Raw genomic sequence first — 55,523 nt, forward strand, 5'->3', positions numbered from 1 at the left:
GCACGGCCTTGGTGTTGGCGCAGGCTCTTACCGCCGATTTGTGGTTGTGGCTGGCCTTTCGTTTTGGTGTCGGCGTGGCCATGGTGGCCCAGTTGATGGTGCTGGAAAGCTGGCTGAACGAACAGGCAGACAACCGTAACCGTGGCAGTGTGTTTGCCCTTTATATGGTGTTTTCGGGTTTGGGTACCGTGCTGGGCCAGATCAGCCTGACTGGTTTTAGCACTATGAATGAAGGCCCATTGGTGCTCGTGGCAATTTGCTCAGTATTGGCCTTGGTGCCTGTCGCGCTCACGCGTCGCTTGCACCCGGCGGCGCCGCAACCTGCCCCGTTAATGCCCCGCTACTATCTACGGCGCGTTCCCATGTCTTTGGCGACCGTGCTGGGCTCAGGCATGATGAGTGGGGCGTTTTATGGTCTGGCGCCGGTTTATGCGATTTCTCAAGGGGTTTCCAGCGGGCAGGCGGCGATATTCGTTGCTGTGGCGGTAGGGGCGGGCCTGTTCGCCCAAGCGCCTATAGGTTGGTTGGCCGACAGGGTGGATCGCGCCAGTATTATTCGTGCGCTGACCTTGGGTCTTGTGTTGTTCAGCTTGCCTTTATGGGGCTGGTGGCACCCGCCTTATTACGTCTTGCTGGGCATGGCGTGTTTGTTTGGCATTGTGCTGTTTCCGCTGTACCCGGTGGGTGTGGCTTTCGCCAACGATAACGTCGACCCGGACATGCGGGTGGGGCTTAGCGCGCTGGTACTGATGGTGTATGGGATAGGTGCTTGCATCGGGCCTATTTTGGTGGGTGCGCTGATGCATTCGGCGGGAACCGGCATGTTCTTTTTGTTCATGTCTTTGTGCGCGGCTTTGTTGGTGTTCTATGTGCGCCCCGAAGCGGTTTCGGGCGAACACTTGAGCGACGATGCACCCACACAGTATGTCGCCATGCAAGAAACACCTGTACCGACTGTGGTGGCCGAGCTCGACCCGAGGGTCGAGCACACCGACCCGACTTAAGCTATCTTGGCTTGTGCGCTTTGCACATGAGCATTGCGCGCTTCGTGCAGATCCAGTCGGGTAAAAAGCTCGCGGTCGCGCACCAGCTGCGGGTTGCCGGTGGTTAGCAGCTTCTCACCATAAAAGATAGAGTTTGCCCCGGCCAGAAAGCATAGTGCCTGGGCGGCATCAGACATCTGCTCGCGCCCGGCCGAGAGCCGCACGGCCGCTTTGGGCATGGTAATACGGGCCACCGCAATAGTGCGGATAAACTCGAATTCATCTACCTCGGGCACGTCCGCCAGGGGCGTGCCGGCAACCTTCACCAAGTTGTTGATCGGGACGGAGTCGGGGTAGGGCGCCAAATTGGCCAATTGCGCGACCAGTCCCGCTCGTTCACGCCTTGACTCGCCCAAACCCACGATACCGCCGCAACAGACATTGATACCGGCTTCGCGAACGCGGGCCAGGGTATCGAGACGGTCTTGGTAAGTTCGGGTAGAGATGATCTGCCCATAGAACTCGGGGGAGGTATCCAGATTGTGATTGTAATAATCCAAGCCTGCGGCGCGTAATTGCTCGGCCTGTCCTTCCTTGAGCATACCCAGCGTGACACAGGTTTCCAAACCCATGGCCTTTACTGCCGTCACCATTTCAGCCACGGCATCGATCTGGTGGTCTTTCGGTGTGCGCCAAGCGGCGCCCATGCAGAATCGCTGAGCACCGCTTTCCTTGGCCTGTCTTGCGGCTTCCAGCACTTCTTCCAGTGCCATCAGCTTTTCACGTTCCACCTCGGTTTCGTAGCGGGAGGACTGTGGGCAATAGGCGCAGTCTTCCGGGCAGCCGCCGGTTTTGATGGATAGCAGACTGGACAACTGAACGGCGTTGGGGTCGTGGTGTTCGCGATGAACTTGCTGCGCCTGATAGATCAAGTCCATGAAAGGCAGTTCGTACAGGGCGACGATGTCGTTGACGCTCCAGCGGGGGCGGGTGTCCAGGTGTTGCGGCGCGCGGTGCCGGGCAAGCGAAGTAACAAGCATGGGAGTCCAAGCAACAAAGTTTAGGATGGCTGGCGAAGGGCCAAGCCAATTGGGAATCGCGCTATCTTAGGTTGGCGGGGGGCTTCGTACAAGTATGGGGGAAGCTGAATTGTTTGTAAAAAACCATATAAACAGTTTAAGTTCTTTCTTTGTCTTTTAAATTTCATTCGTAATTGTCTGCTTTCAGGGTAAAAAACAAGCGAGCTTGTTTGTTTCCATTTGTTTCTGTTAGTGTATTTAAGCCGATTGAGCCTCAAGTCAGCTGCCATCAAGAAACGGCTATGATGAGCACTTTTGCCTCTAGGGAATGTCCATGGATGTGTTTAAGCGTGACCTCACCATAGCCTGGGGTGATTGTGATGATGCGGGTATCGTGTTCTACCCGAATTTTTTCTACTGGTTCGACACCACCTATCACCTGTACTTGCGTAGCCTGGGTCTGGACATGCGTGATATCAAAGCCCGGTTTCGTGCGGTCACGCCGCTGGTAGATGTCCATGCCAAATTTCGCTCGCCCATCACTTACGGCGATGATGTGCAGATTGAAGCCAAAGTAGGCGAGTGGGCGAGCCGTCGCTTTCGCCTGGATTACGTCGTCAAGTGTGGCGATAGGTTGGTGGCTACCGGCTACGAAGAGCGTGCCTGGGCGCAGTTTGATGACGAAGGCCGGTTATGCGGCGTGCCGATACCCGCAGAGTTCAAGGCTTTGTTTGCTTGAACCCTGCTTGGGCTTGGCTTGATTTATTCAACAATTACGGGCGTGTGCGTGGGCAAGGCGCGTAAGGCGGCTGCCTGATGCAGTATTTCGGGTAATAGCTGAGTGCGGTAATAGGTGGCTGTGTCCAATTTGCCTTGATGCCAGATGCTGCTTTGAGCCGCCTGCGGGCTGGCAGCGTAGGTGCTGCGCGCCCACAGATAAGCCAGTACGGCGTGCCCGGCAATGCGTAAATAGGGGGTACTTGCCTGCAGGGCCGCCATTGTGTCCTGTTGTTCCAGCAGCATTTGCGTCAGGCTCTGCAGCAACGCCAAGGTTTCAGGCAAGCTGGTTTCCCATCCGTGCAGATGTTTGGGGTCAGCGCCTGCCAGCCACTCATGCATCTCACTTATCAAAACATTCAATTGCTGGGCTTGGTCGGGTAGCACCTTGCGTAACAACAGATCTTGCGCTTGAATGCCCGTGGTGCCCTCGTACAGCGTCAGCACGCGGGCATCGCGCACCAATTGTTCTATGCCGGTTTCTTCCACGTAGCCGTGTCCGCCGAAAACCTGCAAGGCCAGGCTCAGCGATTGTTGAGCGTTCTCGGCAAGAAAACCTTTGATTATTGGTGTCAGCAGCCCGACAGTCGCAGCCGTCCGCTCGCGCAGCACGGCATCGGGGTGGTGCTCGGCCACATCTATCAACAAGGCGGTCCAGTGGGTGAAGACGCGAGCCCCTTCGGTCCAGGCTTTCTGGGCTAAAAGCATGCGTTGGACGTCGGCGTGCGCTATCAGCAGGCTGGTGTCGCTGCTGCCGGGGGCGCGGCCCTGACGGCGCTCCTGGGCATAATCCAAGGCGTTTTGCAGTGCTTGTTCACTGAGGCCCAAAGCTTGTAAACCCGTGAATAAACGGGCCTCGTTCATCATGGGAAACATGGCTGCCAGGCCGCGATGCGGGGCGCCCACCAGCCACCCCACCGCCTGTTCGAAGCGCAATGCGCAAGTGGCGCTACCGTGCAAACCCATTTTGTGCTCAATGCCGTCACAAAATACAGTGTTGCGCGTGCCGTCCTCTAGCAACTTGGGAACCAGGAAAAGGCTTAAGCCGCGCGAACCGGGTGGAGCATCGGGCAGGCGGGCCAGCACCAGATGCATGTTGTTGTCGCTGAGGTCTTGTTCGGCGCCGCTGGCGAAGATCTTGCTGCCTTGTAGGCGGTAACTGCCGTCGTCGTGGGCTTGGGCGCGCGTCAATACCAAACCTATGTCTGAACCGGCTTGCGGTTCGGTCATGCACATGGAAGCGATGACTTCGCCTGTGGCCAAGCGCGGCAGCCAGCGCTGTTGCAGCTCGGGCGAGGCCGAATGTTTCAGGCAAGCGCTGGCGCAATGGTTGATGCAGGCATACATGCCAAAGGCATGGCTGCATGACGACAGCATTTCGGCCAGCAAGCTGAATGCCAGGCGCGGTAGACCTTGGCCGCCTGCTTCGACGGGGGCGCATAAGCTGGGCCAACCCAGTTCTTTGAACTGCGCATAGGCGGCGGGAAAGCCTGTGGGGGTGCGGACTTGCCCATCATGCCAAGTGCAGCCTTCTCTATGGGCGACTTGGTTGAGCGGCAGGATTTCCTTGGCCGCGAACCGACCGGCTTCTTCGGTAATGGACTGCAGGTCTGCGCTACTGATGTCCTTGCAGGCGGGCAGCGCGGCCAAGTGCTGGTCGGCGTTCAAGACGTCGTCCAGCACGAAGGCCAGATCGCGCAGTGGCGGGGTAAAGCGCGGCATATCGTCGCTGCTCCTAGGCTACGGTGATTCGGCTGCGTCTAACGCGGTGCCAGCCGCGTGGCGCCATCTAGACGAATGACTTCGCCGTTCAGGTAGGGGTTGGCTACGATGTGTTCAATCAAGGCAGCGAACTCTTCGGGTTTGCCCAAGCGGTTGGGAAACGGAATAGAGGCGGCCAAGGACTGCTGGACTTCGGGCGTAGCCGTGTATAGCAACGGCGTCAGGAAGATGCCGGGCGCCACACCCATGACGCGCACGCCAAACTGGGCGAACTCGCGCGCCATCTGTATGGCCAGCGCGGCCAGCGCCCCTTTTGCGGCGGTGTAAGCCGCTTGACCGATTTGACCCTCGTAGGCGGCGACCGATGAGGTGAACAAGATAAGGCCGCGCTCTTCACCCAAAGGATCGGCGGCTATCATGTCGGCGGCGGCCAGCCGTGCCATATTGAAGCTGCCAAACAGGTTAAGGTTGACCACGCTGGTGAAGGCCTCAAGCGGCATGGGGCCGTCTTTGCCCACCACACGGCGGCCTTTGGCGCCGCCTGCGCAGTTGACCAAGACGCGGGCAACGCCATGGGCTTCACGCGCCTGCGTAATCGCCTGCTCGGCGCTTTCGGGGCTGGTCACGTCGCAATGCAGCGCCAGCCCGCCTATGCGCTGTGCCACTTCGCGGGCGCGATCCATTTGAATATCGAGAATGGCGACTTTGGCGCCTTGGGCGGCCAGCTGAACGGCGGTTGCCTCGCCTAAGCCCGAGGCTCCGCCCGTGATCAGTACTGGTGTTTGGTCCAAGTTCATCTTAGCAGCACCCCCCATTGGCGGGCGGGGCCAGACGCACATACCGGCCGAATACCGGGTCTTTGTCCAGCCCCAACAGGCGGATGGCGTTGTCGCGCAAGATAAGCGGCTTGACCTCGGGACGTATGGGCAGCTTGTCGAATTCCGCCATCCAGTGATCGACCGTCAGTACGGGGTAGTCCGAACCGAACAGCATTTTGTCTTTCAGGATGGTGTTGGCGTATTGCACGAGGATGGGCGGGAAGTACTTGGGCGACCAGCCGGACAGATCGATGTACACCTGCGGCTTGTGGGTGGCCACGGCCAGCGCATTCTCTTGCCAGGGGAAGGAGGGGTGTGCGATGACGATGGGCATGTCGGGGAAGTCGACGGCCACGTCGTCCAGGAACATGGGGTCGGAATACTTCAGGCGTATGCCGCCGCCGCCGCGCATCTTCGCGCCCACGCCGGTCTGGCCGCTATGGAAGATGGCCGGCAGGCCGGCTTCGGCGATGGCTTCGTACAAGTCGTAGCAGGCGCGGTCGTTAGGGTAGAACTCTTGGGCCGAGGGGTGAAACTTGAAGCCCCGGACGTTGTAATCCTTGATCAGGCGCCGGGCTTCGCGCGCGCCCATTTTGCCGCGCAGCGGGTCTATGCTGGCAAAGGGAATCAGCACGTCCTGGTGCTGGGCGGCTTCTTCAGCCACTTCTTCGTTGGTGATGCGCACCTGGCCGTTGCCGCGTTCGGTATCCACCGTAAAAATCACCGCCATCATATTGCGCTGGCGATAGTAATCGGCCGTTTCGCTGATGGTGGGGCGGGGCATTTTTTCTTTGAAGTAAGCCTGCATGGCCGCATCGAAGGCAATGGCGACTTCATCAGGGGCATTGCGTGTAGAAACTGTCGCGTGCGTGTGAATGTCGATGGCGACTATCTGTTTAAGATCCGTCATGGTGTTTCCTAGTTAAGCTTGCCTGCCGTCAGCACCTCGGAGTGCGGCGGCTCGACATAGAGTTTTTGCACATCAGCAGCACGTGTCTTCAAGATATTGCGCTGGTTGATGGAACCTTTGTCAGTCATCTCATTGTCCGCCATGTTGGCGGGGCGTTCCAGGATCAATGCGCGCGCTATGCGTTGCGAGCTGCCTTTGGCCTGGCTTGCCAAGGTATCCAGCAGCTGTTGAGCCCATGTGCGGATTTTGACATGCTGAGCGATGTCGGCCATAGGGCTGCCTTCAGGCAAGCCGGCAAGTTCGGCTGCCATAGGGGTCAGGAAAATGAGCATGCCCAATTCGTCGCGGTCGTGGCCGGTCAGCGCGATATCGTGAATATACGGGGCTCCTGCGCTGATGACCTGTATGCGCAGATTCCCCACGCTGACCCAGGTGCCGCTGGCCAGCTTGAAGTCTTCGGCGATACGTCCATCGAAACGCAGGCCTTTTTCAGGGGCGTCTTCGTCGAGAAAAGTGGCTGCGTCGCCGCTGCAAAAATAGCCTTCCTCGTCGAAGGCTTCGGCTGTGATATCGGGCTGACGCCAGTAGCCTGGGGTAATGTTGGGCCCGCGGTAGCGAACCTCCAGCTTGCCGTCCATGGGTACCAGTTTGACGGTGCAACCGGGGGCTGGCACGCCTATGACGCCGGCTTGCCAATCGGGCAGGTGGGCGGAAATCGCAAAGGGCGCTGTTTCGGTCATGCCCAGGCCCATGGTCATGGGGATGCGCATACCGCAAGAGGCGATGGCCAGTTCATCCACGGCTTGCTTCAGTGGGCCGGGCATGGCAGCGCCGCAGGGGAAAATCAGTCGCAGACGACTGAAAAACTGGTCGCGCAAAGCGGGGTCGCGCCTCATCTCGTGGACCAGAATCTCCATGCCTTTGGGCACCGAGTAATAGACCGTGGGAGCCACTTCCCGTAGGTTGCGCAGTGTTTGCGCCATACCGTCGTCCGTGGGTTTGCCGTCATCTATATACAGCGTGCCGCCATGCACCAGGATATTGCCCAGGTTGTTGTTACCCGCCGCTGTGTGGTGCCATGGCATCCAGTCCATCAGCACTGGCGGCTCTTCCACCAGAAAGGGGTAGTACTGCAAGTGCATCTGTTGGTTGCTTGTCATCATACGATGCGTGTTGATGACGGCCTTGGGCATCTTGGTGGACCCCGAGGTAAACAGAAACTTCAAGATGGTGTCGGGCGTGACGGCCTTGAAGGCAGCGTCCACATCCTCGCCAGGCTGGGTTTGCAGTGCCTCCGACAAGCTCGTGCACAGTCGGCCTGGTAAAGTGCCGTTCGCGAAAACAAGCGGCGTGTCGGCAGGGACGGCTTTTTCTATGGCGTTGGCATAACGCTCGGCATCCTGAGCAAACACCAAGCCCGGCGTCAGCAGTTTGACGGCGTGCAAGACACGCTCTGCGCCTGGCGCCAATAAAGAATAGGCGGGAGACAGTGGCACGAAAGGGATGCCGACATGGATGGCGGCCAGCATGATCATCGCGTGCTCTGCGCTGTTTTCAGACAGAATGAGCAGCGGTCGTTCGGCACTGAGATTCTGGCCCAGCAAATACTGGGCTAAAGGCAGGACGCGATCCAGCATCTGGCGATAGCTGAGGCGTTCCCATTCGCCATCCTGACCACGCCAAGCCAGTAGGGTTTGATCGGGCTTGTGTTCTGCCCAATGGGGCAGCAGCGTGTTGTAGGTGGCAACGTAATCGCGCAGCGGGTCCGTGCTTTCCAAGATGATGCTGCCATCGGCACGTTTCTGGACGGTGGCACCGTAGGGACCAAGCGCCAGCTCGCGGAAAGCGGCCTGTTGGAGGGTGGGGCTCGACATGAAGGGCTCCGGGTATCAGGACTGCGGTGTGACTTTGGCGGCGCGTTTTTCCAAGAAAGCGTTGACTCTTTCCTTTGCCTCCGGCGCGCCTTGGGTAATGGCGGCAATCAGGGCTTCGGTCATCAGGCCGTTGGCCATGGGCTGTTCGGCGATATGCGGCAACACGTTGGTAATGGCGTAATTGGAAAGCGGTGCATTGGAAGCAATGCGCTCGGCCAATTCGCGAGCTTTTTGCATGGCTTGGCCTGCGGGGGTAACGTAGTGCGTCAAATTGATGGCCAGCCCTTCTTGGGCATTCAGGACATGGCCGGTCAGCATCATCTCGGTAACGCGCGAAAAGCCGATCAACTTGGAAACGCGCACAGAGCCGCCACCGCCCAGGAAAATACCGCGTTGACCTTCGGGCAGGCCAAAGTAGGTGGTTTCATCGGCGACCCTAACGTGGGTGGAAGAGGCAAGTTCCAGGCCACCACCCACCACGGCGCCTTGCATGGCGCAAATGACCGGGAAACGGCCAAACTGGATTTTGCTGAAGGCTTCGTACCATTTGAACGAATGCTGTATGCCTTCGGCGGTAGAAGTTTCGGAAAGCTCGGAGAGGTCGAGGCCGGCGCAAAAGTGCGGGCCTGTTCCGGCCAGGATGGCAACGCGAACGGTATCGGGTAGCGACTCAAAAGCCTGGCGCAGGCCTTCCACCACGCGCAGGCTCAAGGCGTTGCGCTTCTCTGGGCGATTGAGCGTGAGCGTGGCGATGGGGCCATCAACTTGGACGTCCAGTAGGTCGTGTTGGTTTTGAGTTTGAGTCATGGGAGTTTCCTGAGATATCTGAAAAAAGTGTGGTGTCAGGCCTCGGCGGTGCCGGAGATGCCTAGATAACTTTGTGCGATACGCGGGTTATCGGCCAATTCCTGGGCCGGCCCTTGCAATGCGATGCGGCCGTTTTCAAGCACATAGCCGTAGTTGGCCAACTTCAGGGCGGCACGGGCGTTTTGTTCGATAAGCAGCGTGGACACGCCATGCTCGCGCAGGCCCGCAACGACATCGAGTACTTCTTTGACGATGCGGGGGGCCAAGCCCAGACTGGGTTCATCCAGCATCAGCAACCTGGGTTTGCCCATCAGGGCTCTGCCCACCGCCAGCATTTGACGCTCGCCGCCCGAAAGCGTGCCGGCCAACTGCTTGGCGCGCTCTTGCAGACGTGGGAATAAGGTGAATACCCATTCAAGCTGGTCCATAGGCTGTTTGTCACCGGCTCGCTGGCGCCTGAAACTGCCCAGTTGCAGATTGTCCATGACGCTCATGTCGGCAAACAGCGCGCGTTGCTCGGGCACCAGCGACATGCCGTCCATGACGCGTTGTTCCACGTTGCGGCGTGTCAGGGCTTGACCGTCGAAGCGTACTTCGCCGGTGCTGCGCACCAGACCAATCAAAGCGTTAAGCAGCGTGGATTTGCCTGCGCCGTTGGGGCCGATCACCGTAACGATGCTGCCATGAGCGACCTCCAAGCTGACTTCATGCAGCGCAGTTACGTTACCGTAGCCGGCACTGAAGTCGCGGACTTCCAGAATATTGCCTTGCGTCATTCCACGCCTCCTAGATAGGCTTCCAGTACAGCTGGGTGCTGTTGAATTTCGGCAGGCTTGCCTTCAGCGATTTTTTGTCCGAAGACCATGACAACGATGTGGTCGGTAAGGCGCATGACGAATTCCATGTCGTGTTCGACAATCAGGATGCCCATGCCTTCCGCACGCAGAGAAGAAAGCAGTTCGGCCAAAGCTTGCTTCTCAAAGGCGCGTAATCCGGCGGCAGGCTCGTCCAGCAGTAGTAGGGCCGGGTCGCAGCACAGGGCCCGTGCAATCTCAAGCAATCGCTGTTGCCCCAGGGCCAGACTGCCGGCCTCCAGGTGCATCAGGTCTTGCAAGCCCACACGTTGCAGAGCGTGTGCGGCTTCTTTCAACATGGCAGCTTCGTCGCGGCGATCCAGGCGCAAGGTGGCAGAGAACACGCCGGCGCTGGTACGCAAGTGCGCGCCCAGCGCCACGTTCTCAAGCACGCTCATCTCGGGAACCAGCTTGACGTGTTGGAAGGTGCGCGCGACGCCGAGTTTGGCAATTTCGCGAGAGGGCAGGCCATCTATGCGTTGACCTTTGAAACGCACTTGCCCCTCACTGGCGCGCAGCAAGCCCGTGACCAGATTGAAAGTGGTGGATTTACCTGCGCCGTTAGGGCCGATGAGCCCTACGATCTCGCCTGCGGCAACCTTGAAGCTGACTTTATCGACTGCCACCAAGCCGCCAAAGCGCTTGCGCACGTCGTCTACCTGCAACAGGGTTTCACCGGCTTGGCTAACGGTGCGATGCGTCAGTGGCGTAATGACTTGCTGGGCGGAAGGAAGCTGCTTGCGCAGGGGGCGGTTCCAAAGCTTGGCTATCCAGGACCATAAACCTTCAGGGGCAAAACGCAGCAACAGGATAAGAAGCAAGCCGAAAACCAGGCCCTCGAAGCTGCCGGCGCGACCGAAGAGGGCCGGCATGATGACTTGCAACTGGTCTTGCAATATTTTGACGGCACCCGAACCTAATAGCGCTCCCCAAATCGAAGACATACCGCCGACCACCAGCATGATGACGTATTCCAAACTGGCGCTCAGGCCAAATGGGGTAGGGTTGATGGCGCGCTGTAAATGTGCAAACAACCAGCCTGAAACGGAAGCCAACAGTGCCGCGATGACAAAGATGATGATCTTTGTGCGAGCCGTATTGACGCCCATGGATTCAGCCATTTGTATGCTGTGCTTGAGTGCGCGTATGGCGCGTCCGGGGCGGGAGTCCAGCAGGTTAAGCAGCGCCCAGGCTGAGAGGCAGACGCACAGCCAGATCAACCAGTACATGCTGCGGCTGTTGCCTAAAGTCCAGCCGAACAGGTTAATGGCAGGCAGGCCGGAAATGCCGTCATATTTCCCCAGCCAACTGATGCTGCCGAACAGGTAGAACAAGGCGATGCTCCAGGCGATAGTGGCCAGGGGCAGATAATGACCCGACATGCGCAGCGTGATTGCACCGATAAGCAAGGCACTGCCGCCGGTAATGATCAGACCGGCGAACAGTGTCAGCCAGGGCGACACATCATAGTGGCTGGTAAGGTAGGCCGTAGCGTAAGCCCCCAAACCTACAAAAGCGGCTTGGCCAAATGAAGTAAGGCCGGCAATGCCTGTGAGAACCACCAAACCCAATACGACCAAGGCATACAAGCCTATATAGTTGGCTTGGGTGAACCAAAACTCAGGAACAGGCAGCAGGGGGAAGATGATGATGGCTGCGACGGCAGCGAGAATGGCGCGCTTCATCAGTTGCCCTCCTCTTGGGGGCCGCTACGCAAGGACAACCACAGCAGCACGGGAATAATCAGCAGAAAGACCAGTGCTTCTTTGTAGGCACTGAGCTTGAACGAGGTGAAGGACTCGATAATGCCTATGCCCAGCGCGCCCACCAAGGTCAAGGCATAGCTGTGCAGGCCACCGACCACCGACGCGACGAAACCTTTCAGGCCGATCAACAAGCCGGAGTCGTAGTAGATGGTGACGATGGGCCCGATGAGCACGCCACACAAGCCGCCGATGAAGGCTGCAATCATGAAGGAAGTGCGACCCGAGAACGAGACCGAGATGGCCAGCAGCCGTGCGCCCACATCGTTGGAAGCGGCAGCGCGCAAGGCTTTGCCATACAGGGTGCGGCTGAATACCCATGCCAAGCTCAGAATGAGCAGGGTGGTGATGGCAACCACAATAAGGCTCTGGCCGTTGAATCGCATCCAGCCCATTTGCAAGGAACCTGTCCAGAAGGCGGGCGTACGATAGCCTTCTACCCCGAAGAACAGCAAGGCCAGGCTTGCAAGCACGAAGTGTATGCCCACCGAGATAATCAGCAGAACCAGTACGCTGGCGTTGGCCATGGGTTGGTAAACCAGGCGGTAAACAAGTGGTCCCAAGGCGGTCACAAGGCAAAGACTGACCAAACAAGACAATAGCAAGGGCATCTTCTGTGGCGCAGCCCATACGACAACCGCAGCCAAGGCGACGGGTAGGGCAAAGTTCAACAGCAATATGCGCGGGATGAGATGACGGTTGCCATCGCGCCAGGCCGTGACCAGGTCTTGCAGGCCTGCCAGGAATGACAGGCCGACAACCAGCCAAAGCGTGCCTGGTACTCGACCGGCGTGCAGCCAAGCCAGCGAAAGCGTACCGAAGACGACGAATTCGCCCTGAGCAAAAAACAAGACGCGGGTGACGGCAAACAACAGGACCAAGGCCATACCCAGCAGGGCATAGATGGCCCCTGTGGTGATGCCGTCCTGTACGAGGATGGCGCTGATTTGGAATGAGTTCATGGTGGCGGGCCGGTATGTGCGGCTGGGTGAAGCAAGCCCAGGAAGTTTTTCGGGCAAAAAAGGAAGTGGGGCAGGCGTTCGTCATGGAGTACGAACGACCGCCCCACCAGGGTGCCGATTAGTTCACCAGCTTCCAGTCGTTGTCACTGGGAGTCAGCATGACCCGCGCATCCGGTCCAAAGCCCCAATGATCGGTCGGGGTGTAGTGCAGCACCCCCTTGGTCACGGTAATGGGGCCAAAGCTTTCCAGTGCGTCACGCAGCGCCTTACGGAATTCAGGAGTACCGGGCTTGGCTGTTTTCAGGGCTACCGGCACGATTTGCTCAAGCACTAGACCAAAGTCGTAGATGTGGGCAGCAAACTGGGTACGCGAACCCGGGCCGTGCTTGGTTTCGTACTGTTTGACGAAGGCCAGCGCGTTTTCTTTGCCAGGGTGGCTATCGGCCAATTGCTCGGGCACTTGCTCGGGGCCGGAAATGATCAGGGCGTCTTTGGCGTCAGCACCCGCCAGGCGCAGGAAATCAGGCGATACCGAGGCTGGGGAGTGATAGATTTTGCCTTGATAGCCGCGCTCTTTGAGTGCTTTTTGGGGCAGGGCGGCGCCGCCGCCGATGGCGACGACGATAACGGCATCGGGGTTGCTGGCGACGACGCTCAGGGCTTGGCCGGCAACACTGTTGTCTGCCCGGGTGAAGCGCTCGGTGGACACGATTTCTATGCCCGCTGCGGCAGCCTTCTCTTTGAAGGCTTGCAGATAGGATTCACCATAAGCGTCTGACAAACCCAGAAAGCCCAGACGTTTGACGCCGTTGTTCTTCATATGCTCGATCAGGCCGTCGGTGTAGTAGCGCGCGTTCATCACCACACGGAACACCCATTGATCTTTGCCTTCTGGAAGTTCGGCTGGCGCGGGCGAAAGCTGCATGATGCCGGCTTCGTTGGCGACTTGAGCGATAGCGATGGTGGCGGGGGTGTTGGCCGCACCCACGATCAGGTCGGCTTTGTCTTCCACGAAGCGCCAGGCGTTTTTGGTGGCGGCGGTGGGGTCGCCCATATCGTCAAGAATCTGCACCTTGATCTTCTCGCCGGCGATTTCGGTAGGCCAGAATTCGGTAGCATTGCGTACTGGAACCCCTAACGAAGCGCCGGGGCCCGTAAGCGATGTGCTGACGCCGATGTTGATGTCGGCTTGAGCCGGCGTGAATGTCACCGCCGCCAGCAGGCCGGTGGCAAGGGCAAGTTTCTTGAGTTTCATTATTTGTCTCCGGGTAAACCACGTTGCGGGTTGATGTCAGGGTGGTTTATTGTTAACTGCGTTAACATGGTTCGTATGATATCTGCCCCGTAGTCTGTTTCTCTATCAGTGCAAACCCTTGATTGCCCCGACATGTCCAAAAATAAAACTGACGAAAAAAATGTGGTTCCCGAACTGAGCGAAAAGAAAAGGCGTGTCACGCGCACACCGCGCCATGCCAGCACTTTGTCCAAGGAATTCGACATGCTGGACGACTCTCTGGGCTATATCATCAAGCGTGCCCAGGTACGTACCTACGAGGTGCTCTTCGGCCTGCTTGGGTCGGAATCCATTACGCCTGGCCGCATGACGGCGCTTTGTCTGGTTGCCAAGCAGCCCGGCATCAGCCAGTCTGAACTGGCCGAGATGCTCAGCATCACGCGTGCGGCGGTGGTCAAGGTCGTAGACACACTTGAAACCCGCGGTTTTGTGCAGCGGCAATCGATCCCGGATAACCGCCGTACCTATGCGCTGGCAGTCACGCCCGAGGGCTACGACGAATTGCGTCGCCTGACACGTTTGAGCCGCCAATACGAAAAGCAGATCAGTGCTCGTCTGAGCGTAGATGAGCGCAAGCAACTGATGGCCTTATTGCAGCGCGTGGCGCTCTAAACTTTGCGGCGGATACAAGTGGTATAGTGCGCCAGTTGGGCGCAGGGCCAGACGGGTTCGGCAACAGGCCCGAATGTATCGGCGAAAGAGATGGCAACGGAAAAGGTAGTAAGCTCTCGCGGCCTCGCAGAGCCAGTGCAGGAAGGCATCAACCCCCTGGCTGACTCGCTGGCCTATCAAATCAAGCAGACGCAGGTGCGCTGCTACGAAATGCTGTTCGAGCTGCTTGGCCCTCAATCTTTGTCGCCAGGGCGCATGACCGCGCTCAGTCTTATCGGCAACTATCCCGGTATCAAGCAGTCCGAGCTGGCTGAACACCTGCGCGTCAACCGCGCCAGTGTGGTCAAGGTTATCGATAGCCTACAGGCCTTGGGCTTTGTTGAGCGCGGCTCCATCCCCGGAGACCGGCGTAGCCACGCTTTGGCTGTCACCCCGGCAGGGGTGGCCGAGCTGCAGCGTCTTACCCAGTTGATACACAAACACGAAGCCATGATCGCCACAGAGCTGACGCTGGACGAGCGCGACATGCTAATGGGCTTGCTGGCTAAAGTGGCGCGTCAGGCCAAAAGGCGTGGCGACGAATAAGTGCGGTGGATCAGGCCAAAGCCATAGCTTTAGTGGTTTGCGTTGCCTCTATCCCAGCCACGCCTTCAGTTTTTGCCGTCTTGGGTCTATTGGTGCGGGCGACTGCCCCAGTGACTGCGCCAGATGTTCCTTCATCCGCCCATTCTCGACGTCTATCTCGCGCACGATTCGGCCTGCTTCGAACACGAAGGCCACTTGCGCCAGCTGCACTACGTCTTCCGGGTCGTGAGTGATCATCAAGACCGGTATGCCCCACTGCTGGCAGGTAGCGGCCAGCTCGGCGCGCAAGCTGTCTTTTAGCATGGGGTTCAGGGCCGCAAATGGCTCGTCTAACAGCAGTATTCTTGGTTCGCAAGCCAAGGCTCGCGCCAGCGCTACGCGTTGCTGCTGGCCACCCGATAAAGAGCGGGGCAGGCTGTTTTCCATGGCTGATAAGCCGAAGCTTTCAAGTAGGGCTTCAACGCGGTCTCTTTGCTCGTGGCTAGGTCGGCGTTTGTACCAAGAGGTTAGGCCAAACTCGACATTGGCACGCACGCTTAGATGAGGAAACAGTGCGTACTGCTGAAACAAGTAGCCGACCCGTCGTTGCCGGCCCGGTACGTTGATATTGCCCGCATGATCAAACAAGGTTTGGCCATCAATGCAGATGCGCCCGGCGGTAGGCTGCTGCAAGCCCGCTATGGCTTGCAGCGTCGTTGTCTTGCCGGACCCGGAGGGGCCATACAACACAGCGAAACGCGCCTCGGTACTCAGGCGTGCTGAAAGCTCGAAGCGCCTGCGCGCATCAGACAATGTCAGCTGGATGTCCAGATCTATCATGCGGGGCTCGTACAGCGACTTAGGGTTTGCCGAAGCCGTAACGCGCTAGTGCTTCGCGTGCTGCATCGCTGGAAAGATACTGTATGTATTGTTTGGCGACAGCGGGTTCCTTGGTGGCCGCGATGACGGCGATGGGATAAGTAATGGGGGCATGGGTTTTAGGTGTGGCAACGACTTTTACCTTGTCGGCCATCAGGGCGGCATCGGTACGATACACAAAGCCGGCATCCACTTCGCCGCGTGCCACGTAATCCAATACTTGGCGTACGTTGTCAGAGGGAATGTATTTGGGGCTCAAGGTTTCCCAATCGCCCGAGGCTTCCAGTGCCTGCTTGGTGTAGCGGCCCACGGGAACCGTGTCGGTTTTGCCAATGGCAATACGTTGAATGGAGGCGTCTTTCAAGGCGTCCACGCTTTCCACTTTGGATTCCGACTGCGACGGCACGATCAGTACCAGACTGTTGGTCACGAAGTCGGTGCGTGTAGCGGGGTCGATCAGGTTTTGGCTGGCGGCGCGATCCATCGTGGTCTGGTCTGCGCTGGCAAACAAATCGGCGGGTGCGCCTTGCTGAATCTGCTGCAGCAGGCTGCCCGAGGCGCCCGTCGTCATTTCGATGTTGACACCCGGATGGGCTTTCTCGAATTGAGTGTTGATCTCTTTAAAGGCATTAGTGAGGCTGGCCGCGGCTGAAACGATGAGGGTTTGGGCCGAAAGGCTGGCGCTGGCCAGGCCAAGAGCCAAGCCTATGAGTAGTTTACGTTTTTGCATGAGAGTTCCTTAGCGCAGAGATGCTGAACGGTTGAGGAAATGGTTGGACAACAGCAGAATGCTTACGGATATCACACAGGTAAGCATCACCAGTAGTAGCGCACGGCTGTCGTCGCCCGCTTGACTGGCGTTGTAAATGGCCATGGAAAGCGTTTCGGTACGCCCTGGTATAGAACCCGCTACCATCAACGAAGCCCCGAATTCCCCCATGGCGCGAGCAAAGGCCAGCATGGTGCCGGCAAGAATACCCGGCCACGCCAAGGGCAGGCTGACGCGTAAAAAGGTAGAGAAGCCCGATTGCCCCAAAGTGGTAGAGGCGCTTTCCAGATCGTGATCAACGGTGGAGAAGGCGGCGGTGGCCGATTTGAAGACCAGTGGCAAGGCTACGATGGCAGAGGCCAGCACCGCACCCTGCCAATTGAAAATAAGGGTGTAGTCGAAATAATGCTCCAGCCATCCGCCTATCAGGCTATTGCGCCCCACCGCCACCAGAATGCCGTAGCCCACCACGGTAGGCGGCAACACCATAGGCAGAACCAGCAAAGCTTCCAGCAATGAGCGGCAGGGAAAACGGTAGCGGGCGAATAACCAACCCAGTGCTGTGCCCGCCATAAGCGCCACCACGGTAGCCCAAGCCGCGACTTTCAGTGAAAGTATGAGCGGAAACCAATCGAAGGGTGCGACAGAGGAATTCATTCGTTATGTATTTTGGAATATAACGAATTCTCGCATACCCTTGCTGCAGACGACAAGCGTAAGGGAAGTTAGGCCTTAACCAGCTTGGCGAGCGCGTCCAGATCTTCTTTGGCAGCCGCCAGCGCTTTGGATTCTGCGTTGCGGTAAAGCTGAATCAGCTGTCGGCCAGTGTCGGTTAAGCGAGTGCCGCCGCCCGAGGCGCCGCCTTCCGAAGACACCACGGCGGGTTTGGTCATGGAACTGTTGGTTTCATTAACCAGCAACCAAGCGCGGCGATAAGACATATTCAGGTGGCGTGCGGCAGCCGATATGGAACCCGTTTGGTCTATGGCTTCCAGCAAAGTGATTTTGCCTGGGCCGACGGCGATCACCTGATCGCGATAAAGGCGCATCCGCAGGCGTATGTGCAAGTTGTCGTTTTTCATTTGAGTCAATGGCCACAAAGCGCGCATCAGGGCGCCGATAGTCTCGTAGTGTAGACTCGTTTGCTTGTTGGCTCCATGCCTGAATAGGTTGGCATGGCAAAGGCCGGAAACCGCCTTTTCTCAAACTCAGTGGGAAACCAAGCATGGACATTCTTTACGCAGGGGCGGGCAAGCTGGCCACCGGCTGCGCCGCTCAGATGAAATCCACCGCGCGATCTCAATGGGCCGTACGTCGTACGCCACGCACCGGGGTTTCGCCCTTCGATATGTCTTTTACTGCCGACCTTGCTCAGGCGCAGACATGGAAACTGCCCGCTTCCCCGACCCACGTGCTGTATACCGCCACACCTTCTGGGCGTACGCCACAGGCTTACCGGGCGGTTTATCAAGAGGCCTTGCAGCGTCTCATCGACCGTCTGGATCTATCCGCTTTGCAGCGTTTTGTCTTCGTTTCCTCGACGGCTGTGTATGCCCCTGGCACCGAGTGGGTGAATGAAGACAGCCCCACTGAGCCGCCGGCATTCAATGGGCAGGCTTTGCTTGCCGCCGAGCAATTTCTTCATCAGGCTCTGGGTGATAAATTAGTGATTCTGCGCTTGGCCGGTTTGTACGGCCCCCAGCGAGTCCAGTTATTTGAACGCTTACGAGCAGGCCGTGCGGTGGTTCCCAGCGGAGAAGGGCACTGGGTCAATCGTCTGCATGACGATGACGCCGTCCATCTGTGCGCCTGGGCGTTGAGACTAGGCGTGCCTGCGGGCATCTATCTGGGCGTAGACAATACGCCCATGGAAATCGCCCAGTTGTACGATACACTTGCGACGTGGTTAAAGGCTCCCCCCGTAGCCAGGGGGCTGCACGAACCTCCAACTGGCAAACGTTTATCCAATCAAGGTATCACCGGCCTGGGTTTTCGCTTGCAATGGCCTTCCACGTTCGAGGGCTATCGCCATCTTTTGTCCAAGCCATAGCCGCATCCGCACACAGGAATGTTTCATGAAGCAGTACAGGATATTCAGACACCCCGTCGGTACAGTCGAAGCCATCAAACAGGGCTGGTCTTGGCCGGCATTTTTCTTCAATTTTATTTGGGCCTTCGTCAAAAAATTGTGGAAACTGGGTGTGACGGTTTTGGTTTTGGCCTTTGCCATCGGCATAATTCTTGACGCGATTGCCGAACCCCCGATTGCAGAGACTTTGTCCAATATTGTGGGTATCCTGATCTCGCTGTTGTTCGGCCTGCGTGGCAATATCTGGCGCGAACAAAACCTGCTGGCTCGCGGTTTCGAGCATGTCGATTCCCTGCGTGCGCCTAATCCAGAAAGTGCAATCGCGGCTTATCTCAAGCCTTCCGATTCACCGTCCACAGATTAAAAGCGGGCTGTCCTGCCGCCCTGACTGCGGCAGAGGATAAAAAAGGCATCTCAGCGCTAAGGCTGGATGCCTTTAATATTTGTAATGGCCAGGCCGTTTCTGTTCATGCGGCTGACATCACATGCCCATGCCCGACATCATGTCCATCATGCGCGTAGCCAGATTGGCCATAACCCAAAGCGTTCCAGCTATCAGGAAAAACAATAAGGACCCTGAAAAGAGCAGCAGCAACAGGTCTTCGCGATGCTGTTTCCAGCCCACATGCAAGAAATAACGAAAATGCACCAGCATTTGAATAAGGGCAAAAACACCTATTATCACAAGAGTGGACGTTCGGCTCAGAGACTGAAAATAAACCAAGCCAAACGGAATCACAGTCAGTACCAAGGCTGCAATAAGCCCCCATACATAAGACATGCGGTCTTTGTGTTCTTCAGCAGACAACTTCATTTGGTCTGTGCTGTTATTACTCATGCCAAACCTCCGAGATAGACGACTGAGAACAGGAAAATCCATACGATATCAAGGAAATGCCAGAATATCGCAAGCCGCATTATGCCTAGCTTGGTCTTGTCATCCATGCCGTGCATGCCTATCTGGATCAGCATGCAGACCAGCCAGATGCAACCCGCAGTCACATGCAAGCCATGCAAGGGCACCAAGCCATAAAAACTTGACAGAAAGCCGCTACGTTGTGGCGTTGCCCCCATGGCGAACATCGCACTAAAGTCTTGCCACTCTAAAATCAGAAACGCCACACCGAGCAAACCGGTAACGGCCAGCCAAGCCACAATGGTGGAAGTGGCGCGACGATACTTCATCGCGACAGTAGCCATGCCAAATGTAAAGCTGCTGGCCAACAGCAACATGGTTTCTATAAATGCCGGGCCCAGATGAAAAATATCTCTAGGGGTTGGCCCTCCGGCAAAGCCATGTGGGATCATGGTTCCATAGGTTGCAAAAGCCATGCCGAATAAAATGGCATCGCTCATCATAAAAACCCAGAACCCAAAAACCAGAGACTGCGCCTTCTGGTCTGCACTTGAGTGCTGCGCCCCCAAATTCAAACCGGGGTACTCAAAGGTCTGCATATTTCCCGGGGCTTCTATGACCGAATTTGGATCTCTGAACAGTTTCATTACTCTGTTTGTCATGCCGTAGCCCCTACTGTTGCTGAGGAAGCAGATGGAGATGCTTGTTCCAGCGCGGCTAGCCCAACGTTAGCGCTGGTGTTTTCTTCGGCGCGCGTGACTGCACGAGCGTCCAGCGCGGCCTGAATCCAAGCCTCGTGTTGTGCTTTGACTTCCGCTGCGGGTATTACCTTGGTTTCGTCGCGTTCAAAGCCGCGCAATATCATGGCCCCGATACATATCAGCAAGGTCAATATCACCAGCCACCAAATCTGCCACGTCAGGCCGAAGAACACAAAGAATGCCGCAACACCAATCACGGGCCCCATGGCGCTGTTTTTGGGTAAGTGGATGTCTTCATAGCTGTTAGGGTTCACGTATGCCACGCCTGCTTCTTTGCAAGCCATGAACTGATCCAGATTGTTAATCGTCGGTATGACGGCAAAGTTATATTCCGGCGGAGGTGAGGGAGTTGCCCATTCCATACTACGTCCGTCCCATGGGTCGCCGATAGGCACACGGTTTTCATTCCGCTGCTTGAATGACACCCACAGCTGAATCAAAAGAGTCACTACGGCGGCGAAAACGATCACCCAGCCTATGAATGCGACAACAGTAAAAGGCACATAACTGGGTTCTGTAAACGATACAGAACGACGTGGCAGCCCCATAAGCCCAAGCACATACAGAGGGAAGAACGCCGTAGTCCAGCCAATGATCCAGCACCAAGCTGAGGTACGTCCCCAGAACTCATTCAAACGGAAGCCGAATGCTTTTGGAAACCAGTAGTTGAAACCAGCCAACATGCCAAAAAGGACACCAGGAACAGCCATATTATGGAAGTGGGCCACCAGAAATACGGTATTGTGAACCTGATAATCCAGGGTTGGATTGGCCAGCATAATGCCTGTGATTCCGCCAAGCACGAACAGGAAAATAAAGCCTATGCCGTAAACCATTGGGGTGGTAAACCGAATACGGCCGCGGAACATGGTGAGCAACCAGTCGTAGACCTTAACCCCGGTAGGAATACCGATCAGCATGGATGCAATGCCGAACACTGCATTGATATGGCCGGACTGACCCATGGTAAAGAAGTGATGCACCCAAACCAGAAAGGACAGGAATGCTATGGACATGGATGCCCAAACCATGGACTTATAACCAAATAGCGCCTTGCCCGAATAGGTGGAAAACACCTCAGAGTAAACACCATATGCGGGCAGAATCAATATGTAGACTTCGGGGTGCCCGAAAATCCAGAACATATTCGCAAAGTTCATTGGATTGCCACCCATACCATTGGTAAAAAAGTGGAAATCCAAATAGCGATCCAGCGCCAACTGTGCCGTCACTACGGTAAGAGGCGGCATCGCAAACAGCATGATCACGCCCGCGCCTAGCGCCGTCCAGGTAAAAAGCGGCATGTGATACAGCTTCATGCCGGGGGCGCGCAATTTGAAAACCGTGGCAATAATATTGACTGCGGTTAACGTACTGCCGATAGAGGATAAGGTGAGAGACCAAATCCAGTAATCTACCCCTACACCAGGGTTAAAGATGGTTTCGGTATAAGGTGGGTAACCAAACCAGCCACCGGTGGAGAATTCGCCGATGACCAGTGAAATCATGACCATCATGGCGCCAGCTGCAACCAGCCATAGCCCTATTAAGTTCAGACGCGGAAAGGCGACATCCCGGGCACCAATTTGTAAAGGCACAATGTAGTTAATCAGGCCTGACAAAAATGGCATGACCACAAAAAACAACATGATGGTGCCGTGAGTGGTGAATAGCTGCGCGTAGTGATCGGCCTCGAGAAACCCGCCATTCAGCCCGACCATCTGCTGCCCACGCATAACGCCAGCTTCTATGATCGCGCGCGCCATCATGACTATGGCCAACACGATATACATAATACCGATGCGTTTATGGTCGACACTGGTCAGCCAGTCAAACCACAATGAGCGCCATCCGCGAAACACGGTCAGCAATATGGCAACGAAAAGGGCACCCAACACAACAATGGCTGCAGCCCCCGAACCAATCAAGCCATTAACCAAGGCGCCCGGGGCGTCACTGGTAAGTTTGCTGATAAAAGGAAACGCAGTATCAACATCACCCAAAAGCCCCAAAGGATGCTCAAATAGTCCCGCCATATTATTCCCCTAAAACATAATCAGAGCCGGGCGAACACGTCGCCAGTAAGGCTAAGGCAAGAGCATCATTTTTTTCATTTGGCGCTCGATAGCCGGGCGGTATATCAACGCCGTCTTCCATCATTTGCATAACCACCTTATGAAAAAAATGCTTGTCTACTTCTGTAAAGTAGACACTGCCATCGGCTGTGCTTGCCTGTGGAAAGGCGGCACTTAGCGCTTTCTGATTAGCACGTTGCGAGAGCGTTTGAACCGCCTTGGCATTAAATGGCTGACCTTGTGTGCGGGCTTGTTCCACCCACTGATCAAAGTTGGCATCAGTCATGGCCACGGCAGTAAATTTTTGCTCGTGAAAACCATCGCCGTTGTACATCGTGTTCATGCCCAGAAAGCGACCTGGCTGATAGGCTGCGTAATTCAGTTTGGTGACCATGCCGGCCATGGCATAAATCTGGCTGCCTAAAGCAGGCACCCACAACGACTGCATATTGCCTGCAGTCGTCAGCTCCATGGACAAGGGGCGATCTGCGGGAAAAGCCAGCGTCCCAACACTGGCAATACCCAGTTCGGGATAAATGAACAACCATTTCCAGTCATAACCTATGACCTGGACTTTGGTTGGTGCTTCGGCAGAGGCAATCGGTCGATAGGGATCCAGATCTTCGGTTGACTGCCAGACAAGCGTACCTATGATTATTACTATAACCAAGGGCCCGCCCCAGTTGATGAACTCAAGAGGGGCGAAGAAATTCCAATGTGGGGAATACTTGCGGCCTGCTTTCTTGGCTGCGGAATAACGATAGCGAAACATAATGATCGTTACCGCAACGAAAACCGGCAAAGCGACAAACGCCAACAAGATGGCCACTACTAACCACCAGTGTTGCATTTGCTTATCGGCAATGATCCCCTGAGGATTGAGAAAGCTCATATGTAGCTCTTCCGCCCCTACGGGCGCACACATAAGCAACAGAGAGATAACTGCCAACATCATAATAACGGCATTACGATGTATGCCGTCCGGCCACGCCCTATGGTTCACTTGACACCTTCCAAACAAGAATAATCTTCGGACCTTGAATTTATTCATTCTGGCATCAGAGCCCATGCTTTTTTTCAAGTTAGCCATACTTACTCTTTTATAGAATAACTAGGATTGAAAGGATGCTCTCAAGTTTCTTATCCCAACTTAATGGAAGAAAATGATCCGTAGATGGCTCGCAAGGCGTGGGCCGAGTAAAGCGATCTTTATCTTCCAGCCCATCTAAGCTTGGTTTATTGCTTGGCGCGAATCGCCTGAACCTGCGCCGCGGTCACGGCTTCCTCTTGTCCGCCCCACTGAGCACGCATCCAACTTGCCAATAGCGCAATATCTTCGTTGTTCATCCTATCGGCAAAGCCGGGCATGGCGTACATACGCTGGTTGCCAGTGAAGGTTTGGGTGTCAATACCCTGCAATATCACAGTGATCAGATTGCTCGGGTTGCTCATCATGACCGCCGTGTTGCCGTCCATAGGAGGCGCGACGTTGGGAATCCCTTCACCTTGAGCGCCATGGCAGCCCGCACAGGCGGAAGCATAGTGATAGCGTCCGGGTTGCAACAGAGGCTGGGATGCTTGCGCTAAAGGTGCAGGGCCGGGAGGAGGAGTGAGCAACTGGCCGTTTTCATCGGTCATCAAATAGGTGGCGATGGCGTCAATATCTGCCGGCTCCATTTCGCTCGTAGAAAAATGAACGACGGTGTACATACCGCCGAAGGCGGTACCCTGTGCCGACATGCCCGTACGCAGATACTGACTCAGGGACGCGGCATCAAAGCCGCGCTGAGCCAAGGTCTCAGCGGTAATATTCGGAACCACTAAGCCGTCAACGATGTCGCCCCCTTGGAAGTGCTTGTCAAAAGAGACACCCATCGTCAGGTTGCGGGGGGTGTGACAGGAAGCACAATGACCCAGGCCTTCCACCAGATAGGCGCCACGCAACCATTGTTCAGATGCGCCTTCTCGGGTGGGCGGCTGGCGCTTGGGGAAGTTGATCAATGTCCAGAAATTCATGAACGGCCTCACCGGCAGCGTGAACACCCCGGTGTTAGGGACATTCGGCTCCGCAATCGGTGGCAGGCTCATCATGTACGCATACAGGGCATCGATATCCTCCGTGCGTGTCACGTGCGTAAACACGAATGGCATGCCGGGGTACAGATTACGATTGCCCGGGGCGATGCCATCACGAAGCACCCGGTGGAAATCTTCCCGCGTGTATTGGCCGATGCCATAGGTGGGGTCGGGTGTGATGTTGGTCGAATGCAAGGTCCCAAAAGGCGTAGCGATCGGCACGCCGCCGGCTGCCTTCGGGCCTTCAGTCTTCGAGTGACAGCCGAAACAGTCACCCGCCAAGGCCAACTCGCGGCCACGAGGCAGGAGCTCTTGTTTTTGCGCCTCTGTCAGCGCTTGTTTAACGTCAGGGCTGACACTGGAGGTGCGGAACAGGCCGAACAAAACAGCCAGTGCCAACAACACCAACACAATCAGAATAAGAACTAGCACATTTCGCAAGCCACGGCGTTTCATCGTCGGAATCCCCTACTCGATGACGCAGCCAGGTGTCTTGAGCGCGACATCCTGAACCGCCTGGTAATAACGCACATACCCTGTGCAACGACAAATATGATCGTTCAGCGCGGCTTCGATGCGACTTTGCAGGTCTGCACGTTTAACAGGCTGGCGCTTGAGTGACTCGATGAAAATAGTCGCGGCAGTGACGAACCCGGGCGTGCAATATCCACATTGAAACGAAAAGTGTTCGATAAACGCTTGTTGTACCGGGCTTAGTTCTTGCAGCCTTCCTTGCTCATCGCGCTTGGCGTGCCCTTCAATCGTAACTATTGTTTTTCCGTTGAAAAAATGCGCGTCATAAATACAGGTGCGGCTCTCAATGGGGGTGCCGTCAGGCTGAATCTCCATGATGGTACAGGCATGACAGATGCCTTGCCCGCAACCAAAGCGTGTGCCTGTCAAGTTCAGCTGCTCGTGCAGGAAATCGATCATGGGCATGCCGACCGGCGTATCCACAGGGCCGATTTTATTGCCGTTGATGGTCAGGGCTAGCGGCCGTTTTTCAATGCTCATATTGTCAAAGCCTTTTTGATCTTGGCGGGCGTTATCGGCAGCTGATAAAAGCGGGAGCCAATAGCATGAGTGATGGCATTGCCCGTTGCGGCAACGACAGGAATCATTACCACTTCAGCTAGACCTTTTGGCGGAGAGCTGTCTGCGAGGGGGGCAAGGTATTCCGCTGTTTGCGTCCATACGGCAACATCGACAGCGCGCGGCAGTGTATAGCGGTTGAAGTTCCATGTGCCGTTGCCTGGGCCGTCGCCATAGAGCGGCAGATCTTCCATCAATGCGTGCCCGATGCCCATTGCGACCCCTCCTTGTTGCTGGCCGGAAACCAAGGCCGGCACCACCACATTGCCAGGGTCGAGCAGGCTATGGTGACTCATGATCTCGACTTTTCCCGTGAACGTATTGACGTTCAGCTCTACCAGACAGGCCGCCGGCGTATAGGTCGTGACCCCCGCATTATTACGCTGTGCGGACGGGTACTGCACAGCGCTGCGCTTGATAAAGTCGTAGCCGCCTGTATTCATGCGAGCTTTCAAGGCTTCAGGCGCGCCATCACCGTAGCGCACTGCCAGTGCATCGACCGCAAGGTTGAGGGTGCCCACTCCCGGGATGTCAAAGTCGGCACGCGCCCATTGCCAGCGGCTGAAACAGTGCACGGCAACGCCGGTCACCAGGCCCATCTCATGCGCTTTCCGGGCGATATCGGCAAACGGAATCGGCGTCATGCCGCCGCCACCGATTCCACCGGGAACCACTCGCAAGTCGGCAGCCGTCATGACGCCGCTGGCCAGTTGTCCCCCTGCGGGGCCACTGCTCCATATCGCTTTGGCAGCAGGCCAAACCGTATTTTCAAAAAGGAATTGCGCAGCTTGCTTGGTCCCGAACCCAATAAAGTAAACGCTGTTGGATGCGCTCATCGCGGGCAGAATAGCCGGAACCCAAAAGGGGTCGCGTGAGAGCTCATCTTGCTGCTGCTGAGAAATCGTGAAAGGCTCGAAGTTGCTCTTGAGCGGCAGTTGAGGAAAGTCCGTCTCGCCAAAGATCACTACATCGGGCGCCTTGCCCAACATGCGTTGCACCACCACCTGCTGTGACGAGGTAGCGCCGGTTCCTATTTCCTGCACACAGTGGCGCATTGTGATTTTGCCCTCTGCGTCGAACTCAAGCAGCAAAGCAGAGGTATCCGCACCTGTGCCGTAGTCTTTTTGTACTTGGGCAAAACCTACGCCGTAACGGCGACCGGGGTTGGCGGCGTCATACTTGGCCTTCGCTTGTTCGCGGTTTGTCCACAGCGGATGCTGTGCCGCACGATCCAGCATTTCCACCAGGCGTGGGTCGCCCAACTGTACGGCACCCTGCGTGTTGGGCTCACCCGGACGCAAGGCGTTGCGACGCCTTAATTCGATCGCGTCCATGCCCAGCTCGGCTGCCACTTCGTCGACCAGCAACTCAGTGATCGACATGGCTTGGATAGTGCCGTAGCCACGCATGGAGCCCGCCTCGACGGCTGCCGTCGCTATTGCCGCCGACGAGAGATCCGACTTGGGGAAGTAATAGATGGTTTGGGCTGATGTGGCCGCGACCTGGGCGACCGAGAACGAAAAGTTCGCCCGGCCCCCGCCATTACAGTTATAGAAACCCTTGAGAATTTCAAACTTTCCGGTCTTGCGATCAGCAACCAGCGTCAGGTCGATTTCAATGCTGTGGCGTTTCATCCCCAGCTGAAATTGCTCGTATCTATCGTTGGCCAGGCGCACCGGAAGACCATCGCCATAAAAACAGGCGGCAATGGTGTAAAACGGAAAGATTGAGTGGTCTTTGGAACCGTAGCCGACGGTCGTGCCAGACAGTACTTCGATTTTTTCTACCGGGAAGCGTTTGTTGTCTTTGACCATAAAAGCCGCTACACGCGCGACTTCATATGGGGACTGTGCCGCAATCAAAACATGCAGAGTGCGTGTTGCAGGGTCGTACCAGGCATTGCCATTGTCCGGCTCCATCGCCGACGGGTCTATGGACTGCGAAAAACCTTGGCGCTCGATGACGAGCTTATCGGGGTTATGGCGTGCAGCCTCAATTTCGGCCTCTATGGTGCCGGCTGCCGCCATGCCACGTTTCATAGGCTCATATGTCTCGTGAGCGATGACCTCGGGATCACGCACACCTCCGCCGCCGCGGTGGTGCAGCATGACAGAGTGGGGGATAAACATGCCCTGAGAGTCCGCTGGCGGCCAGGTCGGCGTGTCGCCGTCGAACCCCCCCCAGATAACCGCATCCTGCATAGGCGAAAAAGCGGGCGCGCTGGTAGGGCTATCACCCTGAATGCGCACATAACGGGCGGCGCCGTAATTGGGTGGCGGTTTCAAACCGGTCTGTTTACCGTAGGTGACCGCTTTGGATTCAAATCGCAATCGGCGCTTGGCCGCCTCGAATCGAGCGAAATCCTGATAAACCAACAGCGCTACGGGATGCCCATATAAAGGCGAGGTACTGCCTTTGGGCAGCAGGAAGTTTTTGCCGTAGAACTCAAACCCCAGATCGGCCAGTTCAGGAACTTTCACGCCATCGCGTGCCATGTCCTCGTGCCTGATGACACGATCAGGCTGTAGATCCGGCCCCAGCATAGACAGATCTATGTCTTCAAAAGCATGCTCGACATCTGTGGCTTTCAGGAAAAAACCATGCGCCTGTTTTTCTGGCCAGCCGGGTAGGTCTTTAGCGCGAAAGTCGCGGGCAAATACCTTATCGCCTGTCACTTTGCGGATAGCGTCCCATCGATATTTGACCTCGCCGTCGGGCGTCAGCCATTCGGACGTTTGTGGACCGGAATGAACCTCTCGCGCTTGGACGTTAGGCAATCGACCGAACATGACAGTAATGCCACTGAAGGTCCCCAGCTTGATGAAATTACGCCGTGTTAATTCCAAAGTCATTTCCCCTTTCCCAAAGTCACTACCCCTTCTGGTGGGTAAACCACGCGCTAGGGCTGACTTTACTGGTTGGCTCAGTTACGAAAATATAGGAATACAGAGCGCCAGTAGCACCTTATTTGATAATGCTTACAACTGAAGCGCAATCAAGGTTTTCGCCAATTTTAATAATCAGTAATGAATTGTGAGCTGATTATAAGTCGCTTATATTTCAACGGGGTTTTTTTAATTTCCGACTTGTTCAATATTTAGCGAATCTGTGACGGAAAATTTTCGTATGGCTCTAGTTTTAAGATCGTCCCGATCTTGATTTTCGCATCGTTTGTATAGCTTGAAATAAGCTCGTTGTCTAAGTGCAAAGACCATATTAAGGCTGAAAACCCCGGTGTGGGATAGAGCCGAAGATCAAGTTCCAACAGGAAGCGACCGTTGGCGATGACGCACGGCTAAGGCCTGGCGATTCGTCCTATGGGTGCGAGACTGCCTTGCGCGCCGAGGCCCGGCGATGGCGCAGCCAGGCCAGCATCAACGGCGTCAGCGACAGGGCGACGATACCCAGGATGACTGCCGTCAGGTTGTTCTTGATGAACGGAAAATTGCCGAACCAGTAGCCCAGCATCACCAGCGGGCCTACCCATAAGGCGGCTCCCAGCACGTTGAACGCGGCGAAGCGCCGGTAGGCCATGGGCGCCATGCCGGCCACGAATGGCGCGAACGTGCGCACCAGCGGCATGAAGCGGGCGATGATGATGGTTTTGCCGCCATGGCGTTCGTAAAAGCCGTGGGTATAGTCCAGCGCGCTGCGCTTGAAGAAGCGGCTGTTCGGCCATCGTTCGATGTGTTTGCCGAAGTGCCGGCCTATGGCATAGTTGACCGTATCCCCGAGGACCGCGGCCGCGAACAGGACGGCGGCCACCAGCCATGGGTTCATGCCGCCGCCGGCCGCCAGCGCGCCGGCGATGAACAGAAGGGAGTCGCCGGGCAGGAAAGGCATGACCACCAGGCCGGTTTCGCAAAAGACGATCAGAAACAGAATGGCGTAAATCCAGCCTCCGTATTGGGACAGCAGGGCGGCCAGGTGCTGATCGACGTGCAGGAGGAAGTCCGCCAGAAGGCCGAGGTATTGCATGCATTTACCGGGTAAGGGAACAGCGCGATTGTACCTGCGCGATGCAGAGTCGGCGCCGTGCTGCCTTTACCCCTTACGCCCCTGGTGCTGTCGCTGCTGGGTTTGCTGGACTGGTTCGGGCCGGGTGCGGTGGCGCCTGGGGTCGGCCTCAGTTCTTTAGCCGGTAGCCCGTGCGGAACATCCAGTGCACGATCAGCAGACAGGCCAGCAGGAACAGCAGCGTCATGAACAGGCTCAGTCCCACGCTGACGTCCGCCGTGCCGTAAAAGCTCCAGCGGAAGCCGCTGATCAAGTAGACCACCGGGTTGAACAAGGTAACCTTTTGCCAGAGCGGCGGCAGCATGTCTATGGAATAGAAGCTGCCCCCTAGAAAAGTCAGCGGTGTGATGATCAGCAGTGGAATCAGGTTCAGTTTTTCGAAGCTGTCGGCCCACAGGCCGGTAATGAAGCCGAACAGGCTGAAGGTTGCCGCCGTCAGCGTCAGGAACAGCAGCATCCACCAGGGGTGCAGAATTTGCATGGGCACGAACAGCCTGGCCGTCAGCAGGATGATGGCGGCCAGTATGAGCGCCTTGGTGGCGGCCGCGCCCACGTAGGCCAGCACGATTTCCAGGTACGACACCGGCGCCGAGAGCACCTCGTAGATGGCCCCGGTGAAGCGCGGCATGTAGATGGAGAACGCGGCGTTGGAGATGCTGTGCGTAAGCAGCGACAGCATCACCAGCCCCGGCACAATGAAGGCGCCGTAGCTGATGCCGTTGATTTCGCTGATGCGATGGCCGATAGCGGCCCCGAACACCACGAAATACAGCGAGGTGGAAATGACCGGCGCCAGCACGCTTTGCGCCAGCGTGCGCCGCGTGCGGGCCATTTCCGCCAGGTAGATGGCTGCCATGCTGCGCAGATTCATGCGGTTTCCTGGATGAGGTGGACGAAGATGTCTTCCAGCGAGCTTTGCTGGGTGTGGATGTCTTGGTAGCGCAGGCCGGCTTCGTGCACGGCTTGCAGCAGGCCGGGCACGTCGGGCGCTTCGCGCTTGTCGTAGGTGTGGGTCAGGGTCAGGCCGTCTTCCGAGAGCTGCAGGCCGTGGCTTGCCAGCGCGGGCGGCAGTTGCGCCAGCGGCTCGGCCAGTTGCAGGCGTAGCTGCTTTTTGCCCAGGCGGTGCATCAGCGTCTGTTTTTCTTCCACCAACAGGAGTTCGCCGTGGCGGATGACGCCGATGCGGTCGGCCATTTCCTCGGCTTCTTCTATGTAATGGGTGGTAAGAATGATGGTGACGCCGTCGTTGCGCAGGCGGCGCACCAGTTCCCACATGTCTTTGCGCAAGGCGACGTCCACGCCCGCGGTGGGTTCGTCCAGGAACAGGATGCGCGGCTCGTGCGCCAGGGCCTTGGCGATGAGCACGCGCCGCTTCATGCCGCCGGAAAGCGTCACGATTTTCTTGTCGCGCTTGTCCCAGAGCGACAGGTTGCGCAGCACTTTTTCGAGGTAGGCGGGGTTGGCGGGCTGGCCGAACAGGCCACGACTGTAGCTGACGGCCTGCCACACGGTGGCGAAGGAGTCCAGCGTGATTTCCTGCGGCACCAGGCCGATGGCGGCGCGGGCCTGGCGGTATTGCGTGATGATGTCGTGGCTGTCCACCAGCACCTGGCCGCCGCTGGGCTTGACCAGGCCGCAGATGATGCTGATCAGCGTTGTCTTGCCCGCCCCGTTGGGGCCCAGCAGCGCGAAAATTTCGCCGTGGCGGATTTCCAGCTGTATGGATTTGAGCGCGGTAAAGCCCGAGGCGTAGGTTTTGTCCAGCTCGCGGACGGAAATGGCGGCAACCATGCTTATCCTAAGGTTTCATCGCTTGCGACCGAACCAAGGAGAGACGCGGCTTTGCGAGGCCATCGGCTCACAACTGGTATCCCTATGGACGGACGGGTGGCGATATCATTCCGGATTCGAACTGTACAGTGTAAGTGATGATGGCGGGCAACAACATGAAGAATAGGTATGAAACCGCCTTGCTGACACCGGAGCGCATGACGCGGGCGGTCGCGGTATTGTGCGGGCCCGGCAACAATGGCGGAGACGGCTTCGTCGCGGCGGAGCAATTGCGCTAGTGGGGCTGGCCTTGATGGGTTTTCTGTTGGCAGGATGGGCTTTCCTGGCCTTGTGGTTTCAGGCGTCTTCGCCTTGGCGCATCCCAGCCTTGGTGCTATGCGTGTTGATTGGCGTGGCGACCATGCTTGCCCCTTGGTTGCAACGACGCAAACGGATCTGGTGTGTGGCGGCAGTGGGGTTTGTCGCCACCCTGGCCTGGTGGCAGACCTTGCAGCCGTCGCATGATCGTGTCTGGGCCGATGATGTGGCCAGGCTGATGCATGCCGAGGTCGAGGGCAATACCTTGCGTTTGCACGAGGTGCGCAATTTCGAGTGGCGCAGCGAAACCGATTACACGCCGCGCTGGGAGACGCGTGAGTACGATCTGAATGAACTGGTCTCGGGGGATTTGTTCCTGTCGTATTGGATGGGCCCGGCGATTGCGCATACCTTGGTGTCTTTTGGTTTTGCCGATGGTCGCCAACTGGTGTTTTCGCTGGAGATCCGCAAGGAGAAAGGCGAGTCGTTTTCTGCCATTGCGGGTTTTTTCCGGCAGTACGAGGTGGTGCTGATTGCGGCGGACGAGAACGACATCATTCGCACGCGTACGAATGCGCGCGGCGAAACCGTGCATATGTATCGCTTGAATATGCCGCCCGCCGCGCTGCGCGAGGCCTTGCTGGGGTATGTGCGTGAGGGTGAGCAGATCCGTCGCGAGCCGCGTTTCTACAATAGCCTGACCAGCAATTGCACGACGATTGTGTTTGATTTGGCCAGGCAGATTGCACCAAGCTTGCCGCTGGATTACCGCTTGCTGTTGTCGGGGTATTTTGCCGAATACGCTTTTGATCAGGATGGCCTGACGCCGGGTTTGGATTTCCAGGTGCTGGAGCAAGCAGGCAATATCACCGAGCGTGCCCGGGCTTTTACGGGGACGCCAGAGGCGTTTCCCGCGGCGATACGCGTGGGCGTGCCGGGTGTGCAAGAGCCACCTGATGCCAGGCATTAGCCTTGGAGCAGGCGGCTATCCAGCCATGGTTGCGCGCCTCAGACACTGAGGGGCGGGGCGCCGTCGTCGTCCACCCGGCTGGGAAAAATCGGATGCCGTTATTGAGAATGGTTTTCAAGGGGGAGCTGCTGGATGGCAAGCACACGTTGGCTATACCTTCAGCTATCGGTAAAAGGCGTTGTCGCTTTCCATCACCGGATAGGCAGCTTGGTAAAAGCAAATGGCGGACAGGGTGGGATTCGAACCCACGGTACGCTTGCACGTACGCCTGATTTCGAGTCAGGTACATTCGACCACTCTGCCACCTGTCCGATTTCCACTGCTTCACTTACTGCCCGGGCGCTGTTCGAGTTCCCTCGCCTAGCCCAGTCAAGCCGCGTATTCTAGCAGGAAATTCAGCCCGGCGTTTTCTTTATACTCTACTGAATTAAAAACGCGACACTACGCGAGGGATACATCATGCTGGACGGAAAGAAAGCGATCATCACGGGCTCTACCAGCGGAATAGGGCTGGGCATTGCGCGTGAGTTGGCGGCCAATGGCGCCGACGTAGTGCTGAACGGCTTCGGCGACCCGGCAGCCATAGAAAAAGCACGGGTCAACATAGAGCTTGAGTTCGACGTCAAGGCTTACTACATCAGTGCCGACCTGATGCAAGCCGATGCTACCCGCGCCTTTATCGAACAGGCGGCGCAGCAGTTGGGGGGGCTGGATATTCTGGTCAACAATGCCGGTATTCAACATACCGATCTCATCGAGGATTTTCCCACCGAACGCTGGGATGCGGTGATTGCCCTGAATCTTTCCGCCGTGTTTCATGGCATGGCGGCTGCTGTGCCTATCATGAAGCGCAAGGGGTGGGGGCGTTTGATCAATATTGCCTCGGCGCATGGTCTGGTGGCTTCTGAGCGCAAAGCCGCCTACGTGGCTGCGAAGCATGGTGTCGTGGGTTTGACCAAGGTGGTGGCGCTTGAAACCGCCGGCACGGGTATTACGGCCAATGCCATCTGTCCGGGCTGGGTGCGCACCGAACTTGTCGAGAAACAGATAGAGAACCTGGCCAAGCAGCGTGGGCTTAGCCAAGAAGATGCGGCCAAAGCGTTGCTGGCCGAGAAACAGCCTTCACTGCAATTTGTGACTCCGAAACAGTTGGGGGGAGCCGCCGTTTTTCTGGCTTCCGAGGCTGCTGACCAAATGACCGGTACCACCTTGAGCATGGATGGCGGTTGGACGGCTCGCTAAACAAGGATAATTTGAAATGTTGATGTTGCTTTCCCCCGCCAAAAAGCTGGATTACGACAGCCCCGTGCGGACAACCCTAGATAGCCAGCCGCTTTTTGTTGAACAGGCCTCTGCGCTCATAGACGAGCTGCGCACTAAGTCCCCAGCGGACATAGCCAAACTGATGTCGCTTAGCCCAGCGCTTGCGCAGTTGAACGTAGATCGTTACCAGGCTTGGCAGCCCAAGTTCACTAAGTCAAATTCGCGCCAAGCGGTATTGGCTTTCAATGGGGATGTCTACGAAGGCCTGCGTGCCGAAGAACTCTCAGACGAAAAACTGCAATGGGCTCAGCAGCATTTGGTCATTCTCAGTGGCTTGTATGGGGCCTTGCGCCCACTCGATCTCATACAGCCATATCGGCTGGAAATGGGGACCAAACTGAGCAATCCCCAGGGTGCCAATCTTTACAGCTATTGGGGAGCCTCCATCGCTCAGTATCTTAATCAACGCCAAGAAGGCGATGAGCAGCCGTGGGTGCTTAATCTGGCTTCCGAAGAGTATTTCAAGGTGGTGGATCGTAAAGTTCTGCGTGCCAAGGTTGTGCAGTGTGTATTCCAAGACTATAAAAACGACGCCTGGAAGATCATCAGCTTTTACGCCAAGCGTGCGCGAGGCTTGATGGCGCGTTACGTTATCGATCAAGGCGCGCAAGAACTCGAGGCGCTCAAAGATTTCAATGCGGAAGGCTACGCCTATGATGCCAAGGCATCAGCGGCGGATAAACTGGTTTTTCGTCGTAAAGAAGCCTGAAAGCTCTTGTCCCGAGAACATGCTGGCCTAAGCGGCTAGTGTTCGAGGGGGCGGGATGACTTCGTCTGGAGGCTCCAGGGCACGCATTTCCTGGCGTATCAGCTGTGCCGCTTTCAGCATTTGGCGCAGCGGGTAGGCCAGGGCTGCCAGTTCGCCTTCAGTTTCCAGCGAGATGCCGGTGTCGGCCTCGTGGCCTGCAAGCAAGGTGTCTATGGTGTTCAGCGCCAGTTGAATGCCGGGGGGGATCTCGCGTAGCTGAGCCAATTGCGGCACGGCAGCGCTAATCTGTTGGGCCAAAACGTGGTTTTGGATCAGCAGATGATTCAACTCGGGCACTTTACGCTGTTGTCGCACCGGCTCGTTGGACATCCGATAAAACGCCGCCGCAAAGTTGCTGAAAGCGATATGCACGTTCTTGCGCCCCAAACGCCAAGCGACCTCGGCCTCGTTGCGTTCAGATTGCAAGGCCAGCGTATCTTCGCCGGCGGAAGACTGCAAAGCCCGCTCGGCCTTGGCGTAGCGTAGGCCTGCATGAAGAAAACGCTGGTTGGCGCGTAATAGGGCGCGAGCCAGCGAGCCCATGAAATTGGCCTCCCACCAGGGCAGAATGTAGCTGCATACGGCGGCCAGCAAGCAGCCTATCAGGGTGTCGATCAGCCTTTCCCCAATAATGAAGCTGCTGCTGGGCGACATGATCTGAAAAGCCAGCACCACCGTCAGCGTATTGAAGACAGCCGCTGCCATGAAGCGGGTGACCACCATGCTATAGCCCAAAATGCAGGAAACGACCAAGATGCCAAACATGACGTCGGGGTTGGAAGTTAAGTGCAGCACGATCAGTGCCAACAGGCTACCCAGGCCGGTGCCTATCAACCTCAGGTTATTGCGTTGACGCGTCAGGGCAAAGCCGGGGCGCATGATGACGACGATGGTCAGGATAATCCAGTAGCTGTGGATCTCGATAACACCCGCCCAAGTGCTGCCGCTAGTGATCAGCCCCAAGCTCCTGCCTATCAGCAAACCCATTAATGTGGCTAAGGCGACCCGCACGGCGTACCGAAAGTGGGGGGAGTCCAGACGCAAGTTCGATGTCAGCATTCCGAGGCGTATCGGGTTGCTTGAAATGAAACGGCCTAGTTCTTGATGCAACCGGGCATCCAAAGGGGCTGAAATGTTCTTGCCTTGGCTATGCAGGGCCATGCGTGTCACTATGCGTGATGCGTTGCGTAGCCTGCGTAGCACTTGCACCAGCAAGGCATATACCTCGGGGTGTTGCGTGTTCAGACCCCCTTGCTTCAGGATCTCCAGGTCGTATTCAAAAGCGCGTAGTTCGGCCTTGGCACTGAATTGCTCTTTGGCGGGTTGGTTGCGCGCCACGCATAAGGCAATGTGCTGAAGGTTGTCTGCCAGCTTGACCAAAGCGTCGCGGGCAAAGGTCATCATGTCGTGGCCCGGCAGCATGCGGTGCAGGGTGGCGTAATCGGTGTGGGTGGCAACCAGCGTGTCCAGCAGGTCGACCATATCGGTGAAGATGCTAAGAGTGGTCAGGCGCTGGCGGTCATCGGCGTGGTTCTGGCGGGGCAGATCGCGCAGTACGGTGTTGCGCGCCACTTGCTGTGCATCTGTCATGGCCGATTGGGCACGTGTCAGTTTGCGATAGTTGTCGTCCAGTTCATCGGGCGCGGTATAAAGACGCGAGCGTGCCAGTACGTACTCGGCCGTGGCATACAGGGCGGAGGCCAAGTGTTGCTGCGTCTCTCGGTGCCAAAGCAGGCGGTGGGTGATAAAGCTATAGCAGAAGTAAAACAGCCCGCCTGCCAACGACTGCAAGGTATGCAGCATCACCGCCTGGGGCTCCAGGGGTGTGCGCATGGTCAGCGTCATCACCAGCAGGCTGGCGAAAGCCATCAAGTTGCCTTGTTTGCCGTATACGCTCAGCATGGACAGGCTGAAAACCAGCAAGGGAACAATCAGCCAGAACAGCAGGCCCGAGGAAAAGGACAAGCCGGTAATGATGACGGTGCAGGTGCCCAGCAAAATGGCACCCAGCATGGTGTTGGTGTTGTGGCGTCGCGGGTTGTCGGGCTGGTCCAGAATGGCAGGGCAGGAAGCCCCGATAGCCGCCACCAAGGCCGCGCTGAGGTCATGCAATACCAGCGTTGCAAATAAGGCAGGTATCAGTACGCCGCCGGCTTGGCGCACGCCACTGAAGAAATACTGGCTGTAAAGAAAGCGTTGCAGCGAGGGTAGGCTGTTAAGCATGGCGTAACGACGTTTTGCGCAGGGCGCCAAACCAGTGAGTATATCGCTGTTATGTGTTGTTTTATGTCATCGTTATTTGCTTCTCTCAAACGCTTGCGGTTTGCGCGTGTTTGTGCAATGCAGTAAATTAGAGGTTTAATCCGCTTTATATCCACAGCGGATGTAGTTGGCCCTGTTTCTCAGGCTACCGCCTGTTTTTCACACGCCTTACTCATTTTGCCGAGGGCCGCGCCACAAGCGTGGGTTGCCACGGCGTCCATTTCTATCTCTGCGCCTCCAAGGCGCATGTGCTGCTCCCCAGTCGGTGCGTTTGGGTCTGGTCAGGCAGTCAGGTGGCGCGGTTCCGTGAACCGCAAAGCGCTGAGCTGTCTTTCCTTGTTCAAAAGTGCCCGGTCCTTCAGTCGGACGCTGGCGGGTTCGCGCAGGTTACGAAAGGAATTCTCATGGAACTCAATGGTGCCGACATCGTCGTACGATGCCTGGCCGAGCAGGGCGTCGAACATGTGTTCGGTTATCCCGGCGGCGCAGTGCTCTACATCTACGACGCTATCTACAAGCAAGATCACTTCAAGCACATCCTCGTGCGTCACGAGCAGGCTGCCGTGCATGCAGCCGATGCCTATTCGCGCTCGTCCAATAAAATCGGCGTCGCGTTGGTCACAAGCGGCCCAGGCCTAACCAACGCCGTCACCGGCATCGCCACCGCATACATGGACTCCATCCCCATGGTGATCATCAGCGGTCAGGTGCCCATCACCTCGGTAGGGCAAGATGCCTTCCAAGAATGCGATGCCATCGGTATTACGCGTCCTTGCGTCAAGCACAACTTCCTGGTGCGCGACGTTAAAGATCTGGCAGACACCCTGCGCAAGGCCTTCTATATTGCCAGCACGGGTCGTCCTGGCCCTGTGCTGGTTGACATCCCCAAAGACATCACCGTTGCGCGCTGCAAGTTTGCCGCACAGCGCGGTGAAGTCAGCATGCGCTCCTATTCTCCGGTTGTGAAAGGCCATCAGGGCCAGATCAAGCGCGCCGTTCAGATGCTGCTGGCAGCCGAGCGCCCCATGATCTACGCGGGCGGCGGTGTGGTGCTGTCCGACGCCTCCGAAGAGCTGCGTCAATTGGTCGAGCTGACCGGCGCGCCTTGCACCACCACCCTCATGGGCTTGGGTGCCTTCCCCTCTAGCGATGCGCGTTATGTGGGTATGCCGGGCATGCACGGCACCTACGAAGCCAATATGGCTATGCAAAATAGCGATGTGCTGGTGGCTGTGGGGGCGCGTTTTGATGACCGTGTTATCGGTAATCCGCGTCACTTTGCCCAGAATCTGCGCAAGATCATCCACATAGACATTGATCCTTCCTCGATTTCCAAGCGCGTGAAGGTGGATGTGCCTATTGTGGGCAATGTGCGCGAGGTGCTGCAAGAGCTCAACACCACTTATCAGCAGTTGTCTGCCGAAACGGCTCCCAACAAAGAGGCTCTGACGCGCTGGTGGCAGCAGGTCGAAGGCTGGCGTGCTCGCAAGTGCCTGGCCTATGCGCCTTCCGACGAACTGATCAAGCCACAGTTTGTCATCGAGAAGCTCTGGGAAGTCACCGGTGGCGACGCGTTCGTGACTTCTGACGTCGGGCAGCATCAAATGTGGGCGGCTCAATATTACGGTTTCGATAAGCCGCGTCGTTGGGTCAACTCGGGTGGCTTGGGCACCATGGGTGTGGGCTTGCCCTATGCCATGGGTGTGCAGATGGCCAACCCAGACAAACCGGTTGCTGTCATTACCGGCGAGGGCTCCATCCAGATGAACATCCAAGAGCTCTCCACCTGCAAGCAGTACCACCTTACGCCCAAAGTGCTGTGTCTGAATAACCGCTACCTGGGCATGGTGCGACAGTGGCAGCAGATCGATTACGAATCACGCTATTCGGAATCCTATGTCGACGCCTTGCCTGACTTCGTCAAGCTGGTCGAAAGCTATGGCCATGTGGGTCTGCGTATCGACAAGCCTGCCGATGTTGAACCGGCGTTACGTGAGGCGTTCGGCAAGCATAAAGATCGCCTTGTCTTCCTGGACATCATCACTGACCAGACCGAAAACGTCTGGCCTATGGTCAAAGCCGGCAAAGGCCTGACCGAGATGTTGCTGGGTTCGGAAGATCTTTGACGCTACAGGACGGCCAAGTTATGAAACACATGATTTCCATTCTGCTGGAAAACGAACCCGGCGCGCTGTCCCGTGTGGTGGGCTTGTTTTCGGCACGCGGATACAATATCGAGACGCTGACGGTAGCGCCTACCGAAGATGCCACTTTGTCGCGTATGACTATCGTTACGCGCGGCTCTGAAGATGTCATCGAACAGATCACCAAACACTTGAATCGCCTCATCGAGGTGGTCAAGGTGGTTGATCTTTCCGAGGGTGCGCACATCGAGCGCGAACTGATGATGATCAAGGTCAGGGCGCTGGGCCGTGAGCGCGATGAACTCAAGCGCATGGCCGACATCTTCCGTGGCCGCATCATCGATGTCACGGACAAGTCGTACACCATCGAACTGACCGGTGATCAGGAGAAAGTCGATGCTTTCATCGCCGCGCTCGATCGCAGCGCTATCCTCGAAACCGTACGTACGGGCATCTCTGGCATAGGCCGGGGTGACCGCATCCTGAAATTGTAATTACAATCCGGGTGCCGGGCGGTCGCGCCGCCTTCGCCGGTCAGCCGGCGTAGCGGCACCCGAACCAACGAACGTCAACCAAATACAAGCTTAGTACTGGAGCAAGCACCAAATGAAAGTCTTTTACGACAAAGATTGCGACCTGTCCCTCGTCAAGGGTAAAACCGTTGCCATCATCGGCTACGGCTCGCAAGGCCACGCCCACGCGCAAAACCTGAACGACTCTGGCGTCAAAGTCATCGTCGGTCTGCGCAAGGGTGGCGCCTCTTGGAACAAAGCGGCCAACGCCGGCCTGGAAGTTCGTGAAGTCGCCGAAGCCGTCAAGGCTGCCGACGTTGTCATGATCTTGTTGCCTGACGAAAACATCGCTTCCGTTTACAAAAACGAAGTCGCTGCCAACATCAAGCCGGGCGCCGCACTGGCATTCGCACACGGTTTCAACGTGCACTACGGCCAAGTCGTGCCGCGTGACGACATCGACGTCATCATGATTGCGCCCAAGGCTCCTGGCCACACCGTGCGTGGCACCTACTCCCAAGGCGGCGGTGTGCCTCACCTGATCGCTGTTTACCAAGACAAGTCCGGCTCCGCCCGCGACATCGCTTTGTCTTACGCCAGTGCCAACGGCGGTGGTCGTGCCGGTATCATCGAAACCAACTTCCGCGAAGAAACCGAAACCGACCTGTTCGGCGAACAAGCCGTGCTGTGCGGTGGTGCCGTCGAGCTGATCAAAGCGGGTTTCGAAACGCTGGTCGAGGCTGGCTACGCTCCCGAAATGGCCTACTTCGAATGCCTGCACGAGCTCAAGCTCATCGTAGACCTGATCTACGAAGGCGGCATCGCCAACATGAACTACTCGATCTCCAACAACGCCGAGTACGGTGAATACGTCACCGGCCCGCGCGTCGTTACGGAAGAAACCAAGAAGGTCATGAAGGACGTTCTCAAGGACATCCAAACCGGCGAATACGCCAAGAGCTTCATCCTGGAAAACCAGGCTGGTGCTCCCACGCTGCAATCGCGTCGCCGCCTGAACGCCGAGCACGACATCGAAGTGGTCGGTGCCAAGCTGCGCGCCATGATGCCCTGGATTGCCGCCAACAAGCTGGTTGACCAAAGCAAGAACTAAGTCAGGTGCCAGGCACGTTTTGACTGTTCTCAAGGCCTGCCTGCCCGAGCCGAGCACCCTTTCCGGGTGGTCGATATGCCGGGCGGGCTAGGCTTTCAGCCCCACAAGCCGTAAAATTTTGCGGCTTGTGGGGTTTTTGCTTGTCCCGCGCGTCTTTTTCCAGGCTTTCTCATGAAAACTCCTCCGTATCCGCATCCGCTCATCGCCCGTGAGGGTTGGCCTTTCCTGGCCGGCAGCGTAGTGCTGGCCTTGGTCGTCACCTATTTCGCCGGTTGGGCTGCGTTGCCGCTGTGGCTGCTGGCCTTGTTTGTCCTGCAGTTCTTCCGCGACCCGGCGCGTCCTGCGCCAGAGGGGGAAGCCGATGTCCTCAGCCCCGCCGATGGCCGCATTGTGGCGATCGAGGAATGTGCAGACATCTATCACGAGGGCCGCGCCGCCTTGAAGATCAGTGTCTTCATGAATGTCTTCAATGTGCATTCGAACCGTGCGCCGGTCGATGGCGAAATCCTCAGCACGGCTTACTTTCCGGGTAAGTTTCTGAATGCTGCCATCGACAAGGCTTCGCTCGAAAACGAACGTAATGCCATTGTTCTGCGTACCCCTCGTGGGCACATCGTTACGGCGGTACAGGTGGCGGGTTTGGTCGCGCGTCGTATACTTTGTTATGTAAAAACAAACGACACGGTTTATAAGGGCCAGCGTTACGGTTTCATCCGCTTTGGCTCGCGCGTCGACGTTTACTTGCCGCCAGGTTCGCGTCCCCGGGTCGCCATCGGCGACAAGGTGCGTGCAACCAGCACTGTATTAGCCGAACTGCCTCATGCCTGATACCAACGAAGAAACCCGGCGCCGGCGCAGCATTTACCTGCTGCCCAACGCCTTTACCACCGCCAATCTGTTTGCGGGCTTCTATGCCGTCGTGCAAGCCATGAACGGTCGCTTCGACGTCGCGGCCATTGCCATTTTTGCGGCCATGGTCTTCGATGGCATGGATGGTCGTGTTGCCAGGCTGACCAATACCCAGTCGGCTTTCGGTGAGCAATATGACTCGCTCTCCGACATGACGTCTTTTGGTGTTGCACCCGCGTTAGTGATCTATGAGTGGGCCATGCAAGACCTGGGGCGCTGGGGCTGGCTGGCGGCGTTTATCTACGTGGTGGGCGCAGCCTTGCGCTTGGCACGGTTCAATACGCGCATTGCCACGGTAGATAAACGTTTCTTTCAGGGGCTGCCCAGCCCCGCGGCTGCGGCCTTGGTGGCGGGCTTTGTCTGGGTGGCGGTAGACAACAAGCTTAACTGGCCTGCCGCGAGTATTGCCTGGGTGGCTTTTGCCGTCACGGTGTATGCGGGCGTGGCCATGGTGTCTAATGCCCCGTTTTACAGTGGCAAAACCTTCGCTCTGGGGCGCAGCGTGCCTTTCTGGGCCTTGCTGGCCCTGGTGGCGGTGTTCGTCTTCATATCCAGTGACCCGCCCCTTATGCTGTTTGGGCTGTTCATCGTATATGGTCTTTCGGGGTGGGTGCTGATGGCTTGGCGCTGGCGTCGTGCGCGCCAGCTTAAGCGGCGTTCCGTCAGTTAAAAGAAGGGCCAGTTGTCTTTTTCGTACATGGGGTCAGGGCCGGGATGAAACCGAGTCACCTTTTTGCCGTCCTTCCCCAGGTACACATGCATCATCGAATTCCATACGCCGGCTTGCTGGTAGCGGTAGCTCCAGACTATCTGCAAGTTCGACGGTAGGCCCACTCTGCCTTTTTCGGCGGGTGGCCCAAATTCGCACAATACTTGTTCCGCAGTCCAGTCTCCTTGGGCCAGCTTGCTGAAATTGTTGTCGGTCAGCAAAGCTTCTACACCCGAAATGGTGCCGTCGGCATTCACGTTGGTGCCCCAGGCAAACTGCCCGAAGGGTTGACGCGACCAGATCAGTCGTTCACGACCGTCATTTAGCTGGCATGTATAGTTTGGGCGACCCAAACGCGCCTCGGCCTGAGCAAGCGGCGTGCCTGCGGTGAGGGTGACAGGGTTGGCGCAGCCCATCAGCGCCAAGCCGGTCAACAATAAGCAACCTATCAGTTTGCTTGAGCCAGCCTGGGCGAGGCGCGATGTATAAGTGGAAACTTTCATTCGTGTCAGAAAAATTGCTTGAATTGCCATGCAGGGGTAGCCAGCATGGCTGGGTTCGGTCTTAAGCCGGGAATTTGCTATAATGCGGCCTGCTGATCTAAATAGATAGCACCATTATGCGGCCCTTGTAACTATGGGTCGAGTTTTGTCTTTAATGTCATTCACGTCAGGGCACCTCGGCCCCGACGCATGTCCTAGAGGTCTACTATCATGTCCGTTGCTGACATCAAAAAATCCGATATCGTTGCACAATTCCAACGCGCTCAGGGCGATACGGGTTCCCCCGAAGTCCAAGTCGCACTGCTTACCGCCCGCATCAACGAATTGACCGGGCACTTCAAAGAACACAAGAAAGACCACCACTCGCGTCGCGGCCTGCTGCGTATGGTCAGCCGCCGTCGCAAACTGCTCGACTACCTGAAAGGTCGTAGCCCTGACTCCTATCGCGCACTGATCGAAAAACTCGGCCTGCGCAAGTGATTCCGGGGCTGGTTCCCCCACTCATGTGCAACCGTGTAGACGGCACCTTACCCGTGCCGTCTACACGGTTTTTCATTTTCAAGGATATAACTCCCCATGTTCAATAAAGTGGCCAAATCCTTCCAGTACGGCCAGCACACTGTCGTGCTTGAAGCCGGCGAAATAGCACGCCAGGCGTCTGGCGCCGTCGTTGTTTCCATCGAAGACACCGTTGTGTTGGCAACAGTGGTTGCCGCCAAAAAAGCCAAAGCCGGCCAGGATTTCTTCCCCCTTACCGTTGATTACGTCGAGAAAACTTACTCCGCTGGTCGTATCCCCGGTGGTTTCTTCAAACGCGAAGGCAAGCCCTCCGAAAAAGAAACGCTTACTTCGCGTCTGATCGATCGTCCGTTGCGCCCCTTGTTCCCCGAGGGTTTCTACAACGACGTTCAGGTCATTATTCATGTGCTGTCGGTTAATCCTGAAATCGATCCAGACATCGCAGCCATGCTGGGCGCATCGGCTGCGCTGGCAATTTCCGGTATTCCCTTCAATGGTCCTATCGGCGCAGCACGCGTAGGCTATGTAGATGGCCAATACCTGTTGAACCCCACGGTTTCTCAACTCCAGCAGTCCAAGCTTAACTTGGTGGTCGCGGGTACCGAGGCCGCTGTGCTGATGGTCGAGTCCGAAGCGCAAGAGCTCTCCGAAGAAGTCATGCTAGGCGGCGTTACCTATGGCCACCAGCAGATGCAAGCGGCTATCGATGCTATCCACGATCTGGTGGCTGAAGCCGGCAAGCCCGAATGGGACTGGCAGCCTGCTCCCAAGAACGAAGCGCTGATCACCGCTGTTCGTGCGGCTGCTCAAGAAGGGCTGCAAACCGCCTACAAAACGCGTGAAAAACAGCAGCGTACGACTCAGCTTCGCGAGGTCTACGCCGACGTCAAAGCCAAGCTGGCCGAGCATGCCAGCGCCCGCGGTGAAGACACGCCTGATAGCGTTGAAGTTGAAAACATCCTGTTCGACCTCGAAGCCGAGCTGGTTCGCGGTCAGATTCTGGCTGGCGAGGCTCGTATCGATGGTCGCGACACGCGTACCGTACGCCCCATCAGCGTTCGCTTGGGCGTCCTGCCTCGTGCGCACGGTAGCGCCTTGTTTACGCGCGGTGAAACCCAAGCCTTGGTTATTGCTACCTTGGGTACACGCCAAGACGAGCAAATCATTGACTCCGTGATGGGCGAGTACCGTGATCGCTTCATGATGCACTACAACATGCCTCCGTTCGCTACGGGCGAGACCGGTCGTTTCGGTGCTCCTAAGCGCCGTGAAATTGGTCACGGTCGTTTGGCCAAGCGTGCATTGATCTCCATGTTGCCCGCCCAAGAAGATTTCCAGTACACCATTCGCGTGGTGTCCGAGATCACCGAATCCAACGGTTCCTCGTCCATGGCTTCCGTTTGCGGTGGCTCCTTGGCCATGATGGATGCCGGCGTGCCCGTCAAATCTCACGTGGCTGGTGTGGCCATGGGTCTGATCAAAGACGGCGGCAAGTTCGCTGTGCTGACAGATATTCTGGGTGACGAAGATCACTTGGGCGACATGGACTTCAAGGTGGCGGGTACCGAAAACGGCATCACCGCGCTGCAGATGGACATCAAGATCCAGGGCATCACCAAAGAGATCATGCAAGTGGCTCTCGAGCAAGCGCGCGAAGGCCGTCTGCATATCCTGAGCAAAATGGTCGAAGCACTCGATGGCTCACGCACCGAACTGTCTGCCTATGCTCCGCGTATGCTCACAGTCAAGATCAACCCCGAAAAAATCCGTGATGTCATCGGCAAGGGCGGCGCTACCATCCGCGCCCTGACCGAAGAAACCGGCACGCAGATCGATATCGGTGAAGACGGCACCATCACCATTGCCAGTGCTGATCTTGATAAGGCTCATGAAGCCGAGCGTCGCATCAAAGAGCTGACCGCTGATGTCGAAGTGGGTCAAGACTACGAAGGTCCGGTTCTGCGTTTGCTTGATTTCGGCGCCATTGTGCAAGTTTTGCCGGGTCGCGATGGTCTGTTGCACATCTCCGAGATTGCCAACTACCGTATCAACAACATCAACGACGTGCTCAAAGTGGGCCAGGTTGTACGTGTCAAGGTCATCGAAGCCGATGACAAGGGCCGTCTGCGCTTGTCCATGAAAGCCATCGGTGGTATTGAAGCTCAAGGCGGCCCAGCCGGCCCAACGGTAGCTTAATCACACCTTGAAGTGCTGAAAAACGCCGCCGGCTTTAACTAGCCCAGCGGCGTTTTTCTTTTGCTGTGGCAGTTACGCAGTAGTGCTTGTGCTCTAGTTTGGCTAGCCGAAAATAGGCTGGGGCTTAAGTGCGCAGCGCTACGTCAGTGGGCGGAAACAGCGTGGGGGCTTGCTCGGCAGTCCAGGGCGGATATTTCACCATCACCTGTGCGAAAGCTTCGCTGTTTAGAAAGCGCTGCAGCCATGCATGAAGATTGGGCCATGCTTGCTTGTTGAACCATTCTGAGTCGGTGTGGGCAAACTGGCGTATAAAAGGGGCGATGGCCATATCGGCCAGGCTGCGACGGCTGCCACACAAATAGTCGGTGCCGTTAAGGCGTTGATTCAGTTCGTACAGCCAGGAGGCTGCGGCATCGCGGGCCTGGGTGCCGGTGATTTCGCCAGGATAACGGTTGGGGTATTTGTAGCGATCCAGCTGAAACTTGAAGGGCCCATCGTTCTGAGCAATAAGCTGCATCACGTTTTGCTGATGTTGTGCAGAGGCGGGTAAGCATTCCAGCGGGTCGTTATGTGTCAAGGCCCAGAGCATGATGTCCAGGCTTTCCTCCAGGACTTGCCCGTTGCCAAGGACCAGCACAGGTACCGTACCTTTGGGCGAAGCTTCCAGCATCTGCGCTGGTTTGGCTTTAAGGCTTACCTCACGCAGTTCACAGCTTTGACCTGAGGCTGCAAGTGCCAAGCGTGCACGCATGGCGTAGGGGCAGCGCCGAAACGAATACAGAATGGGTGTTTGCGCGATAGCCGTCATTCTAGCCTCGTTTCAGGTTTTATTGCGTCCAGAAAAAAGCGCCACGTATATGCCGCTGCCGGCTATGAGTAGGGCGCCTGCGTAGAACCAGGTGCTGGGCACCTCGTGCCAAATCACCCAGCCGAACAGGGTGGCCCATATCAAGCCGCTATAGTCGAAAGGCGCCACGATGGAAGCGGGAGCCACCCGAAAAGCCTGTGTGATCAGCCCCAGGCCCACCGTGCTGAAAAAGGCAATCCCGGCAAAACCCAGCCAATGCTCGGCTTGAACCGGAACCCAGATCCAGGCGGAGAGCGGGCCGGCGAAAACGGCTTGGCCGACCCCAAGATACAGCATCATGGTCAACATGCTTTCTTGAGCCTTGATATATCGGGCCGTCGTCATCATAACGGCATAGCCTAGGGCTGTTAGCAGCGGCAGCAGGGCAGCCCATTGCATATGGTCGGGGCTGGGCCGCACCACCAATAGCACCCCGGCAAAACCCGTTAATAAGGCTAACCAGCCGGCGAGCGCGACTTTCTCTTTCAGGAAAATCACCGAAATGATGGTGACAAAAAAAGGTGCGCTAAAAGCAATGGCGGTGGCTTCGGCCTGTGGCAAAAAGGTCAGGCTTAAATAAAAGCAGTAGGCCGTCAAGACATTCAGGGCGCCGCGCAGCAGGTGGACGCCCAGATGCGAGGTAAGCAGTGCCTGTCTTCCCCCCAGCTGGCCGGCCAGGATAAGCAGGGCCAACGTGGCGATGCCGCCCCGCAGAAAGACGATCTGCATGGGTGAGTAGATATGGCCTAGCCACTTGGCCAAGGTGTCGCTGACGGTGAGGCTGAATATGCCACCCATGACACAGGCGATGCCCAGTGGGATGCGGGAAGGTGAGGGGCTCATGGAGTGAATGTCTGCTGATATCCGGCTGGCATGATAACAATGAATCGCTTAGTATAAGTGCTGATGCCTGCTTTCCTGATTTCATTCTTTAACAAAAATCCCTGATTGGCGTAGATTATTGCGTGCTAAGATAAAAAAATTTTGTCCGGCAAGCCCATAGGCTTGCACACGGTCGCCCAATCAGAGCGCCTTTTCCATGCTCCAAATATTTCCCGATACATCCACCATTGCGGAGCACGTCAGTGCCACTCTTGTCGCCAAAATACAGTCCAAGCCCGATGCGGTGCTGGGCTTGGCTACAGGCGGCACCATGGAGCCCATTTACGCTCAATTCGTTGCTCACGCGCACCGCGTAAACCTGGATGTATCCCGGCTAACGTCCTTCAATTTGGATGAGTACATAGGCTTAAGTCCGGATCACCCCAAAAGCTACTCGGCCTATATGCGTGAGCATTTGTTCTCGCACTTGGGCTTCGATACCTCGCGTTTGCATCTGCCAGATGGGATGACGCAAGATCTGGAGGCTCATTGCAAGGCCTACGCTGCACACATACAGGCTTTCGGTGGGGTCGACCTTCAGCTTCTGGGGGTGGGTGGCAATGGCCATATTGGCTTCAACGAGCCTGGTACGCCTTTCGACTGTCCTTGTCATGTGGTCGAGCTGGCCGAACAAACGCGCATCGACAACAGTCGTTTTTTTGCTGAAGGCCTTATGGTGCCGCGTTCCGCCATCACCATGGGTATGGCGGAAATCATGCAAGCCCGGGAGATCGTATTGGTCGCAACGGGTGAAGCCAAGGCTCAGATCATGGCAGAGTGGTACCAACAGGATGTGACTGAGCGCATTCCGTTTACCGCCCTGAAGCGTCACCCACGCGCCAGAATCATCCTTGACGAGGCTGCGGCCAGCCTGTTGCCTCCCGAAGCGCGCCAACAGCGTATGGTTGCTGTCGGTTAAAGCGCAGCTAGAAGAACCCGCGGATTTTTATCTTGCGGGTTTTTTTGTAGTTGAGTGTGCCTATTCTCTTTTTCTTGGGGCGCCTGGTGCCGCGAAGTCATCATCATGGTATGTTGTCGGGCTTTAGTCGCACCTTATCAATGGACGTCAGATGGAAGAAGACTACGCATTTGCTTTACATATACTCGATCAACTGAACGGAGTCGAAGAGTTCGACTTGACGCATTACCACCTGCGCGCAGAGAGGATCGGCGACACTGCGGATCGACACGGAATGGATGCTGAAAAAATATTCGCTGTTTTGGTGGATGCCATACGCGTAGATATTAAAGAGCACCCAAACCAGGAGCGCTTGAAGTTCCTTCTTGGTGGGGGTGCTTAGTATTTGCGTAGGCGCAATGCAAAGCCCGCCGGTCTTTCGAGGACGGGCGTAATCTACCTGTGTTGAGTGATGGCATCTCTGATTGGGTCACTAAAAAGAACCAATCAGTCCAGTACGTAAAAACAAAAAAACCCGCAGATTTTTTATCATGCGGGTTTCATTTGATTTTGATACTTACCGAGACGGCTTGGAAGCCTGTCTTGGTGCCGACGGCGAGACTCGAACTCGCACAGCTTTCGCCACTACCCCCTCAAGATAGCGTGTCTACCAATTCCACCACGTCGGCAGCGGTCTAGCAAAGAGCGGCATTCTAGCACGTTTTATGCCGCTATGTAAAATCCCGGTAAACTTTAGTTGCCCGCGGGTGCTTCGCCCTGATCGGCGGGAGCGGCTTCTGTTGCAGGAGCTGGGGTTTGCGCAGGTGCAGGTGCGGCCACAGGAGCCGGGACCTCGTTAGCGCTAGGGGCTGCAGGGACTTCGTTGGCGGGGGCAGCGGGAGCTTGCGGTACGGCACTGCCGTTCGCGCTACCGGGTAGGCTAGGCACGGAGCTGGCACCGGCCGGCGCGGTTTCAGTGCTGCTGGGTTGGTAATCTTGCATCAGGCCGCCGCCATCAAGGATGGAATTGCCCGTATTGTGAGCCGTGTAGGCCAAGCCTATGGTGGCAGCAAAGAATACGATGGCCGCCCAACGCGTTGTGCGCGATAGGAAGTTTGCAGCGCCGGCAGCGCCGAACAGGCTACCGGCCGAACCGCCGCCGAAGGACGATCCCATGTCTGCTCCTTTGCCTTGTTGTAGCAGCACAAGAACGATGATAGAGAGCGACGACAAGACCTGGATCGCGAGTAAAGTGGGTGACAACCATTGCATGATGGACTCCGGGCCTAAGCGGCCGCAATACGTAAAAATTCTTCGGCAAGCAGTGAGGCGCCACCGACCAAGGCGCCGTTGATGTCGGGCATGGAAAGCAGGCCGGCTGCGTTGTCTGCTTTGACGCTGCCGCCGTACAAAATGGGGCGATCAGCGGCATCAAAAGCGGCCAAGCGCTCGCGGATGGTGGCGTGGACAGCCTGGGCCTGGTCGGGCGTGGCGCTTTGGCCGGTACCTATTGCCCATACGGGTTCGTAAGCAAACACCATTTTAGCAAGGGCTTGCGGGCCTAGTGCCAGGACAGGGGCCAATTGGTCTGCGATGACGGCATCGGTGTGCCCGGCATCGTGTTGCTCCAGGGTTTCGCCTATGCACACAACGGGAGTGATGCCCGCATTCAAGGCGGCTTGAGCTTTACTGGCCACTAAAGCGCTATCTTCGCCATGCATGGCTCGGCGCTCGGAGTGGCCCACCAGCACCCATTGGGCGCCAAAATCAGCCAGCATGGGTGCGGCAACTTCACCGGTGTAGGCGCCGCCAAGGTGGGCGCTGACATCTTGAGCACCCCAAGAGAGCGCGCTGCCTTGCAGTTGGGCCTGAGCCTGCGCCAAGTAGGGGAAGGGGACGCACACGCCCAGGTGGCATTGACCCGACAACGACATTGAGCCGGCAGCCAGCGCTTCCAACAATGCTTGGTTGGTGGCGAGCTTGCCGTGCATTTTCCAGTTGCCGATAACGAGACGAGTAATTGCTTGACCCACTGCTCTGTTGCGCTCTGTTGCTGTTGTGCCGTTGTTAAATTGAAGTGCCTTATCGCCCGTGGCGCGGCCATTTACCGCCTGGTAGCGCGGCCATTGTTGCGCAAATATCGCGAACAACCCGTTATTCTACCTTGTAGGCTTGGCTGTGTACAAACAGAAGCGCCAAGCTGTGGGGCTTTTGATGCGCGCCATGTGCCAGACCGGCGAACGTTTAGGGCTTCGCGGATTTGAAATATCTGCGTGCTACGCTTGGCCGTCAAGGCGTGCTGACGAGTCTTTTTGTCTGGCGAGCCTGTTTTTTTGTCCACTGGAGCCCTCCTTATGAACGATACTGAAGCCGCCAAACTAGCTCAGCAGGCCCTGCGTTTGCAAGCAGACATTCTTGATAGTCTGGATGAAGAGCTGGAGATGGAGCTTGATGATAGGCGGCTGGATGAGGTTTCTACGTTGCTGCCAGTTAGTGCTGATCCCGACATGGATCGCCGCACCTATTTTCGCGAGTTGCTTCGCCTGCAGGGCGAGCTGGTCAAGTTGCAAGATTGGGTCGTGGAACACAAGCTCAAGGTGGTTGTGTTGTTTGAAGGGCGGGATGCGGCGGGTAAGGGCGGCGCCATCAAGCGTATCACCCAGAGACTGAATCCGCGTGTGTGTCGTGTGGCTGCCCTGCCTGCGCCCAGCGAGCGTGAGCGTACCCAATGGTATTTTCAGCGCTACGTGGCGCATCTGCCGGCGGGCGGTGAAATGGTGCTTTTTGACCGCAGCTGGTACAACCGTGCCGGGGTCGAGCGCGTTATGGGTTTTTGTACCAAAGAAGAGTACGAAGAATTCTTCCGTAGCGTAGCTGAGTTCGAGAAAATGCTGATCCGCTCCGGCATTATTCTTATCAAGTATTGGTTTTCCATTACCGACGAAGAGCAGCATCGCCGCTTTCTTATGCGTATTCACGACCCGCTCAAGCAATGGAAGCTGTCGCCCATGGATTTGGAGTCACGCCGGCGCTGGGAGGACTACACCCAAGCCAAGGACGAAATGATTCGTCGCTCGCACATCCCCGAGGCGCCGTGGTGGATAGTTGAAGGTGATGAAAAGAAGCGCGCCCGCCTGAACTGCATGGCGCATCTTCTTACGCAAGTGCCATACGGCGAAATCGATCATGAGCCCGTCGCTTTGCCCGAGCGTAGGCGCTCGCCCGACTATGTGCGCGGGCCTGTTCCTAAAGAGATGTTCGTGCCGGCTATTTACTAACTACTAACAGCCTGGCGACATTGCGCGCAGCTCATGCTGGCCTGCGCGCGGTGTCTTAAAGGGTAAGAATGATCTTGCCCGTGTGCTGGCTGGCTTCCATCATGGCATGTGCCTGCGCGGCTTGCTCAAGCGGCAGGGTGGCATGCACGATGGGTTTGACGCGCCCTTGTTCAAGCAAAGGCCAGACGTGTCGTAGCAGTGCCTGGGCAATGTCGGCCTTAAAAGCGATGGGGCGGGGGCGCAGGGTAGAGCCTGTGATGGTCAGGCGGCGGCGTAGCACTTGGCCGCAGTCTATCTGTGCTTTGCTTCCGCCTAGAACAGCAATAATCACGATGCGGCCGTCGTCGGCCAGGCACTTCAGGTCTCTGGCGATATAGTCGCCGGCAATCATATCCAGAATGACGTTGACGCCTTTGCCTGCGGTCGTCTGCTTGATGACGTCGACGAAATCTTCATCCCGGTAGTTAATGCCACGGATTGCGCCTAAAGCCTCTACAGCGCGGGCGCGCTCATCAGTGCCGGCAGTGGCATAAACCGTGCTGCCTAAAGCGGTGGCCAACTGTATGGCTGTGGTGCCTATGCCGCTGGCGCCGCCATGTACCAGCAGACTCTCGCCGGGCTGCAGGCGTGCGCGATCAAAAACATTGCTCCAAACCGTGAAATACGTCTCGGGCAGGCCGGCGGCCTCGACCAGGCTTAAGCCTTTTGGCACAGGTAGGCACTGTTGAGCAGGGGCCACGCAGTACTCGGCATAGCCGCCACCGGTTGTCAGGGCACAGACCTGGTCTCCCAATTTCCAGCCATAGGCCTCAGCATCGCCACCGACGATTTCGCCTGCAACTTCCAGGCCGGGCAGATCGGATGCGCCAGGTGGGGGTGGGTAGACCCCCATGCGTTGCAATACATCTGGGCGGTTTACGCCTGCCGCAGCAACTTTAATCAGGACTTCGCCAGGTGCGGGTACGGGCGTGGGGCGCTCGCAAGGTAGCAAAACTTCGGGGCCGCCCGCTTGCGAGATTTCGATTGCTTTCATGGGATGTCTCCTTGGTGTGGAAGGAGGGGTGGTGCCCGAAGCCGGACTCGAACCGGCACAGCCTAAGGCCGAGGGATTTTAAGTCCCTTGTGTCTACCTATTCCACCATTCGGGCGGGGGAAATCTGGCGCTCTAAGAGTAGAGCGCAGAAAAAATCTGGCGGAAGCGGTGAGATTCGAACTCACGGACGGGTTACCCCGTCGCTGGTTTTCAAGACCAGTCCATTCAACCGCTCTGGCACGCTTCCGGGTCTAGAAGGGATCAGAGTGTAACGCAAGCCGGGGTCGCTTGTCATATGCACCGGATTTAGGCGCTATCTGCGATAAGGGGCAGCAGCTTTACGCGATGAATGTGGCTTTTAGTTGGCGCTCTGCGGTAAAGTGATATTTGTAACGTCAAGTAAAGTTAATTCCAAGTTAATGCAGTCCCTTGTTTTGGAAGTAAGCCTTATAACTATCAAGGGGGTGCGGTTCGCCCTGATCTAAATCTGTTGACTGTGAATAAATTCATAAGAGAGCAAATCAAATGGCGAAGTGGGATATGTTTGTGGGTCTGCCTTCACATATCTTGCTAGTGGGTGCTGATCATGATTTCAAGTCATTGGCAGCAGCTTTGCAAGAGCGAGGTTTGAGCCTGAGCAAAAGCGAGCTCGGTGCCGAGGGCTACGAACGTGCCCTAACGTCGCAACCTGATTTGATACTCGCGACGCAAGACTTGCCTGGCATGGACGGCTTGAGCCTTCTGCGCTTGCTGAAATCCAGCCCATTGACACTAGGGATCCCCGTGATATTGCTCACGAGTAATCAAGCCAGCGTCATGGAGCGTTTGGCGGGTTTTCGAGAGGGTGCGGTGGATGTTGTGCATCAACCCTTCTTTCTGGAAGAGGTGTTGGCCAGGATAGCGGTGCAGCTGGGCTGGCTGAAGCGGATCAGACAAGTGCGGGCCGAAGGTCTTGAGGTTGTGGAAACCGAGCAACAACGCACATGGACGCAGCAGGAAGTACTGGTGCGTGCCGTTCAGAAGCATATTGCGGGTAATCTATCGGTATTGTGTTCCTCAACAGAGTTAGCCCGCAGGTTCGCGGTTTCAGAGCGGCGGCTGACTGCTGCATTCAAGGCCTGTTTGAATCAGTCTGTGTTTGCTTATGCGCGTCAAGAGCGCATGAGCAAGGCGCAATACTTGTTGGCTCATACTGCCTTAAGCATGGATGCCATCTCGACGGCAGTAGGGTTCTCTAGCGCTGCGAATTTCTCTACGGCGTTTCATGCATACTTCAAGACGACTCCAACTGCCTATCGCAGCGCCGAGCATGGGCGCGCCTGGAAGCAACGGGATAAACCCGTTTGATCAACCCTGGCAGCAAATTGTTAATAACATGTATCTTGGTGTTATCCCGGTATGGATATTTGCCGGGAGTTTGCTATGGCATACCAGGAAAAAATATATTTATAGTTGTTTCTACTTATTGCGTGGAAATATATGAATAGAAACAGAAATTTAATAATTGGGCTTTGGTAGCCAATCGAATCGACCTTTATTTCAACGTCGGCAAAGAAAGATTGACGGGGGCCAAAAGAGGGCATGAGGTCGCAAAAAAAGCTTTTTGTTGTTTCAGGGCAACGGAAAACACGCAAAAATCGTGGGCTGTGTGCGTTGTGCATAGCCACGGGAACAAAAGTTTGGTGGAATAGCTACAACTTTCGCTGCTTCGGATCCTTTCCAAGGGCTTTGCGAGGTTGAAAAAGGTGGCCTGCTAAGACGGGCTTGCCGGCTCTATCTCAAATCTACGGAGATTTCATATCATGAAAAAAAGTTTGCTTGCCGCCGCGTTGATCGTCGGCTTTGCGGGTGCTGCTCAAGCCCAATCGACTTCCGTCACGCTGTACGGCGTTGTGGACGGTGGCATTGGCTACACGCAGTTCAAAGATGGTAACGGCAACAAAGGCACGAACACCGGCTTCCTGGACGGCGGTCAGTCCAGCAACCGTTGGGGCCTGCGTGGTTCCGAAGATCTGGGTGGCGGTCTGAGCGCTATCTTCACGCTGGAAAGCGGTTTCAGCTTGGGCACGGGTCAACAGAGCCAAGGTGGCCGTTTGTTCGGTCGCGAAGCTTTCGTTGGTCTGAAATCTTCCGAGTGGGGTCAACTGACCTTCGGTCGTCAAGGCACCATTGGTCACCAGTGGCTGTCGGGCATTGTTAGCCCCTTCGGCAACAACTTCGGTCAAGCTCGTGCATCGGGTGCTTTCAGCGCCGCCGAAGCTCGCTACGACAACCAAGTTCAATACCAAACGCCTAGCTTCTCCGGCTTCCAGTTTGGCGTTGGCTACTCCTTCAACACCAGCGGCAACCAAGCGTTCAAGCAAGCTGGTCAAGGTGAACCCAACACGCGCGCCTGGACTACCGGTCTGCGCTACGTCAGCGGCCCCGTTGCTGCCATCCTGGCATACGACCAAGTTAAAGATCGCTCCAACGTGGGCGGCACTGGCCTGACGGTCAAGTCCTGGAGCTTGGCTGGTAGCTACAACTTCGACGTTGCCACCCTGCACCTGGGTGTTGGCCGCATCGAAAACGGCTGGCTCGACACCAACAGCTTCCTGAACGGCAACGGCAAGGGCGGTCCCGCTCCTATCGCTCGCTGGAATGACCAGTTCCGTGCTTACACCTACACGGTTGGCCTGAGCGCCCCTCTGGGTGAGCGCAACAAGATCATGGGCTCCTGGAGCATGGTTGATCCCACCAAGAAGGGTCTGGCTTACGCCGGCGCCGCTACCAAGCTGAAGTCGCAACACATCTTCGGCCTGGGCTTCACGCACGACCTGTCCAAGCGTACCAACCTGTACGTGATGGGTTCCTACGTCGACGATCTGGCTCTGCAACCTGGCGCCAAGTCCTACACCGTCGGCGCTGGCGTTCGTCACCGCTTCTAATATCGGCATCGTTCCCACCCGGAAACCTCTCTGGGTGTGAGCGAATTTCGTTGGTTCGCCTGGTCGGGCGAGCCATCTGTAGATACGAAAT

At 56.7% G+C, this 55,523-nt stretch carries 53 protein-coding genes and 4 tRNA genes (1 of these 57 only partly in view); 22 read left to right on the forward strand and 35 right to left on the reverse strand.

The window, feature by feature from the left end; all coding sequences use genetic code 11:
* Window positions 1-1,004, forward strand: the 3' portion of a protein-coding gene (locus H0484_RS08845) for an MFS transporter (protein WP_226954216.1). 241 nt of this gene lie to the left of the window's left edge; 1,004 of the gene's 1,245 nt are visible here — the last part of the coding sequence; the start codon falls outside the window, past its left edge; it ends in the stop codon at window positions 1,002-1,004.
* Here the strand turns inward: H0484_RS08845 and bioB are convergent.
* Entirely contained in the window at window positions 1,001-2,023 is a 1,023-nt protein-coding gene (gene bioB, locus H0484_RS08850; protein WP_226954217.1) for a biotin synthase BioB, read from the reverse strand. The two genes, H0484_RS08845 and bioB, sit on opposite strands and share 4 nt — an antisense overlap.
* Window positions 2,024-2,336: 313 nt before the next feature.
* Between bioB and H0484_RS08855 the strand changes: the two genes are divergently transcribed.
* Entirely contained in the window at window positions 2,337-2,741 is a 405-nt protein-coding gene (locus H0484_RS08855) for an acyl-CoA thioesterase (protein WP_226954218.1), read from the forward strand.
* A gap of 23 nt (window positions 2,742-2,764) precedes the next feature.
* On the opposite strand, the gene H0484_RS08860 is transcribed toward H0484_RS08855, so the two are convergent.
* The 9 genes from H0484_RS08860 to H0484_RS08900 all read right to left on the reverse strand — a co-directional run bounded on the left by H0484_RS08860 (window position 2,765) and on the right by H0484_RS08900 (window position 13,744).
* Entirely contained in the window at window positions 2,765-4,501 is a 1,737-nt protein-coding gene (locus H0484_RS08860) for an acyl-CoA dehydrogenase (RefSeq protein WP_226954219.1), read from the reverse strand.
* 38 nt (window positions 4,502-4,539) lie between these two features.
* On the reverse strand, window positions 4,540-5,298 hold the full coding sequence (locus tag H0484_RS08865; RefSeq protein WP_226954220.1) for an SDR family NAD(P)-dependent oxidoreductase: 759 nt from the start codon (window positions 5,296-5,298) through the stop codon (window positions 4,540-4,542).
* Window position 5,299: 1 nt separating this feature from the next.
* Complete coding sequence (locus tag H0484_RS08870; RefSeq protein WP_226954221.1) at window positions 5,300-6,229, reverse strand: amidohydrolase family protein; 930 nt, start codon at window positions 6,227-6,229, stop codon at window positions 5,300-5,302.
* Between the two features lie 8 nt (window positions 6,230-6,237).
* Window positions 6,238-8,103 carry a feruloyl-CoA synthase gene (locus tag H0484_RS08875; RefSeq protein WP_226954222.1) on the reverse strand — a complete coding sequence of 622 codons (1,866 nt, stop codon included), beginning with the start codon at window positions 8,101-8,103 and terminating at the stop codon, window positions 6,238-6,240.
* Window positions 8,104-8,118: 15 nt separating this feature from the next.
* Window positions 8,119-8,910 (reverse strand): crotonase/enoyl-CoA hydratase family protein, encoded by a 792-nt coding sequence (locus H0484_RS08880; RefSeq protein WP_226954223.1) that lies wholly within the window; start codon window positions 8,908-8,910, stop codon window positions 8,119-8,121.
* Between the two features lie 35 nt (window positions 8,911-8,945).
* Entirely contained in the window at window positions 8,946-9,686 is a 741-nt protein-coding gene (locus tag H0484_RS08885) for an ABC transporter ATP-binding protein (protein ID WP_226954224.1), read from the reverse strand.
* Window positions 9,683-11,449: a branched-chain amino acid ABC transporter ATP-binding protein/permease gene (locus H0484_RS08890; RefSeq protein WP_226954225.1), complete on the reverse strand. Its 1,767-nt coding sequence runs from the start codon at window positions 11,447-11,449 to the stop codon at window positions 9,683-9,685. The genes H0484_RS08885 and H0484_RS08890 overlap by 4 nt, the downstream gene beginning before the upstream one ends.
* Window positions 11,449-12,489, reverse strand: coding sequence for a branched-chain amino acid ABC transporter permease (locus H0484_RS08895; RefSeq protein WP_226954226.1), 1,041 nt, complete (start codon window positions 12,487-12,489; stop codon window positions 11,449-11,451). The genes H0484_RS08890 and H0484_RS08895 overlap by 1 nt, the downstream gene beginning before the upstream one ends.
* A gap of 118 nt (window positions 12,490-12,607) precedes the next feature.
* Entirely contained in the window at window positions 12,608-13,744 is a 1,137-nt protein-coding gene (locus tag H0484_RS08900) for an ABC transporter substrate-binding protein (protein WP_226954227.1), read from the reverse strand.
* A gap of 132 nt (window positions 13,745-13,876) precedes the next feature.
* On the opposite strand from H0484_RS08900, the gene H0484_RS08905 reads away from it, so the two are divergent.
* On the forward strand, window positions 13,877-14,395 hold the full coding sequence (locus tag H0484_RS08905; RefSeq protein WP_226954228.1) for a MarR family winged helix-turn-helix transcriptional regulator: 519 nt from the start codon (window positions 13,877-13,879) through the stop codon (window positions 14,393-14,395).
* 90 nt (window positions 14,396-14,485) lie between these two features.
* Window positions 14,486-14,980 carry a MarR family winged helix-turn-helix transcriptional regulator gene (locus H0484_RS08910; protein WP_226954229.1) on the forward strand — a complete coding sequence of 165 codons (495 nt, stop codon included), beginning with the start codon at window positions 14,486-14,488 and terminating at the stop codon, window positions 14,978-14,980.
* 48 nt (window positions 14,981-15,028) lie between these two features.
* Here H0484_RS08910 and H0484_RS08915 read toward each other — a convergent pair whose 3' ends face one another.
* From H0484_RS08915 to H0484_RS08930, 4 genes are all read right to left on the reverse strand, one after another.
* Window positions 15,029-15,799, reverse strand: a complete 771-nt coding sequence (locus H0484_RS08915; RefSeq protein ID WP_226954230.1) for an ABC transporter ATP-binding protein — start codon at window positions 15,797-15,799, stop codon at window positions 15,029-15,031.
* Between the two features lie 19 nt (window positions 15,800-15,818).
* Window positions 15,819-16,568, reverse strand: a complete 750-nt coding sequence (gene modA / locus H0484_RS08920) for a molybdate ABC transporter substrate-binding protein (RefSeq protein WP_226954231.1) — start codon at window positions 16,566-16,568, stop codon at window positions 15,819-15,821.
* A gap of 9 nt (window positions 16,569-16,577) precedes the next feature.
* Window positions 16,578-17,264, reverse strand: a complete 687-nt coding sequence (gene modB, locus H0484_RS08925) for a molybdate ABC transporter permease subunit (RefSeq protein ID WP_226954232.1) — start codon at window positions 17,262-17,264, stop codon at window positions 16,578-16,580.
* A 68-nt stretch (window positions 17,265-17,332) separates the two neighbouring features.
* Window positions 17,333-17,689, reverse strand: a complete 357-nt coding sequence (locus tag H0484_RS08930; RefSeq protein WP_226954233.1) for a winged helix-turn-helix domain-containing protein — start codon at window positions 17,687-17,689, stop codon at window positions 17,333-17,335.
* A gap of 143 nt (window positions 17,690-17,832) precedes the next feature.
* On the opposite strand from H0484_RS08930, the gene H0484_RS08935 reads away from it, so the two are divergent.
* Both H0484_RS08935 and H0484_RS08940 read left to right on the forward strand, forming a co-directional pair.
* Window positions 17,833-18,657, forward strand: a complete 825-nt coding sequence (locus H0484_RS08935) for an NAD-dependent epimerase/dehydratase family protein (RefSeq protein WP_226954234.1) — start codon at window positions 17,833-17,835, stop codon at window positions 18,655-18,657.
* A 25-nt stretch (window positions 18,658-18,682) separates the two neighbouring features.
* A complete protein-coding gene (locus H0484_RS08940; protein WP_226954235.1) occupies window positions 18,683-19,060 on the forward strand; it encodes a DUF2628 domain-containing protein in 378 nt (125 codons plus the stop codon).
* A gap of 117 nt (window positions 19,061-19,177) precedes the next feature.
* Here H0484_RS08940 and cyoD read toward each other — a convergent pair whose 3' ends face one another.
* From cyoD to H0484_RS08990, 10 genes are all read right to left on the reverse strand, one after another.
* Entirely contained in the window at window positions 19,178-19,534 is a 357-nt protein-coding gene (gene cyoD, locus H0484_RS08945) for a cytochrome o ubiquinol oxidase subunit IV (RefSeq protein ID WP_226954236.1), read from the reverse strand.
* Window positions 19,531-20,214 (reverse strand): cytochrome c oxidase subunit 3, encoded by a 684-nt coding sequence (locus H0484_RS08950; RefSeq protein WP_226954237.1) that lies wholly within the window; start codon window positions 20,212-20,214, stop codon window positions 19,531-19,533. Before H0484_RS08950 ends, cyoD begins: the two co-directional genes overlap by 4 nt.
* Window positions 20,211-22,349, reverse strand: a complete 2,139-nt coding sequence (locus tag H0484_RS08955; RefSeq protein WP_226954238.1) for a cbb3-type cytochrome c oxidase subunit I — start codon at window positions 22,347-22,349, stop codon at window positions 20,211-20,213. The genes H0484_RS08950 and H0484_RS08955 overlap by 4 nt, the downstream gene beginning before the upstream one ends.
* Window position 22,350: 1 nt before the next feature.
* Window positions 22,351-23,478 (reverse strand): hypothetical protein, encoded by a 1,128-nt coding sequence (locus tag H0484_RS08960; RefSeq protein WP_226954239.1) that lies wholly within the window; start codon window positions 23,476-23,478, stop codon window positions 22,351-22,353.
* A 146-nt stretch (window positions 23,479-23,624) separates the two neighbouring features.
* Window positions 23,625-24,920, reverse strand: coding sequence for a cytochrome c (locus tag H0484_RS08965; protein WP_226954240.1), 1,296 nt, complete (start codon window positions 24,918-24,920; stop codon window positions 23,625-23,627).
* Window positions 24,921-24,932: 12 nt separating this feature from the next.
* Window positions 24,933-25,478, reverse strand: a complete 546-nt coding sequence (locus H0484_RS08970; RefSeq protein ID WP_226954241.1) for a (2Fe-2S)-binding protein — start codon at window positions 25,476-25,478, stop codon at window positions 24,933-24,935.
* Window positions 25,475-28,408 carry a xanthine dehydrogenase family protein molybdopterin-binding subunit gene (locus tag H0484_RS08975; protein WP_226954242.1) on the reverse strand — a complete coding sequence of 978 codons (2,934 nt, stop codon included), beginning with the start codon at window positions 28,406-28,408 and terminating at the stop codon, window positions 25,475-25,477. The genes H0484_RS08970 and H0484_RS08975 overlap by 4 nt, the downstream gene beginning before the upstream one ends.
* Window positions 28,409-28,871: 463 nt before the next feature.
* Window positions 28,872-29,534 carry a DedA family protein gene (locus H0484_RS08980; RefSeq protein ID WP_226954243.1) on the reverse strand — a complete coding sequence of 221 codons (663 nt, stop codon included), beginning with the start codon at window positions 29,532-29,534 and terminating at the stop codon, window positions 28,872-28,874.
* A gap of 148 nt (window positions 29,535-29,682) precedes the next feature.
* Window positions 29,683-30,444, reverse strand: coding sequence for an ABC transporter permease (locus H0484_RS08985; RefSeq protein WP_226954244.1), 762 nt, complete (start codon window positions 30,442-30,444; stop codon window positions 29,683-29,685).
* Window positions 30,441-31,364, reverse strand: a complete 924-nt coding sequence (locus H0484_RS08990) for an ABC transporter ATP-binding protein (RefSeq protein WP_226954245.1) — start codon at window positions 31,362-31,364, stop codon at window positions 30,441-30,443. The genes H0484_RS08985 and H0484_RS08990 overlap by 4 nt, the downstream gene beginning before the upstream one ends.
* A gap of 155 nt (window positions 31,365-31,519) precedes the next feature.
* Here H0484_RS08990 and H0484_RS08995 point away from each other — a divergent pair, with 155 nt between their 5' ends.
* A complete protein-coding gene (locus H0484_RS08995; RefSeq protein ID WP_226954246.1) occupies window positions 31,520-31,642 on the forward strand; it encodes an NAD(P)H-hydrate epimerase in 123 nt (40 codons plus the stop codon).
* Window positions 31,643-31,656: 14 nt separating this feature from the next.
* Window positions 31,657-32,631 carry an Lnb N-terminal periplasmic domain-containing protein gene (locus H0484_RS09000; protein ID WP_226954247.1) on the forward strand — a complete coding sequence of 325 codons (975 nt, stop codon included), beginning with the start codon at window positions 31,657-31,659 and terminating at the stop codon, window positions 32,629-32,631.
* Window positions 32,632-32,852: 221 nt separating this feature from the next.
* Here H0484_RS09000 and H0484_RS09005 read toward each other — a convergent pair.
* Window positions 32,853-32,942 (reverse strand) — tRNA-Ser (locus H0484_RS09005).
* A 148-nt stretch (window positions 32,943-33,090) separates the two neighbouring features.
* Here H0484_RS09005 and H0484_RS09010 point away from each other — a divergent pair.
* Both H0484_RS09010 and yaaA read left to right on the forward strand, forming a co-directional pair.
* Entirely contained in the window at window positions 33,091-33,873 is a 783-nt protein-coding gene (locus H0484_RS09010; protein WP_255644718.1) for a 3-hydroxybutyrate dehydrogenase, read from the forward strand.
* 16 nt (window positions 33,874-33,889) lie between these two features.
* Window positions 33,890-34,663, forward strand: a complete 774-nt coding sequence (gene yaaA / locus H0484_RS09015; RefSeq protein WP_226954248.1) for a peroxide stress protein YaaA — start codon at window positions 33,890-33,892, stop codon at window positions 34,661-34,663.
* Window positions 34,664-34,690: 27 nt separating this feature from the next.
* On the opposite strand, the gene H0484_RS09020 is transcribed toward yaaA, so the two are convergent.
* Window positions 34,691-36,925, reverse strand: coding sequence for an FUSC family protein (locus tag H0484_RS09020; RefSeq protein ID WP_226954249.1), 2,235 nt, complete (start codon window positions 36,923-36,925; stop codon window positions 34,691-34,693).
* 443 nt (window positions 36,926-37,368) lie between these two features.
* On the opposite strand from H0484_RS09020, the gene H0484_RS09025 reads away from it, so the two are divergent.
* The 5 genes from H0484_RS09025 (at window position 37,369) to pssA (ending at window position 42,310) form a co-directional block, all read left to right on the forward strand.
* Entirely contained in the window at window positions 37,369-39,090 is a 1,722-nt protein-coding gene (locus H0484_RS09025; protein ID WP_226954250.1) for an acetolactate synthase 3 catalytic subunit, read from the forward strand.
* A gap of 20 nt (window positions 39,091-39,110) precedes the next feature.
* Window positions 39,111-39,602: an acetolactate synthase small subunit gene (ilvN, locus tag H0484_RS09030; protein ID WP_226954251.1), complete on the forward strand. Its 492-nt coding sequence runs from the start codon at window positions 39,111-39,113 to the stop codon at window positions 39,600-39,602.
* A 112-nt stretch (window positions 39,603-39,714) separates the two neighbouring features.
* Window positions 39,715-40,731, forward strand: coding sequence for a ketol-acid reductoisomerase (gene ilvC / locus H0484_RS09035; RefSeq protein WP_226954252.1), 1,017 nt, complete (start codon window positions 39,715-39,717; stop codon window positions 40,729-40,731).
* A 171-nt stretch (window positions 40,732-40,902) separates the two neighbouring features.
* Entirely contained in the window at window positions 40,903-41,559 is a 657-nt protein-coding gene (locus H0484_RS09040; RefSeq protein WP_226954253.1) for a phosphatidylserine decarboxylase, read from the forward strand.
* The gene (pssA, locus tag H0484_RS09045; RefSeq protein ID WP_226954254.1) at window positions 41,552-42,310 is read left to right on the forward strand and encodes a CDP-diacylglycerol--serine O-phosphatidyltransferase; all 759 of its coding nucleotides are present in this window, start codon (window positions 41,552-41,554) and stop codon (window positions 42,308-42,310) included. The genes H0484_RS09040 and pssA overlap by 8 nt, the downstream gene beginning before the upstream one ends.
* Here the strand turns inward: pssA and H0484_RS09050 are convergent.
* On the reverse strand, window positions 42,307-42,852 hold the full coding sequence (locus H0484_RS09050; protein WP_226954255.1) for a hypothetical protein: 546 nt from the start codon (window positions 42,850-42,852) through the stop codon (window positions 42,307-42,309). The genes pssA and H0484_RS09050 overlap by 4 nt on opposite strands.
* Before the next feature lie 210 nt (window positions 42,853-43,062).
* Here H0484_RS09050 and rpsO point away from each other — a divergent pair, with 210 nt between their 5' ends.
* Both rpsO and pnp read left to right on the forward strand, forming a co-directional pair.
* Window positions 43,063-43,332 carry a 30S ribosomal protein S15 gene (rpsO, locus tag H0484_RS09055; RefSeq protein ID WP_226954256.1) on the forward strand — a complete coding sequence of 90 codons (270 nt, stop codon included), beginning with the start codon at window positions 43,063-43,065 and terminating at the stop codon, window positions 43,330-43,332.
* Between the two features lie 96 nt (window positions 43,333-43,428).
* A complete protein-coding gene (pnp, locus tag H0484_RS09060; RefSeq protein ID WP_226954257.1) occupies window positions 43,429-45,567 on the forward strand; it encodes a polyribonucleotide nucleotidyltransferase in 2,139 nt (712 codons plus the stop codon).
* A gap of 124 nt (window positions 45,568-45,691) precedes the next feature.
* On the opposite strand, the gene H0484_RS09065 is transcribed toward pnp, so the two are convergent.
* Both H0484_RS09065 and H0484_RS09070 read right to left on the reverse strand, forming a co-directional pair.
* Window positions 45,692-46,375 carry a glutathione S-transferase gene (locus H0484_RS09065; RefSeq protein ID WP_226954258.1) on the reverse strand — a complete coding sequence of 228 codons (684 nt, stop codon included), beginning with the start codon at window positions 46,373-46,375 and terminating at the stop codon, window positions 45,692-45,694.
* A gap of 12 nt (window positions 46,376-46,387) precedes the next feature.
* Window positions 46,388-47,257 (reverse strand): DMT family transporter, encoded by an 870-nt coding sequence (locus H0484_RS09070; protein ID WP_226954259.1) that lies wholly within the window; start codon window positions 47,255-47,257, stop codon window positions 46,388-46,390.
* A 196-nt stretch (window positions 47,258-47,453) separates the two neighbouring features.
* Here H0484_RS09070 and H0484_RS09075 point away from each other — a divergent pair, with 196 nt between their 5' ends.
* Window positions 47,454-48,215: a glucosamine-6-phosphate deaminase gene (locus H0484_RS09075; protein WP_226954260.1), complete on the forward strand. Its 762-nt coding sequence runs from the start codon at window positions 47,454-47,456 to the stop codon at window positions 48,213-48,215.
* Between the two features lie 151 nt (window positions 48,216-48,366).
* Window positions 48,367-48,597 (forward strand): hypothetical protein, encoded by a 231-nt coding sequence (locus H0484_RS09080; RefSeq protein WP_226954261.1) that lies wholly within the window; start codon window positions 48,367-48,369, stop codon window positions 48,595-48,597.
* Window positions 48,598-48,798: 201 nt separating this feature from the next.
* On the opposite strand, the gene H0484_RS09085 is transcribed toward H0484_RS09080, so the two are convergent.
* The 3 genes from H0484_RS09085 to tpiA form a co-directional block, all read right to left on the reverse strand.
* Window positions 48,799-48,883, reverse strand: a tRNA-Leu gene (locus H0484_RS09085).
* A gap of 64 nt (window positions 48,884-48,947) precedes the next feature.
* The gene (gene secG, locus H0484_RS09090) at window positions 48,948-49,466 is read right to left on the reverse strand and encodes a preprotein translocase subunit SecG (protein ID WP_226954262.1); all 519 of its coding nucleotides are present in this window, start codon (window positions 49,464-49,466) and stop codon (window positions 48,948-48,950) included.
* A 14-nt stretch (window positions 49,467-49,480) separates the two neighbouring features.
* Window positions 49,481-50,227: a triose-phosphate isomerase gene (gene tpiA / locus H0484_RS09095; protein WP_226954263.1), complete on the reverse strand. Its 747-nt coding sequence runs from the start codon at window positions 50,225-50,227 to the stop codon at window positions 49,481-49,483.
* A gap of 321 nt (window positions 50,228-50,548) precedes the next feature.
* On the opposite strand from tpiA, the gene ppk2 reads away from it, so the two are divergent.
* Entirely contained in the window at window positions 50,549-51,472 is a 924-nt protein-coding gene (ppk2, locus tag H0484_RS09100; protein WP_226954264.1) for a polyphosphate kinase 2, read from the forward strand.
* A 55-nt stretch (window positions 51,473-51,527) separates the two neighbouring features.
* Here ppk2 and H0484_RS09105 read toward each other — a convergent pair whose 3' ends face one another.
* The 3 genes from H0484_RS09105 to H0484_RS09115 form a co-directional block, all read right to left on the reverse strand.
* Window positions 51,528-52,505, reverse strand: a complete 978-nt coding sequence (locus H0484_RS09105) for an NAD(P)H-quinone oxidoreductase (RefSeq protein WP_226954265.1) — start codon at window positions 52,503-52,505, stop codon at window positions 51,528-51,530.
* 29 nt (window positions 52,506-52,534) lie between these two features.
* Window positions 52,535-52,620, reverse strand: a tRNA-Leu gene (locus H0484_RS09110).
* A 42-nt stretch (window positions 52,621-52,662) separates the two neighbouring features.
* A tRNA-Ser gene (locus tag H0484_RS09115) sits at window positions 52,663-52,752 on the reverse strand.
* 278 nt (window positions 52,753-53,030) lie between these two features.
* On the opposite strand from H0484_RS09115, the gene H0484_RS09120 reads away from it, so the two are divergent.
* Both H0484_RS09120 and H0484_RS09125 read left to right on the forward strand, forming a co-directional pair.
* The gene (locus H0484_RS09120; protein ID WP_226954266.1) at window positions 53,031-53,852 is read left to right on the forward strand and encodes a response regulator transcription factor; all 822 of its coding nucleotides are present in this window, start codon (window positions 53,031-53,033) and stop codon (window positions 53,850-53,852) included.
* A 455-nt stretch (window positions 53,853-54,307) separates the two neighbouring features.
* Complete coding sequence (locus tag H0484_RS09125) at window positions 54,308-55,432, forward strand: porin (RefSeq protein WP_226954267.1); 1,125 nt, start codon at window positions 54,308-54,310, stop codon at window positions 55,430-55,432.
* The last annotated feature ends 91 nt before the right edge of the window (window positions 55,433-55,523 follow it).

The organism is Mesopusillimonas faecipullorum, assembly GCF_020539505.1.
Taxonomy (GTDB): domain Bacteria; phylum Pseudomonadota; class Gammaproteobacteria; order Burkholderiales; family Burkholderiaceae_B; genus Mesopusillimonas; species Mesopusillimonas faecipullorum.

What these genes read in the sequence shown, in the direction of transcription:
- H0484_RS08860 (WP_226954219.1), bottom strand. Translation starts at nt 4,501, where the DNA reads ATGCCGCGCTTTACCCCGCCACTGCGCGATCTGGCCTTCGTGCTGGAC.
- bioB (WP_226954217.1), bottom strand. Translation starts at nt 2,023, where the DNA reads ATGCTTGTTACTTCGCTTGCCCGGCACCGCGCGCCGCAACACCTGGAC.
- H0484_RS08905 (WP_226954228.1), top strand. Translation starts at nt 13,877, where the DNA reads ATGTCCAAAAATAAAACTGACGAAAAAAATGTGGTTCCCGAACTGAGC.
- H0484_RS08930 (WP_226954233.1), bottom strand. Translation starts at nt 17,689, where the DNA reads ATGAAAAACGACAACTTGCACATACGCCTGCGGATGCGCCTTTATCGC.
- pnp (WP_226954257.1), top strand. Translation starts at nt 43,429, where the DNA reads ATGTTCAATAAAGTGGCCAAATCCTTCCAGTACGGCCAGCACACTGTC.
- H0484_RS09105 (WP_226954265.1), bottom strand. Translation starts at nt 52,505, where the DNA reads ATGAAAGCAATCGAAATCTCGCAAGCGGGCGGCCCCGAAGTTTTGCTA.
- modB (WP_226954232.1), bottom strand. Translation starts at nt 17,264, where the DNA reads ATGAATTCCTCTGTCGCACCCTTCGATTGGTTTCCGCTCATACTTTCA.
- H0484_RS09010 (WP_255644718.1), top strand. Translation starts at nt 33,091, where the DNA reads ATGCTGGACGGAAAGAAAGCGATCATCACGGGCTCTACCAGCGGAATA.
- H0484_RS08980 (WP_226954243.1), bottom strand. Translation starts at nt 29,534, where the DNA reads ATGCAATACCTCGGCCTTCTGGCGGACTTCCTCCTGCACGTCGATCAG.
- H0484_RS09000 (WP_226954247.1), top strand. Translation starts at nt 31,657, where the DNA reads ATGGGTTTTCTGTTGGCAGGATGGGCTTTCCTGGCCTTGTGGTTTCAG.
- H0484_RS08875 (WP_226954222.1), bottom strand. Translation starts at nt 8,103, where the DNA reads ATGTCGAGCCCCACCCTCCAACAGGCCGCTTTCCGCGAGCTGGCGCTT.
- H0484_RS09040 (WP_226954253.1), top strand. Translation starts at nt 40,903, where the DNA reads ATGAAAACTCCTCCGTATCCGCATCCGCTCATCGCCCGTGAGGGTTGG.
- cyoD (WP_226954236.1), bottom strand. Translation starts at nt 19,534, where the DNA reads ATGAGTAATAACAGCACAGACCAAATGAAGTTGTCTGCTGAAGAACAC.
- H0484_RS08975 (WP_226954242.1), bottom strand. Translation starts at nt 28,408, where the DNA reads ATGACTTTGGAATTAACACGGCGTAATTTCATCAAGCTGGGGACCTTC.
- H0484_RS08960 (WP_226954239.1), bottom strand. Translation starts at nt 23,478, where the DNA reads ATGGCTAACTTGAAAAAAAGCATGGGCTCTGATGCCAGAATGAATAAA.
- H0484_RS08900 (WP_226954227.1), bottom strand. Translation starts at nt 13,744, where the DNA reads ATGAAACTCAAGAAACTTGCCCTTGCCACCGGCCTGCTGGCGGCGGTG.
- H0484_RS08950 (WP_226954237.1), bottom strand. Translation starts at nt 20,214, where the DNA reads ATGACAAACAGAGTAATGAAACTGTTCAGAGATCCAAATTCGGTCATA.
- H0484_RS09050 (WP_226954255.1), bottom strand. Translation starts at nt 42,852, where the DNA reads ATGAAAGTTTCCACTTATACATCGCGCCTCGCCCAGGCTGGCTCAAGC.
- H0484_RS08970 (WP_226954241.1), bottom strand. Translation starts at nt 25,478, where the DNA reads ATGAGCATTGAAAAACGGCCGCTAGCCCTGACCATCAACGGCAATAAA.
- H0484_RS08890 (WP_226954225.1), bottom strand. Translation starts at nt 11,449, where the DNA reads ATGAAGCGCGCCATTCTCGCTGCCGTCGCAGCCATCATCATCTTCCCC.
- yaaA (WP_226954248.1), top strand. Translation starts at nt 33,890, where the DNA reads ATGTTGATGTTGCTTTCCCCCGCCAAAAAGCTGGATTACGACAGCCCC.
- H0484_RS08910 (WP_226954229.1), top strand. Translation starts at nt 14,486, where the DNA reads ATGGCAACGGAAAAGGTAGTAAGCTCTCGCGGCCTCGCAGAGCCAGTG.
- pssA (WP_226954254.1), top strand. Translation starts at nt 41,552, where the DNA reads ATGCCTGATACCAACGAAGAAACCCGGCGCCGGCGCAGCATTTACCTG.
- H0484_RS08895 (WP_226954226.1), bottom strand. Translation starts at nt 12,489, where the DNA reads ATGAACTCATTCCAAATCAGCGCCATCCTCGTACAGGACGGCATCACC.
- H0484_RS09125 (WP_226954267.1), top strand. Translation starts at nt 54,308, where the DNA reads ATGAAAAAAAGTTTGCTTGCCGCCGCGTTGATCGTCGGCTTTGCGGGT.
- ilvN (WP_226954251.1), top strand. Translation starts at nt 39,111, where the DNA reads ATGAAACACATGATTTCCATTCTGCTGGAAAACGAACCCGGCGCGCTG.
- H0484_RS08885 (WP_226954224.1), bottom strand. Translation starts at nt 9,686, where the DNA reads ATGACGCAAGGCAATATTCTGGAAGTCCGCGACTTCAGTGCCGGCTAC.
- H0484_RS08985 (WP_226954244.1), bottom strand. Translation starts at nt 30,444, where the DNA reads ATGAATCTGCGCAGCATGGCAGCCATCTACCTGGCGGAAATGGCCCGC.
- H0484_RS09070 (WP_226954259.1), bottom strand. Translation starts at nt 47,257, where the DNA reads ATGAGCCCCTCACCTTCCCGCATCCCACTGGGCATCGCCTGTGTCATG.
- H0484_RS09020 (WP_226954249.1), bottom strand. Translation starts at nt 36,925, where the DNA reads ATGCTTAACAGCCTACCCTCGCTGCAACGCTTTCTTTACAGCCAGTAT.
- H0484_RS08990 (WP_226954245.1), bottom strand. Translation starts at nt 31,364, where the DNA reads ATGGTTGCCGCCATTTCCGTCCGCGAGCTGGACAAAACCTACGCCTCG.
- H0484_RS09120 (WP_226954266.1), top strand. Translation starts at nt 53,031, where the DNA reads ATGGCGAAGTGGGATATGTTTGTGGGTCTGCCTTCACATATCTTGCTA.
- ppk2 (WP_226954264.1), top strand. Translation starts at nt 50,549, where the DNA reads ATGAACGATACTGAAGCCGCCAAACTAGCTCAGCAGGCCCTGCGTTTG.
- H0484_RS08915 (WP_226954230.1), bottom strand. Translation starts at nt 15,799, where the DNA reads ATGATAGATCTGGACATCCAGCTGACATTGTCTGATGCGCGCAGGCGC.
- H0484_RS08855 (WP_226954218.1), top strand. Translation starts at nt 2,337, where the DNA reads ATGGATGTGTTTAAGCGTGACCTCACCATAGCCTGGGGTGATTGTGAT.
- H0484_RS09080 (WP_226954261.1), top strand. Translation starts at nt 48,367, where the DNA reads ATGGAAGAAGACTACGCATTTGCTTTACATATACTCGATCAACTGAAC.
- modA (WP_226954231.1), bottom strand. Translation starts at nt 16,568, where the DNA reads ATGCAAAAACGTAAACTACTCATAGGCTTGGCTCTTGGCCTGGCCAGC.
- ilvC (WP_226954252.1), top strand. Translation starts at nt 39,715, where the DNA reads ATGAAAGTCTTTTACGACAAAGATTGCGACCTGTCCCTCGTCAAGGGT.
- H0484_RS09065 (WP_226954258.1), bottom strand. Translation starts at nt 46,375, where the DNA reads ATGACGGCTATCGCGCAAACACCCATTCTGTATTCGTTTCGGCGCTGC.
- rpsO (WP_226954256.1), top strand. Translation starts at nt 43,063, where the DNA reads ATGTCCGTTGCTGACATCAAAAAATCCGATATCGTTGCACAATTCCAA.
- H0484_RS08965 (WP_226954240.1), bottom strand. Translation starts at nt 24,920, where the DNA reads ATGAAACGCCGTGGCTTGCGAAATGTGCTAGTTCTTATTCTGATTGTG.
- H0484_RS08865 (WP_226954220.1), bottom strand. Translation starts at nt 5,298, where the DNA reads ATGAACTTGGACCAAACACCAGTACTGATCACGGGCGGAGCCTCGGGC.
- H0484_RS08880 (WP_226954223.1), bottom strand. Translation starts at nt 8,910, where the DNA reads ATGACTCAAACTCAAAACCAACACGACCTACTGGACGTCCAAGTTGAT.
- H0484_RS08995 (WP_226954246.1), top strand. Translation starts at nt 31,520, where the DNA reads ATGAAGAATAGGTATGAAACCGCCTTGCTGACACCGGAGCGCATGACG.
- H0484_RS08940 (WP_226954235.1), top strand. Translation starts at nt 18,683, where the DNA reads ATGAAGCAGTACAGGATATTCAGACACCCCGTCGGTACAGTCGAAGCC.
- H0484_RS09025 (WP_226954250.1), top strand. Translation starts at nt 37,369, where the DNA reads ATGGAACTCAATGGTGCCGACATCGTCGTACGATGCCTGGCCGAGCAG.
- H0484_RS08955 (WP_226954238.1), bottom strand. Translation starts at nt 22,349, where the DNA reads ATGGCGGGACTATTTGAGCATCCTTTGGGGCTTTTGGGTGATGTTGAT.
- secG (WP_226954262.1), bottom strand. Translation starts at nt 49,466, where the DNA reads ATGCAATGGTTGTCACCCACTTTACTCGCGATCCAGGTCTTGTCGTCG.
- H0484_RS09075 (WP_226954260.1), top strand. Translation starts at nt 47,454, where the DNA reads ATGCTCCAAATATTTCCCGATACATCCACCATTGCGGAGCACGTCAGT.
- H0484_RS08935 (WP_226954234.1), top strand. Translation starts at nt 17,833, where the DNA reads ATGGACATTCTTTACGCAGGGGCGGGCAAGCTGGCCACCGGCTGCGCC.
- H0484_RS08870 (WP_226954221.1), bottom strand. Translation starts at nt 6,229, where the DNA reads ATGACGGATCTTAAACAGATAGTCGCCATCGACATTCACACGCACGCG.